General features: G+C 72.6%; 52 protein-coding genes (1 of these 52 only partly in view). 30 read left to right on the top strand and 22 right to left on the bottom strand.

From position 1 onward, the window contains the following. The 4 genes in view from ACFYVL_RS41905 to ACFYVL_RS41890 are tightly spaced (at most 58 nt apart) and all read left to right on the top strand, a layout consistent with a single transcriptional unit that may run on beyond the window. Positions 1-865, top strand: the 3' portion of a protein-coding gene (locus ACFYVL_RS41905) for a succinic semialdehyde dehydrogenase (protein WP_389254908.1). Its footprint begins 761 nt before the window's first position; 865 of the gene's 1,626 nt are visible here — the last part of the coding sequence; its start codon lies beyond the left edge, outside the window; the stop codon is at positions 863-865. A gap of 35 nt (positions 866-900) precedes the next feature. Continuing rightward, positions 901-1,458, top strand: a complete 558-nt coding sequence (locus ACFYVL_RS41900) for a DUF4334 domain-containing protein (RefSeq protein WP_389254906.1) — start codon at positions 901-903, stop codon at positions 1,456-1,458. Continuing rightward, the gene (locus tag ACFYVL_RS41895; RefSeq protein ID WP_389254904.1) at positions 1,455-2,516 is read left to right on the top strand and encodes an alcohol dehydrogenase catalytic domain-containing protein; all 1,062 of its coding nucleotides are present in this window, start codon (positions 1,455-1,457) and stop codon (positions 2,514-2,516) included. Before ACFYVL_RS41900 ends, ACFYVL_RS41895 begins: the two co-directional genes overlap by 4 nt. 58 nt (positions 2,517-2,574) lie before the next feature. Beyond that, entirely contained in the window at positions 2,575-3,738 is a 1,164-nt protein-coding gene (locus tag ACFYVL_RS41890; RefSeq protein ID WP_389254902.1) for an acyl-CoA dehydrogenase family protein, read from the top strand. A 462-nt stretch (positions 3,739-4,200) separates the two neighbouring features. Here the strand turns inward: ACFYVL_RS41890 and ACFYVL_RS41885 are convergent, their stop codons facing one another. The 5 genes from ACFYVL_RS41885 to ACFYVL_RS41865 form a co-directional block, all read right to left on the bottom strand. Beyond that, positions 4,201-5,085 (bottom strand): MHYT domain-containing protein, encoded by an 885-nt coding sequence (locus tag ACFYVL_RS41885; RefSeq protein WP_389254900.1) that lies wholly within the window; start codon positions 5,083-5,085, stop codon positions 4,201-4,203. A 235-nt stretch (positions 5,086-5,320) separates the two neighbouring features. Next, positions 5,321-5,497, bottom strand: coding sequence for a hypothetical protein (locus ACFYVL_RS41880; protein WP_389254898.1), 177 nt, complete (start codon positions 5,495-5,497; stop codon positions 5,321-5,323). Positions 5,498-5,614: 117 nt separating this feature from the next. Then, the gene (locus ACFYVL_RS41875; RefSeq protein ID WP_389254896.1) at positions 5,615-6,448 is read right to left on the bottom strand and encodes a PIG-L family deacetylase; all 834 of its coding nucleotides are present in this window, start codon (positions 6,446-6,448) and stop codon (positions 5,615-5,617) included. Between the two features lie 316 nt (positions 6,449-6,764). Beyond that, on the bottom strand, positions 6,765-6,938 hold the full coding sequence (locus ACFYVL_RS41870; RefSeq protein ID WP_389254894.1) for a hypothetical protein: 174 nt from the start codon (positions 6,936-6,938) through the stop codon (positions 6,765-6,767). A gap of 131 nt (positions 6,939-7,069) precedes the next feature. Next, positions 7,070-7,321, bottom strand: coding sequence for a hypothetical protein (locus tag ACFYVL_RS41865; protein WP_389254892.1), 252 nt, complete (start codon positions 7,319-7,321; stop codon positions 7,070-7,072). A gap of 155 nt (positions 7,322-7,476) precedes the next feature. Here ACFYVL_RS41865 and ACFYVL_RS41860 point away from each other — a divergent pair, with 155 nt between their 5' ends. The 4 genes from ACFYVL_RS41860 to ACFYVL_RS41845 all read left to right on the top strand — a co-directional run bounded on the left by ACFYVL_RS41860 (position 7,477) and on the right by ACFYVL_RS41845 (position 14,263). Then, positions 7,477-10,386 carry a helix-turn-helix domain-containing protein gene (locus tag ACFYVL_RS41860; RefSeq protein WP_389254890.1) on the top strand — a complete coding sequence of 970 codons (2,910 nt, stop codon included), beginning with the start codon at positions 7,477-7,479 and terminating at the stop codon, positions 10,384-10,386. Positions 10,387-10,677: 291 nt separating this feature from the next. After that, a complete protein-coding gene (locus ACFYVL_RS41855; protein ID WP_389254888.1) occupies positions 10,678-11,790 on the top strand; it encodes an alpha/beta hydrolase in 1,113 nt (370 codons plus the stop codon). A gap of 93 nt (positions 11,791-11,883) precedes the next feature. Then, positions 11,884-13,071, top strand: a complete 1,188-nt coding sequence (locus tag ACFYVL_RS41850) for a DUF4185 domain-containing protein (protein WP_389254886.1) — start codon at positions 11,884-11,886, stop codon at positions 13,069-13,071. Between the two features lie 64 nt (positions 13,072-13,135). Further along, entirely contained in the window at positions 13,136-14,263 is a 1,128-nt protein-coding gene (locus ACFYVL_RS41845; protein ID WP_389254884.1) for a serine hydrolase domain-containing protein, read from the top strand. 112 nt (positions 14,264-14,375) lie between these two features. Here ACFYVL_RS41845 and ACFYVL_RS41840 read toward each other — a convergent pair whose 3' ends face one another. Next, a complete protein-coding gene (locus ACFYVL_RS41840; protein ID WP_389254882.1) occupies positions 14,376-15,485 on the bottom strand; it encodes an endonuclease/exonuclease/phosphatase family protein in 1,110 nt (369 codons plus the stop codon). 180 nt (positions 15,486-15,665) lie between these two features. On the opposite strand from ACFYVL_RS41840, the gene ACFYVL_RS41835 reads away from it, so the two are divergent. The 5 genes from ACFYVL_RS41835 (at position 15,666) to ACFYVL_RS41815 (ending at position 20,419) form a co-directional block, all read left to right on the top strand. Then, positions 15,666-16,262, top strand: a complete 597-nt coding sequence (locus ACFYVL_RS41835) for a hypothetical protein (RefSeq protein WP_389254880.1) — start codon at positions 15,666-15,668, stop codon at positions 16,260-16,262. A gap of 124 nt (positions 16,263-16,386) precedes the next feature. Further along, complete coding sequence (locus tag ACFYVL_RS41830; protein ID WP_389254878.1) at positions 16,387-17,376, top strand: ArsR/SmtB family transcription factor; 990 nt, start codon at positions 16,387-16,389, stop codon at positions 17,374-17,376. Positions 17,377-17,521: 145 nt separating this feature from the next. Continuing rightward, positions 17,522-18,451 carry a hypothetical protein gene (locus ACFYVL_RS41825; RefSeq protein WP_389254876.1) on the top strand — a complete coding sequence of 310 codons (930 nt, stop codon included), beginning with the start codon at positions 17,522-17,524 and terminating at the stop codon, positions 18,449-18,451. 160 nt (positions 18,452-18,611) lie between these two features. Continuing rightward, positions 18,612-19,361: an SDR family oxidoreductase gene (locus tag ACFYVL_RS41820; protein ID WP_389254874.1), complete on the top strand. Its 750-nt coding sequence runs from the start codon at positions 18,612-18,614 to the stop codon at positions 19,359-19,361. A gap of 182 nt (positions 19,362-19,543) precedes the next feature. After that, positions 19,544-20,419, top strand: coding sequence for a LysR substrate-binding domain-containing protein (locus ACFYVL_RS41815; RefSeq protein ID WP_389254872.1), 876 nt, complete (start codon positions 19,544-19,546; stop codon positions 20,417-20,419). Between the two features lie 33 nt (positions 20,420-20,452). On the opposite strand, the gene ACFYVL_RS41810 is transcribed toward ACFYVL_RS41815, so the two are convergent. Then, a complete protein-coding gene (locus tag ACFYVL_RS41810) occupies positions 20,453-21,085 on the bottom strand; it encodes a lipocalin family protein (RefSeq protein WP_389254870.1) in 633 nt (210 codons plus the stop codon). Positions 21,086-21,226: 141 nt separating this feature from the next. After that, positions 21,227-21,817: a DUF4383 domain-containing protein gene (locus ACFYVL_RS41805; RefSeq protein WP_389254868.1), complete on the bottom strand. Its 591-nt coding sequence runs from the start codon at positions 21,815-21,817 to the stop codon at positions 21,227-21,229. 203 nt (positions 21,818-22,020) lie between these two features. On the opposite strand from ACFYVL_RS41805, the gene ACFYVL_RS41800 reads away from it, so the two are divergent. Further along, complete coding sequence (locus ACFYVL_RS41800) at positions 22,021-23,064, top strand: MerR family transcriptional regulator (RefSeq protein WP_389254866.1); 1,044 nt, start codon at positions 22,021-22,023, stop codon at positions 23,062-23,064. 56 nt (positions 23,065-23,120) lie between these two features. Here the strand turns inward: ACFYVL_RS41800 and ACFYVL_RS41795 are convergent, their stop codons facing one another. Next, entirely contained in the window at positions 23,121-24,383 is a 1,263-nt protein-coding gene (locus tag ACFYVL_RS41795; RefSeq protein ID WP_389254864.1) for a serine hydrolase domain-containing protein, read from the bottom strand. A gap of 371 nt (positions 24,384-24,754) precedes the next feature. Here ACFYVL_RS41795 and ACFYVL_RS41790 point away from each other — a divergent pair, with 371 nt between their 5' ends. From ACFYVL_RS41790 to ACFYVL_RS41765, 6 genes are all read left to right on the top strand, one after another. Continuing rightward, positions 24,755-25,474: a haloacid dehalogenase type II gene (locus tag ACFYVL_RS41790; RefSeq protein ID WP_389254862.1), complete on the top strand. Its 720-nt coding sequence runs from the start codon at positions 24,755-24,757 to the stop codon at positions 25,472-25,474. Between the two features lie 210 nt (positions 25,475-25,684). Next, positions 25,685-26,725: a GNAT family N-acetyltransferase gene (locus ACFYVL_RS41785; protein ID WP_389254860.1), complete on the top strand. Its 1,041-nt coding sequence runs from the start codon at positions 25,685-25,687 to the stop codon at positions 26,723-26,725. A 101-nt stretch (positions 26,726-26,826) separates the two neighbouring features. Next, positions 26,827-28,086 carry an extracellular solute-binding protein gene (locus ACFYVL_RS41780; RefSeq protein WP_389254858.1) on the top strand — a complete coding sequence of 420 codons (1,260 nt, stop codon included), beginning with the start codon at positions 26,827-26,829 and terminating at the stop codon, positions 28,084-28,086. A 128-nt stretch (positions 28,087-28,214) separates the two neighbouring features. Next, the gene (locus ACFYVL_RS41775) at positions 28,215-29,174 is read left to right on the top strand and encodes a carbohydrate ABC transporter permease (RefSeq protein WP_389254856.1); all 960 of its coding nucleotides are present in this window, start codon (positions 28,215-28,217) and stop codon (positions 29,172-29,174) included. Next, positions 29,171-30,067, top strand: a complete 897-nt coding sequence (locus ACFYVL_RS41770) for a carbohydrate ABC transporter permease (protein WP_389254854.1) — start codon at positions 29,171-29,173, stop codon at positions 30,065-30,067. Before ACFYVL_RS41775 ends, ACFYVL_RS41770 begins: the two co-directional genes overlap by 4 nt. Positions 30,068-30,314: 247 nt before the next feature. Then, positions 30,315-31,283 carry a helix-turn-helix domain-containing protein gene (locus tag ACFYVL_RS41765; RefSeq protein WP_389254852.1) on the top strand — a complete coding sequence of 323 codons (969 nt, stop codon included), beginning with the start codon at positions 30,315-30,317 and terminating at the stop codon, positions 31,281-31,283. 636 nt (positions 31,284-31,919) lie between these two features. Here the strand turns inward: ACFYVL_RS41765 and ACFYVL_RS41760 are convergent. After that, on the bottom strand, positions 31,920-32,660 hold the full coding sequence (locus ACFYVL_RS41760) for a GAF and ANTAR domain-containing protein (protein WP_389254850.1): 741 nt from the start codon (positions 32,658-32,660) through the stop codon (positions 31,920-31,922). A 1,009-nt stretch (positions 32,661-33,669) separates the two neighbouring features. Between ACFYVL_RS41760 and ACFYVL_RS41755 the strand changes: the two genes are divergently transcribed. Beyond that, on the top strand, positions 33,670-35,490 hold the full coding sequence (locus tag ACFYVL_RS41755) for a chitinase (protein WP_389254848.1): 1,821 nt from the start codon (positions 33,670-33,672) through the stop codon (positions 35,488-35,490). Between the two features lie 60 nt (positions 35,491-35,550). Here the strand turns inward: ACFYVL_RS41755 and ACFYVL_RS41750 are convergent, their stop codons facing one another. Both ACFYVL_RS41750 and ACFYVL_RS41745 read right to left on the bottom strand, forming a co-directional pair. Continuing rightward, positions 35,551-37,062 carry a pyridoxal phosphate-dependent decarboxylase family protein gene (locus tag ACFYVL_RS41750; RefSeq protein ID WP_389254846.1) on the bottom strand — a complete coding sequence of 504 codons (1,512 nt, stop codon included), beginning with the start codon at positions 37,060-37,062 and terminating at the stop codon, positions 35,551-35,553. Further along, entirely contained in the window at positions 37,052-38,551 is a 1,500-nt protein-coding gene (locus ACFYVL_RS41745; RefSeq protein WP_389254844.1) for an MFS transporter, read from the bottom strand. The genes ACFYVL_RS41750 and ACFYVL_RS41745 overlap by 11 nt, the downstream gene beginning before the upstream one ends. Before the next feature lie 111 nt (positions 38,552-38,662). On the opposite strand from ACFYVL_RS41745, the gene ACFYVL_RS41740 reads away from it, so the two are divergent. Further along, the gene (locus ACFYVL_RS41740) at positions 38,663-40,024 is read left to right on the top strand and encodes a serine hydrolase domain-containing protein (protein WP_389254842.1); all 1,362 of its coding nucleotides are present in this window, start codon (positions 38,663-38,665) and stop codon (positions 40,022-40,024) included. A gap of 49 nt (positions 40,025-40,073) precedes the next feature. On the opposite strand, the gene ACFYVL_RS41735 is transcribed toward ACFYVL_RS41740, so the two are convergent. Then, positions 40,074-42,143: a BTAD domain-containing putative transcriptional regulator gene (locus tag ACFYVL_RS41735; protein WP_389254840.1), complete on the bottom strand. Its 2,070-nt coding sequence runs from the start codon at positions 42,141-42,143 to the stop codon at positions 40,074-40,076. A gap of 156 nt (positions 42,144-42,299) precedes the next feature. Between ACFYVL_RS41735 and ACFYVL_RS41730 the strand changes: the two genes are divergently transcribed. The 4 genes from ACFYVL_RS41730 to ACFYVL_RS41715 all read left to right on the top strand — a co-directional run bounded on the left by ACFYVL_RS41730 (position 42,300) and on the right by ACFYVL_RS41715 (position 45,833). Continuing rightward, positions 42,300-43,181 (top strand): alpha/beta fold hydrolase, encoded by an 882-nt coding sequence (locus tag ACFYVL_RS41730; RefSeq protein ID WP_389254838.1) that lies wholly within the window; start codon positions 42,300-42,302, stop codon positions 43,179-43,181. A 171-nt stretch (positions 43,182-43,352) separates the two neighbouring features. Further along, a complete protein-coding gene (locus ACFYVL_RS41725; protein ID WP_389254836.1) occupies positions 43,353-43,937 on the top strand; it encodes a GNAT family N-acetyltransferase in 585 nt (194 codons plus the stop codon). A 124-nt stretch (positions 43,938-44,061) separates the two neighbouring features. Then, positions 44,062-45,126: a hypothetical protein gene (locus ACFYVL_RS41720; protein ID WP_389254834.1), complete on the top strand. Its 1,065-nt coding sequence runs from the start codon at positions 44,062-44,064 to the stop codon at positions 45,124-45,126. A 368-nt stretch (positions 45,127-45,494) separates the two neighbouring features. Beyond that, positions 45,495-45,833, top strand: a complete 339-nt coding sequence (locus tag ACFYVL_RS41715) for an SH3 domain-containing protein (protein ID WP_389254832.1) — start codon at positions 45,495-45,497, stop codon at positions 45,831-45,833. A gap of 250 nt (positions 45,834-46,083) precedes the next feature. On the opposite strand, the gene ACFYVL_RS41710 is transcribed toward ACFYVL_RS41715, so the two are convergent. Further along, on the bottom strand, positions 46,084-46,746 hold the full coding sequence (locus tag ACFYVL_RS41710; protein WP_389254830.1) for a lysophospholipid acyltransferase family protein: 663 nt from the start codon (positions 46,744-46,746) through the stop codon (positions 46,084-46,086). 119 nt (positions 46,747-46,865) lie between these two features. Continuing rightward, positions 46,866-47,348 carry a hypothetical protein gene (locus tag ACFYVL_RS41705; protein ID WP_389254828.1) on the bottom strand — a complete coding sequence of 161 codons (483 nt, stop codon included), beginning with the start codon at positions 47,346-47,348 and terminating at the stop codon, positions 46,866-46,868. A gap of 168 nt (positions 47,349-47,516) precedes the next feature. On the opposite strand from ACFYVL_RS41705, the gene ACFYVL_RS41700 reads away from it, so the two are divergent. Next, positions 47,517-48,071, top strand: coding sequence for an AAA family ATPase (locus tag ACFYVL_RS41700; RefSeq protein WP_389254826.1), 555 nt, complete (start codon positions 47,517-47,519; stop codon positions 48,069-48,071). A 29-nt stretch (positions 48,072-48,100) separates the two neighbouring features. Here ACFYVL_RS41700 and ACFYVL_RS41695 read toward each other — a convergent pair whose 3' ends face one another. The 3 genes from ACFYVL_RS41695 to ACFYVL_RS41685 form a co-directional block, all read right to left on the bottom strand. Then, the gene (locus ACFYVL_RS41695; protein WP_389254824.1) at positions 48,101-48,481 is read right to left on the bottom strand and encodes a toxin Doc; all 381 of its coding nucleotides are present in this window, start codon (positions 48,479-48,481) and stop codon (positions 48,101-48,103) included. A 2-nt stretch (positions 48,482-48,483) separates the two neighbouring features. Then, positions 48,484-48,732 (bottom strand): antitoxin MazE7, encoded by a 249-nt coding sequence (locus ACFYVL_RS41690; protein ID WP_389254822.1) that lies wholly within the window; start codon positions 48,730-48,732, stop codon positions 48,484-48,486. A 216-nt stretch (positions 48,733-48,948) separates the two neighbouring features. Further along, complete coding sequence (locus ACFYVL_RS41685; protein ID WP_389254820.1) at positions 48,949-49,887, bottom strand: zinc-binding alcohol dehydrogenase family protein; 939 nt, start codon at positions 49,885-49,887, stop codon at positions 48,949-48,951. An 82-nt stretch (positions 49,888-49,969) separates the two neighbouring features. Here ACFYVL_RS41685 and ACFYVL_RS41680 point away from each other — a divergent pair, with 82 nt between their 5' ends. Continuing rightward, positions 49,970-50,437: a MarR family winged helix-turn-helix transcriptional regulator gene (locus tag ACFYVL_RS41680; protein ID WP_389254817.1), complete on the top strand. Its 468-nt coding sequence runs from the start codon at positions 49,970-49,972 to the stop codon at positions 50,435-50,437. Between the two features lie 211 nt (positions 50,438-50,648). On the opposite strand, the gene ACFYVL_RS41675 is transcribed toward ACFYVL_RS41680, so the two are convergent. Further along, complete coding sequence (locus ACFYVL_RS41675) at positions 50,649-50,900, bottom strand: hypothetical protein (RefSeq protein WP_389254815.1); 252 nt, start codon at positions 50,898-50,900, stop codon at positions 50,649-50,651. Positions 50,901-51,303: 403 nt separating this feature from the next. On the opposite strand from ACFYVL_RS41675, the gene ACFYVL_RS41670 reads away from it, so the two are divergent. After that, positions 51,304-51,675 carry a hypothetical protein gene (locus ACFYVL_RS41670; protein ID WP_389254813.1) on the top strand — a complete coding sequence of 124 codons (372 nt, stop codon included), beginning with the start codon at positions 51,304-51,306 and terminating at the stop codon, positions 51,673-51,675. Between the two features lie 451 nt (positions 51,676-52,126). Here ACFYVL_RS41670 and ACFYVL_RS41665 read toward each other — a convergent pair whose 3' ends face one another. Then, positions 52,127-53,407, bottom strand: a complete 1,281-nt coding sequence (locus ACFYVL_RS41665) for a YhgE/Pip domain-containing protein (protein WP_389254811.1) — start codon at positions 53,405-53,407, stop codon at positions 52,127-52,129. A 207-nt stretch (positions 53,408-53,614) separates the two neighbouring features. Then, positions 53,615-54,031: a VOC family protein gene (locus tag ACFYVL_RS41660; protein ID WP_389254809.1), complete on the bottom strand. Its 417-nt coding sequence runs from the start codon at positions 54,029-54,031 to the stop codon at positions 53,615-53,617. Between the two features lie 84 nt (positions 54,032-54,115). Here ACFYVL_RS41660 and ACFYVL_RS41655 point away from each other — a divergent pair, with 84 nt between their 5' ends. Further along, positions 54,116-54,709, top strand: a complete 594-nt coding sequence (locus ACFYVL_RS41655) for a TetR/AcrR family transcriptional regulator (protein WP_389254807.1) — start codon at positions 54,116-54,118, stop codon at positions 54,707-54,709. Between the two features lie 73 nt (positions 54,710-54,782). On the opposite strand, the gene ACFYVL_RS41650 is transcribed toward ACFYVL_RS41655, so the two are convergent. Further along, a complete protein-coding gene (locus ACFYVL_RS41650; protein WP_389254805.1) occupies positions 54,783-56,294 on the bottom strand; it encodes a cryptochrome/photolyase family protein in 1,512 nt (503 codons plus the stop codon). Between the last annotated feature and the right edge of the window lie 346 nt (positions 56,295-56,640).

Below are 56,640 nucleotides of genomic sequence, written 5' to 3'. Positions count from 1 at the left end.
CACCGGCTCGACCGCCACCGGCCGTACCGTCGCCGAGCGCGCCGCCCGACGGCTGATCGGCGCCTCCCTCGAACTCGGCGGCAAGAACCCGCTGATCGTGCGCGCGGACGCGGACGTCGCCGCCGCCGCGGCCGGCACCGCCGTGGCCGCGTTCACGAACACCGGCCAGATGTGCATCCACGTCGAACGCGTCTACGTGCACGAGAAGGTGTACGACGCCTTCCGCGACGAACTGGTCCGGGTGACCGGCTCGCTGCGGCTGGGAAGTTCGTACGACTACGGCTGCGACGTCGGCTCGCTGGTCTCGGCGGCACGGCTCGCGGCGGTCGAGGCCCAGGTCGGCGACGCCGTGGCCAAGGGGGCCGAAGTGCTCGTGGGCGGCGAGGCGCGGCCCGGAGCGGGGCCGCTGTTCTACGCGCCCACGGTCCTTGAGGGCGTCACCCCGGAGATGGACGTCTGTGCCCGGGAGACCTTCGGCCCGGTCGTCTCGCTGTACCGGTACGCCACGGACGACGAGGCACTGGACCTGGCCAACCGGGGGGCGTACGGCCTGTCCGCGTCGATCTGGTCCAGGGACACCCGCGAGGCGGCCCGGCTGGCCGGTCTGCTGCGCGCCGGATCGGTCAACATCAACGACGGTGCGGCAGCCGCGGCGGGAAGCATCGAGGCCGAGATGGGCGGCATGGGCGACAGCGGGCTCGGCCGCAGGCACGGTGCGGAGGGCATCCGCAAGTACACCGAGGCGCAGACGGTCGCCGTACAGCGTCTGTTGCCGCTCGGGCCGCCGCCGGGGCAGTCGGCGCGCACCTTCGTACAGCGGACCAACGGCCAGCTGGCCCTGCTGCGCCGGCTGCGTGTGCGATGAGCGGCTCCACGTCTCCCGAAGGGGAGCGGCGCGACGTGGCGGGAGGGCCCGAGGTGCGGGGGCTGCGCGAGCGGTGGGACGTGCTGCGCAACGCGGTGGGCCCGGTCGATCCGGCCGCGCTCGACGCCCTGTGGGCCGACCTGGACACCGTCGACGCCGCCTCGGTCCTGGGCTCCTGGCGGGGATTCGCCTTCCCGACCGGCCACCCGGTGGAGCGGGTGCTCGCCCGCAGCCGGTGGCACGGCAAGCAATTCCTCGCGCTGGACGACGCCAGGCCGCTGATCTGCCGCGCGGAGGACGGCGGCCTGTACGCGGACACGACGTCGGGCCGGGGCGGGGCGAGCCTCTGGAACATCGAGTTCCGTGGCGAGGTGACCGCCACCATGGTGTACGACGGCATGGCGGTGTTCGACCACTTCAAGCGGGTGGACGAGGCGACGCTCCTGGGCGTGATGAACGGCAAGGCAGCCGCGGTGTCCGCCGGCGGGCACCTCTTCTACTTCGCCCTGGAACGCGAACCGGACGCGGTGTGCGGACCGGACGCGGAACGCGCGGCCGGAGCGGCGCACGAGCCCGGCGCGGAGCCCGTATGAAGGTCTCCGCGGTCCTCTCGCGCGGCACCGCCCCCAGCGAACTCGTCGACGCGGAGCTGGACGAACCGAGGTCCGACGAGGTGATCGTCCGGATCGAGGCGGTCGGCGTGTGCCACACGGACCTGGTCACCCGGCAGCGGCTCGGCGAGCGCCCGGCCGTCCTCGGTCACGAGGGGTGCGGCACCGTCGCGCACCTGGGCTCGGCGGTCGAGGGGCTCGCGGTCGGGGACCGGGTCGTCATCTCCTTCGCCTCGTGCGGCGGATGCGCCAAGTGCCGTGCCGGACTGCCGGGTTACTGCGCGTGGGCCACCGCACTCAACGGTGCGGGGCGGCGTCTCGACGGGTCGCCGACCGTACGTGTGAAGGGCGAGCCGGTCTTCGGCGCCTTCTTCGGCCAGTCCTCGTTCGCCACCGCCGCGTTGGCCGACGCCCGTTCCTGCGTCCGGGTCGGTGACGTACCTCCGGCGGTGGTCGCGCCGCTGGGGTGCGGGTTCCTGACCGGGGCGGGCGCGGTGCTCAATGTGCTGCGGCCCCGCCCCGGAGACCGTCTCCTGGTGGTCGGCGCCGGGGGCGTGGGGTCGGCGGCGGCGCTCACCGCGCTGTCCGAGGGCGTCGAGGTCCTGGTGGCGGAGCCGGTGGCGGCCCGGCGCACGCTGCCGGAACAGTGCGGTGCCACGGTCTTCGCCTCGCTGGACGAGCCCATGCCGCCGGTGACCCACGTGCTCGACACCACGGGCCGGCCCGAGGCGATCGTCCGCGCGCTCGGCCTGCTCCAGCCGTGCGGTGCGCTGGCCCTGGTCGGCCTCGGTCCCGCCGAGGTCACTCTCGACGCCCGGTCCCTGATGCTGCGCGGCCTGCGGATCCACGGCTGCGTCGAGGGAGACGCCGATCCTCCGGTACTCGTCCCCGAGCTGATCCGGCGCTACCGGGACGGCTCACTGCCCCTCGACCGTCTGGTGACCACCTACCCGCTGGCCGAACTCGACCGCGCCGTCGCCGACCACCGGGCCGGACTGACGACCAAGCCCGTACTGCTCCCGGACGGCCGGCCCACGTAGTCCTCCCCCGCCACCACCCGTAGCTCTTCCCTGCCCGCACTGTGAACCAGGAGTTGTGATGACCGATGTGATCTCCGCCCGGCGGTCGCTGTACGAGGACGAGCACGAGATGCTCCGGGAGACGGCCCGTTCCTTCGCCGACAAGCACGCGGCCCCGCACGCCGAACGCTGGCGGGCCGAGGGCAAGGTCGACCGCGAACTCTTCGAGGAGGCCGCCAGGGCCGGAATCCTCGGTTTCAACATCCCCGAGGAGTACGGCGGCGCGGGCGTCACCGACTACCGCTTCAACGCGGTGATCGGCGAGGAGTTCTCCCGGCATCGCGCGACGGACGCCCTCATGGCGGTGACGCTGTCCAACGACATCGTCGTCCCCTACTTCACCGACCTGACCGACGAAGCGCAGAAGGCCCGCTGGCTTCCGGGCATCGCCGCCGGGGAACTCGTCGTCGCGGTGGCGATGACCGAGCCTGGGACCGGCAGCGACCTGGCCGGGATCGCCACCACAGCCGTCCGTGACGGCGACGACTACGTGGTCAACGGCAGCAAGGTCTTCATCTCCAACGGCCAGAACGCCGACCTCGTCGTCACGGCGGTCAGGACCGGCCCGGACCGCCACGGCGGCATCAGTCTGCTGGTGATCGAGGCCGACGGGCCCGGGTTCTCCCGCGGCCGCAACCTGGAGAAGATCGGGCTTCACGCGCAGGACACCAGCGAGCTGTACTTCCATGACATGCGGGTGCCCGTCGCCAACCGGCTGGGCGCCGAGGGCGCCGGTTTCGACGCGCTGATGCGCAACCTTCCGCAGGAGCGCATCTCGATCGCCGCCAACGCCGTGGCCTCGATCGAGGGCGTACTGGAGCGGACCCTGGACTACGTACGGGAGCGCAAGGCGTTCGGCCGCCCGATCGGCACCTTCCAGAACACCCGTTTCCAGCTGGCCGAGATGGTCACCACGGCCCGGGTGGGCCGCGCGTACCTGGACGACCTGCTCGCCCGGCACTCGCGCGGCGAGCTCACCGCGGTGGACGCGGCGTCCGCGAAGTTCTGGGCGACCGAGCACTACGTCGACATCGTCGGCCGCTGCCTCCAGCTGCACGGCGCCTACGGCTACATGCTGGAGTACCGCATCGCCCACGACTACCTCGACTCAAGGATCACCACCATCTACGGCGGCACCACCGAAATCATGAAGGAGATCGTCGGCCGCGACCTGGGGCTCTAGACCCGTGCCCCTCCCGCGTCCCGGGGCCGTGGTTGCCGGAGGCCGTCGCGCACCGGGAGCTCTTGACTCGATCTCGGCGGGAGCAGTAGTACGGAAACTGTCCTCAGCGGAGCTGGAGAGAAGAGCTACGGGGGCAGTCAAATGCCGGCAGAAGAAACGCGGCGCGTCTTCCTGCGGCGCGTCGGGGCGATTCTGGTGGTGGGCGGGAGCGGCGCGGCCACCACCGCACACAGTTGCAAGCCCAAACCACCAAAGCCCCGTGTGCGCCTGCCGCGTCAGCATCACCCTCCGGATTTCACACCGGAACCGGACGAGCCGTGACGGGCTACGGGCCACCGACTCCTCGGGAATTTCCGACTTCCCGAGTCGCACCATTCACCTAATGGGGCGTCACCATATTTCATCGGCAAGGAATTTGAGGCCGGGGCAACCGAGAATTGGCCCGCTCGCAGAGGTGCTCGGCTACCTGGGGTCGGCCGGGCTGCCGCTGAAGTCGGCGGGGACCGGCTGCTGCGCCTGGACCGGTGCGGTACGGGGGTACTCGGCACCGTACGGAAGCGCCGCACGGTGCTGGGCGCGCGGGCGGCCGTGTTCGGGGCGCCGGGGTTCGTCGTCGCCGAGTATCAGCATGGGGTCGAACATGACGACCACCGCCGCGAGCAGGAGGAAGGCCAGCGGCCCCACCAGCAGCATGGGCACCACCTCCAGGGCCGACGTGCCCCCGGTGGAGTGCGCGGAGTGGCTGCCGCTCACCTCGGCGCTGACGGCCGCCATGCCCGTGTAGTGCATGCCGGTGACAGCGATGCCCATGACCACACTGGCGCCCAGGGTGGGCAGGAAACCGCGGATGGAGACCGCCGCCCACAGTGCGGCGGTCGCCGCGACCACCGCGATGAGCAGGGACAGGGTCACGACCAGGGGGTCGTACAGCAGGCGGCCGTCCATCCGCATGGCCGCCATGCCCAGGTAGTGCATCGCCCCGATACCCAGCCCGGTGAGGACGCCGGAGGTCAGCAGGACGCGCGGTGCGGTGCCGCGGTAGCCGACCGTGAAGACGCCCGCTCCGACGACGAGGACGGCCACGGCCAGGCTGAGGAAGGTGAGCGGTACGTCGTAGCTGATGGACGCCCCGTGCACCTTGAAGCCCAGCATCGCGATGAAGTGCATCGACCAGATGCCGCATCCGATGGTCACCGCCCCCAGGGCCAGCCAGCCGGCCTTCCGTGAACCGTGGCGCAGGGACCTGACCGTGCAGCGGAGTCCGAGGGCCGCGCCCAGACACGCCATCACGAAGCCGGCCACCAACGTGACCCACCCATAGCTGAAACCGTCAACCGTACTTTGCATGATCGAAAAACCCGAACCGTCACTCAAGCGAAAAGCGCCGGTGAATTCACGGCGCGGCGACAACTTTAGCCCTTAAATTCCGTGGCATAGACCATCTAGTTCCACGGCGGGCGGCGTCACCGGAATTTCCGCTCCGGACGTACGGTGCGGCTGGTGTGGAGGCCTGGCCACGCAAGTGGGTGGGGCACCCCTTTACGGGAGTGCCCCACCCAGTTGTCCGACCGAAGGCGGTGGGTCAGCCCACGTGCCAGCAGCCGGCGTCGAAGTCGTCCACCACGACGCTTCCGGCCTGGGCGTGCGTCTTGTTCACCCAGCAGCCGTGGATGTCGCTGGTGTGGGCCGCGGCCGGGGAAGCGGCGATGAAGCCGACAGCCATGAGACCGGCCAGAGCGATAGAGATGCGCCGAAGCATGCTTCTTCTCCTTCGTGGGGCAAGTGGGGCTCGCCCCGACTCTGCATCAGCTCCCGCCGCCCTGCACTTCGAGACGCGCGACCGGGTACGGCCGGACCCCCCGTTCGGACGCGTGGTTCAGCGCAGTCCGGCGAAGAGGTCGTTCTCCGGCACCGGCGCGCCGGTGGTGTCCCTGACCCGTACGAAGGTCTCCATGCCCATCCACTCGCCGAACCGCTCCTTGCCCATCTTGAGGAAGAAGATGTTCTCGCCCTGGCTGGCGTGCGCGGCCAACGAGTCGAACTTCTGGCCGCTGAAGGCGGTGGTGTCCACCCACGTGGTGATCTCGTCGTCCGGGAGGCCGATCTCGGCCATCGCGGCGGCCTCGGCGGGGTCCGGCTCCGGCATGTCCGGGTCCAGCTCGCGCATGGTCTCGCCGAACCGCTGCATCGACGAGCGGGGCATCGTCGTCCAGTACACCTTCGGCGTCAGCCCGGTCAGTTCCAGCGCCGCCATGGTGATGCGGTTGGCCTGGATGTGGTCGGGGTGGCCGTAGAAGCCGTTCTCGTCGTAGGTGACGACGACGTCGGGCCGGTAGTGCCGCATGAGTTCCGCGAGACGGGCGGCGCCCTCCTCGACGGGGGTCCGCCAGAAGGACCCGGGGGCGTCGTTGCTCGGCCAGCCCATCATTCCGGAGTCCGCGTAGTCCAGCATTTCCAGGTCGCTGACCTTCAGGACGGCGCAGCTCTCCTCAAGTTCGCTGCGGCGCATCGCGGCGACGGCCGCCGGATCGTGCCCGGGTTCACCCGGTTTGGCACCACCCGGTCCGTCACCGCAACCGCCGTCGGTACAGGTCACGAGAACCGTACGGATGCCTTCCGCCGCGTACTGCGCGAGGACCCCTCCGGTTCCGGTGGCCTCGTCGTCGGGGTGAGCGTGTACTGCCATGAGCGTCAAGGGCCGGTCAGCCATCAATTCAGTCCTTCTGGAGCCGTACGTCGTCGTCCGGGTGCGCGGCGGGTGTGCCGCGCGCCCGGGGGCGCCCCGGCCCCGTCCGGTCGGACGGTCCTCGCGTCGCGGTACTCCCCCACCCGAGTGGCGCCGGTCCCCCGGCAGATCCAACCGCGACAGCGGGGGCGGCTGTTCCCGTTGCGGCCGTTTGAATACCGAATCCTTGCCGAGAGGGGGGACGAGGGCGTCAGGTACGGAGGCGCCGCCCGGGAGCGGGCGGCGCCGGCGCCTTGTCCGGCGCCGGACGCTGCCCGGTATCGCCGGCTGCCCGGTATCGCTACTTGATGACCTCGACCTTCTTGTCACCGGCGGTCGCCTGGACCACCCACTTCACCGTGCCCGTCTCCCGGTCGCTCGCCGTCGGGGCACCGTTGCCGGAAGGGGCGGCGGCGAAGGCGAACGCGGCGGCCGCGACGGCGGCGAGAGCGGTGGCGGCGATGACGTTCCTCATGGGTGTCCTCCCGAAAGTGGTGGCGCGTGGTGAAGGTGTGGTGAATCTATCGCGCAACTACCGTTCGGGGAATGGGTGTTGGATCACCACATGGGGCGGCCGACGGGTCCGGCACCGATTCGGGCGGGCGGTCACAGGGCCCTCCGCGACGAGGCGAGGACGACGGCCGTGACGACGGCGGCCAGCAGGACGAGTACGACGACCGCGAGCAGAACGCGTCCACGCAGGCGGCCCGGGTCCCTGCGGCGGGTTTCGACCTGACCCCCCGGCGGCGTCCCCGGGTGCTTGCCGGCGTAGTGCTCGATCTGCCGGCGCACCGCCTCGGGCTCGGTGAGCCAGGGGGTCTTGAAGGTGCATTCGCCGCACCAGTAGCGGTTGACCACGTCGACTCCTCGCTGTGCGTCGGTGCGGGCGGGACACCGACCCCGACGGTGACCTTGGTCATGTCCGCTGCCCAGGCCAGGGAACCGGCCATACGTGGCCGGTGGCCGCGGGTAGGCTCACCGCGGTCCGTACTGGCGAGTAGGGGAGACGTTCGGTGGCAGACGATCTCGGCACGTTGTTACGGGAGTTGCGCGACAGCGCGGCCCTCACGCAGGAGCAGGTGGCCGAACGGTCCGGGGTCAGCGTGCGCACCATCCGCCGGCTGGAGAGCGGCCGGTCCACCAACCACCGGATGGGAACGGTGAACCTCCTCGCCGACGCGCTCGCCCTCGGCGATGACGACCGCCGCCGCCTGGCCGCGACGCTCGCCGGAGCGGGACGGGGGCGAGGGCCGGGACTGGGTCCGGAGCGGGAGCGGGGCCCCGAACCGGAACACGGAGCGGAACCCGGACCGGGCCCCGCAGCCGCAGCCGCAGCCGCAGCCAGACCAGCATCACGGCCCGAACCCGAGCCTGGCCCCGGACCCGGACCCGGACCCGGCCCCCAGCCGGACTCCGGCCCCGAGCCCGAGCTGGTTTCCGGAGCCGAGCACGGGAGCGAGCCGACGTCGGAGACCTGGCAGGAGGGCGGGCCCGAGCCAGTTCCCGGTCCCGGGCCAGTTCCCGGCCCCGGGCCGGCGCCCGGTCCTGATCCCGGCCCCGGCTCCGCCACTCCGGTCGTTCCAGGTGCTCCGGCCACCCCGACCGCGTCCACCGTCCGGGCCGTCCCGGGCACTCCGTCCTTCTCGGCCACTCCGGCCACTCCGGCTTTGTCGGCCACTCCAGCCGCTCCGACCGCCCAGGTCACCCCTCTCACCCCGGCCTCCGACGCCCAGTACCCCCTCCCCGTCGTACGGAGAGCCGCCGCGCCCGCGCCGGGGCCGGTTTCCGGAGCCGGGTCGGTGTCCGTTCCCGCGGGGCTTGTCGATGCCGTGCGGGAGTTGGCGACGGAGGTGCGGCGGCGCTGGCGGCGGGAGGAGGCGCAGCGGCGCGTACACGACCCTTTTCCGCTGCCGGTCCGGTGGCGGCCCGCGCCCGCCGGGCTGACCGACCGGGCGGAGAACATCCAGCGGCTCGGACCGGGTGAAGCGCCCGCCGCGGTGGACCTCGGCGGCGATCTGCGCGGGGTGGCCGAGGTCTACCGCCGTATCCCGTCCGGCCGTCTGGTGGTACTGGGCAGGGCGGGGTCGGGGAAGTCCATCCTCACCATCAGGCTCACCCTGGACCTGCTGGAGTCCCCGGCCGCCGACGGCCGCGTACCGGTCGTCTTCAGCGTCGGCTCCTGGGACCCGTCGGCCACGGCGCTGCGGGACTGGCTCATCGGGCTGCTGCTGCGCGACCACCCGCATCTGGCCCGGCGCGGCACCCGTGGGGAGTCCCTGGCCGCCGCACTGGTCGACGCGGACCTGATCCTCCCCGTCCTGGACGGGTTCGACGAGATCGCCGAGGGTCTGCGCCGCGACGCCCTGGACGCCCTCAACGCCACGTCCGCACCGCTCGTCCTGACCAGTCGGCGCGACGAGTACGCCGAAGCGGTCAGGGCGGCGCACGCGCCGCTCGTCTGGGCCGGGGGCGTCGAGCTGACCGACCTCACCCTCAACGACCTCGCCGACTACCTGCCCCGCACCACCCGCACCATCACCTCCGGGGCGGGCGGGGACGGCGCCGACGCCCCCGGGACCGGGTGGGACGAGGTCGTCGAGGAACTGCGTGCGCCGAACACCGCGGCGGGGAACGGCCTCGCCGACGTGCTGACCACCCCGCTCATGGTCATCCTCGCGCGCACCCTGTACAGCGAGACGCCCGGCCGGCACCCCGCCGAGCTTCTCGACTCCACCCGGTTCCCGTGCGCGAAAAGCCTGGAGGAACACCTGCTGGCCGGTTTCGTGCCCGCCGTCTACCGGCGCCACGCCCCGGAGCGGGACACCGCCCGGCCGCGGGGCGCGGTGCCGTACACCGACCCCGTACGGGCCGAGCGCTGGCTGGGGCACCTCGCCCACCACCTGGTCCGCTTCGACCGTGAGCGGCAGGACCTCGCGTGGTGGCAGCTCGGCGACGCGCTGTCCCGCTCGCGGCGCACCCTGGCCGTCGTACTGGCCACCGCCGTCAGCGTCACCCTGGCGAACTGGCTGGTCGGCCTGGTGCTCATGCCGCTCGATCCGGTCGAACTGCTGCTGCAGGGCTGCCTGACGGGGCCCGCCGCCGGACTCGCCTTCGGTTCCGTCTACGCGCTGACCGACCGGTCCTCCCGGGGCGCGGGCTCCGAGCCCGCCCGTGTCCGGCTGACCCTGCGCGCCGCGCACGACGCCCTCGGCCGCAGCCCGCTGCGCACCTTCGCCGTCCGGTTCGGGCACGGGCTGCTCGGCGGGGCCGTCATGGGCGTCGGCTGTGCGTGCGCGCTCACCGCCGGGCGGTCGCTGGCGGCGGGTGCCTCGTTCCTCGACCCGCGTGTCGTCGAGGGCACCCTGATCAACATGGTGGTCTTCGCGCTGGTCTTCGGCTCGGCCGCCGGTCTCGTCTTCGGCCTGGTCGCCATGCTCGAAGCACCCGTGGACGTCAGCGCGGCGGCCACCCCGGTCGGGCTGCTGCTCGCCAACCGCGCCACGGTGGTACGGCAGTTCCTGATCCTGGCCCCCACGTTCGCGCTGGCCATCGCCTTCGGCGGGCGGCTGGTGGTCCTGCTGCTCCAGGACGCGCTGGGGCCCCTCAACTGGGGTCTGGAGGATGGCCTGTTCATCGGCGGGGTCGGCGGTCTCGGCGGTGCGGCGGCCTATCTGCTCGCCTTCACCGCGTGGGGCCGGTGGCTCCTGTTCGCCCGCTGTTGCCTGCCCCTGACCGGGCGGCTCCCCCGGAACCCGGCCGCGTTCCTGGACGACGCCTACCGGCGCGGGGTGCTGCGCCGGACCGGCGCGGTCTACCAGTTCCGCCACGTCCGGTTGCAGCACCACCTGGGAACCGCGTTCCGCCACCACCACCCGGACTTCCAACCGGCCACCTTCCCGCCGCCGTCGACAGGCACCGACTGACGACCTTCACCCGACGACGGGCACCGGCTGACGACCGGCCCCGCCCACCGGCATCGGCCGCCCCGCCTCTGTAGGGCGGCAACCGCCCCCTGCGGACGGATCCCCGGTGACCGCACGGGGCGGCGCCCGGCCGTCCTCGCCCGAAGCGGCCGGGGCCCAGGTCCGCCGGGGCGGCCGGTCACCGATGGCCGGTGGCATGGCCTGTCGGCCGAGCGATACCGGACGGCAGCATTCGGCGTGTCCGGCTCGCGGCGGCTCCCGCCGCGCGCCTCATCGACCGAAGGGTTCCCGATGACTCCCCAACGCCTCTCCGTGTTGGGCGCGGCCCTCGCGCTCGCCGCCCTGACCAGCACCGGCGCGGCTCACGCCGGTACGACGGCCGCCGCACCACCGGCGACCGTGTCCACGGCCTCCGCCACCTCCGCCACGTCCGCCGCCGACATCCCCGACTTCGAGGACGGCCAGGGCCTGACCGTGGTCCCCGGCGCCACCGAGGTGCACAGCCCCACCGACTTCACCCTGACCGTCACCACCAAGCAGTTGGCCGGGCAGCACAAGATCCGCATCCTGCTGCCCGCCGATTACGCCGCCGCCCCCGACCGGCGCTGGCCGGTCACCTACTTCCTGCACGGCGCCGCCGGCAACGTGAACGACGTCGTCGCCGCACCCGCCCTGCGCTCGAACTCGATGATCACCGTGGTCCCGGACGGCGGCCTGAAGGGCTGGTACGCCGACTGGCTCATGCAGAACACCGCCGTGGGGGCCGCGAAATGGGAGACCTTCCACCTCTCCCAGGTCGTCCCGTTCATCGACGCCAACCTGCGCACCCGCACCGACCGGGCCCACCGTGCCGTCGTCGGGCTGTCCATGGGCGGCTTCGGCTCCCTGCACTACGCCCAGGCCCGCCCCGACCTGTTCGGGCACATGGCCACGCTGTCGGGGGCCATCGACTTCGGGCTGGCGGAGATGCGCGGGGTCGTCCTGGCCACCGAACTCAGCCTGGCGAACGCCATCTGCGGCTCCAGCAGTTCGCTCGGCTGCCCCGACCACGGGCCCGCCGTGGACAGCGACGCGATCTTCGGCTCCCCCTACCCGGTGTTCGACGCCGACCGCATCTGGAAGGCCGTCGACCCGGCCGCACCGGCGAACCTCGCCAAGCTGGCCAACACCGGCGTCACCATCTACACCGGCAACAACGACCTGTTCGACGCCCGCACCGCGGTGGCCTCCAAGAACGTCAAGACCCGCCTGGACCAGCTGAAGATCCCCAGCCGCCTCGTCGACTACGGCAACGGCGCCTCGCTGTCCCCCACGTGCAACGGCGGCCACAACTACGGCTGCTGGGCCCCGGCCTTCGCCGACTACGTGCCGCGCCTCGAAGCCGCCTTCGCCGCGGCCGGCTGACCGTACGACACGGTCACGTACGGCAGCCGCCGCCCGTGGCCGCACTCCCCGCAGCACCTCCACCCCACCGCCTCTCCCCCAGGAGCGACCACCATGCCCGAACCGTCCCCCGGCACTCCCCGCCCCCGCGTCTCCCGCCGTGCCGCCCTCCGGGCCGGCGGCGGCGTCGCCCTCGGAGTCGGTCTGGCCGCCATCGCCCCGGCGACCCCCGCCGCGGCCCGCCAGAACGGCACCCCGCTCTGCGACGAGCCAGGAGACTCGGCCGCCGCCCAAGGAGTGGGCTCCAGCGACCTGGGCATTCCGTACTACCGCGAGCACGACGGCACGTACGGCTACGTCTTCGGCGACACCTGGACCGGGATGCAGCAGTACGGGGACTACCTGGGTTCCCCGGTCATGCTCTGCCAGTCGGGCTTCGACGCCTCGGGCGCGGCCCCCATCTCCTTCACCTGGGCGATGCCCACCGGCGGCGGGGCCCGCCAGCTGTTCGACTACCGCACCCGCGCGGACAACGGGTTCGGGTTCGAGGTGAGCCGCATCCCCAACGACTGCATCGAGTTCGGCGGCCGTACCTACCTCCAGTACACCTCGGTCGGGACCTGGACCCCGCCCGCGGGCTACGACGGCTCGCTGATGTCCGGTGTCGCCTACTCCGACGACCACGGCGTCACCTGGCGCGACTACCCGTACCACTGGCCCGGCGACATCCAGGGCGTGAACCAGTCGATGTACGGGATGTGGTCCTTCGCGGGCATCGACCCCGACGGCTGGCTGTACATCTTCTCCAAGCGGTGGAACGGCACCCACCGCAACACCGCCGACGGTGGCGCGATCCAGCTCTTCCGGATCCGGCCGGACCGGTTCCGGGCAGGCGACTTCGGGGCGCAGGAGAACTGGGCGCACCTGGACGGGCGGTGGCAGTGGACCACCGCCGCCGCGCCGACGCCCATCCTGACCGGCAACAACATCGGGGAGTTCTCGGTCAAGCGGATCGGCGACCGGTACTGCATGAGCTACTTCGACGTCACGGACTACTCGGTCTGCACCCGGACCGCGCCGCGGCCGGACGCGGTGTGGACCGCGCCCAAGCCGCAGATCGTCGGCGACAACCGCTGGCCGGCCAGTCACTGGGGCAAGCCGCAGGTGCCCACCCTGTACGGCGGCTACATCCATCCGGGCAGCGCGAGCGCGACCTCGCTGACCCTCATCGTCTCCCAGTGGCCGGGGGTCGAGCACCAACCGCCCTACCGGGTCCTGCAGTTCGACGGGATCAACCCCTGAGGTTCCGCCGCGCGGCCCGGCAGTCCGCCCCGCCGCCCTTCACCCCCTGACCGAGGAGAACACGATGAAGAAGCTCAGAGCCCGGTTCACGGCCGTCGTCGGCGCCGCCGCGGCGGTCGTCGTACTGGCGACGGCCACGGCCCACGCAGCCCCGGCCGACCCCCACGCCGCCACGCTCGCGGCACTCCGCACGTTCCAGTCCGCCGCGGGCCCCGGCGCGGCGGTCCACGCGGGCGACGCCGCCGGTTCCTGGACGCTCTCCGCAGGTACCGGAACGATCAACACCACCAAGCCGATCCAGGCCGACGAGGCGTTCCGCGTCGGCAGCCAGACCAAGACGTTCACCGCGGCGACCGTCCTGCAGCTCGTCGACGAGGGGAAGGTCTCCCTCGACAAGGACATCGACGCCTATCTGCCGGGCACGGTCAACGGCAACGGGTACGACGGCACCCGCATCACCGTGCGGCACCTGCTCCAGCACACCAGTGGCATCGCCACGTACGAGCCCCTCAACTCGCTCGCCCTGGCCGAGCCGGACGGCACCTTCCAGACGGCCAAGCTGGTGCGGGAGGGGCTGAAGCGGGCACCGGTCTCCGCGCCGGGCGCCGGCTTCACGTACTCGAACACGAACTACCTCGTTCTCGGCATGCTCATCGAGAAGGTGACGGGCCTGCCGGTCCACGAGGCCGTCACACGGCGGATCGTCGAACCCCTCGGGCTGACCCGCACCGTGTTCCCCGCCCCCGGCAACAGGGCCCTGCCCACTCCGGCCGTGCCCGGTTACCACGGCGTCCGGGTCGGGTCGTTCTACTTCTGGAGCGGGGTCATCTCCTACGACCCGTCCGTCTTCGCCGCCGCCGGGGCGATGGTGTCGACGCTGACGGACCTCAGCACCTTCTACGGGGCCCTGACCGCGGGCAAGGTCGTCTCCCCGGCGGCGCTGGCGGAGATGGAGAAGGTGCGGGACCTCGGAGGCGCCGGGTACGGGCTGGGGATCCTGAAGGTGAACCTCTCGTGCGGCGGCGCCGCCTGGGGGCACAACGGGGCGGTTCCCGGCTACTTCACGTACACCCTGGTCACCGAGGACGGGCGGCACGCCTCGGTGATGACCAACGCGTACCTGGCCTCGAACCCGTCCGCCGACAAGCTGAGCGCGCTGATGGACACGGCGCTGTGCGAGGGCCGGGCGTAGGGCCGCACTCCGCCCGCGGGGCGGCGCGGTGAGGGGGACCGGTCCAGCTGACCGGTCCCCCTTCTCCGCGTGTTCCCCGCGTGCTCGCCGCGCGGCGCCCGGGGAGGGTGGGTCAGCGGTGGCGGGTGGTGACCCGGAACGTGCTCAGTACGGCCTTGTGGTCGGTCGGCCAGGTCCAGTCGGGTTCCCAGAACCTGTCCCTGCCGGTCTCCCTGGTCCGGGTGTTGCGCACGATGGAGGCGGCGGGGCCGACGATGGTGCTGTCCAGCAGCCGCAGGCGCCTGTCCGGGTGGTAGAAGACGAAGTCGATGCGGTCGCGCTCGTCGGCCTTGGGTGCCCAGGTGAGTTCCTCCACCTTGGCGCCCGGGTTGTCGCTGGGCCAGGTGAAGCCGGGGGTGCGGACCGGGTCGGGGTGGATCTCGCGGTAGCTGTCCCGGAATCCGGCGGCCTCGATGGACTTCGTCGTGGACCACGGGATCACGGTGCCGCGGTGGTCGAAGAGGTGGCGCGTCCTGCGGGTCCAGTCGAGGTGCGAGGGCTCGTTGAAGTCCCCGGCGAGCAGGGTCAGTCGGCCCTTGCGGCGCTCCTTGGCGGCGTCGGCCAGCACGGTCCTGGTGACGGCGGTGCGGCCGGAAGCCTCGTTGAGCCGCATGATCAGGCCGGTGTCGGTGATCGGGCCGGTGGGGATCTCGCCCCAGCCGTACTCGGAGGTCTCCAGGGGCGCGGGCGTTCCGCCGCCGTAGCCGCGCGGGAGGTAGTTCACGTAGTAGCGGTACTCCAGGTGCCCGGAGTACGCGGCCACCTCGGTGCCGCCCACCGAGACGACCGCCTTCGACCAGGACGGGAAGGACTGGTGCTCGATGATCGGGTACCGGGATATCACCCCGGGGTCGGTGGGGTTGGCGTTGTCGTAGTAGGTCAGGCCGCGGGCCGCGAGGTCGGACAGCAGGGCGGCGACCCGCTCCGGGTTAGACTCGCTGAGCATCACGATGTCGGGGCGGACGGCGGCGACGGTGTCGGCGATGCCGGCGCGGCCGTTCTGCACACGGCTGCCGCCGAGCCAGATGTTGAACTGGAGGACCTTCAGCCGGGTGTGCGGGCCGCGGCGGTCCGCTCCGGGGAGTTCCGCACCGGCGGGGCGGGCCTCGGCCGTTCCCGTACCGACCACCCCCGCGCCCACGGTTGCTCCCAGCAGCCCGAGCAGTTCACGACGCCTCACCACGTACGACCTCCACACATCTCACCAGAACCACGTCCGAGCGGCGCTCGGCACACGCAGGGTGCAGTCTTGAGGGGCCCGGCGTACAGAGGGTGAACACCAGGCGTCGTGCGGCCCGGTCGCCTGTCGGACCCCGCTGTTACGTTGACGCGAGAACATCGCTTCGACCTCTGGAGAGGGCACATGTACGACGAACGGCTCGCGGAGTTCTCCCGTGAGCGGCTGGACGGCCGTCCCCTGCCCGACGACCTGCGTGTGCTGCTGGTGGCGCAGTGGGAGGGGCGCACCGACTTCGCCCACCTCCTGGACCTCGAATTCTTCGAGGCGGGAGAGCTCCACCCGTTCCTCGACACGAGCTACTTGAGCGAGCAGGAGCTCGCGGATCCGGAGATGCAGGCCGTCAACGCGGGAGTCGCGGAGATGGCCAGGTACGTCAAGCTGGTGGCGAAGGGCGGGAAGGGGTGGCTCGGCTACTGGCTGCACCCCGACGATCCGGCGGACGGGGCCTGGCCCCTGGTCGAGCTGGACACCGAGTTCTCCTTCTGGGGGCTGTCCGGCCGCACTCTGACCGAGGGCGCGGCGGCCGAGCGGGCCGGTTACCAGGACGAGCCCGACGAACGCGTCGCGTTCGCTCAGCTGGCCGCCGAGCTCGCCGGGCTCGGGCTGCCGCTGAGCACCCCGGACTTCGACGGCCTGGAGGAGATCGGGAGCGCGGTGGCCCCGGAGGAGCTCATGGAGCAGCTGACCGAGGCCGAACGCGAGAAGCGCGGCCTGGGCTGATCCGGCGGCGGGGGCTGCCCCATCGGTGCGGTGCGGGGGCAACTCATGTGTCCTGAACGGCCGTTGTGCGCTCCCGCGACTGCTGCGAGGCTGTGAGCCAGGCACAAGCGGAACGGAACGCTCAGTGAAACGGATTCACTTCACGGCCGAGGACTTCGCACGGACCCGTCTGGGACCGACGATCGGCGTGGCGGCGGAGACCCTCGACAGCCTCAAACTCCTCAAGGACCGGGACTCCCGGCGTGTGTTCAGCCTGTGGCGCGCGTCGGTGGGCAACCGGCTGGCCGACCGGGTCGGGCCGCTGGCCGCGCTGATGCCCGCGCACGGGCCCGCCGTCGATCTGGTGAGTCTCGCCGGGGACTCCGCTTCCATCGAGGAGTCGGTGGAGACCCTGCGGGCCGCGCCCCGCACCCTGCTGCGCGCCGAGCTGGAGAACATCAGGTTCGACCGGCAGCACCTTCCGTGGGCGCGGCTGCTGGCGGACGGCGACCGTGAGGTCCTGCGGGACCTGTCCTCGGCGCTCCGGGACTGTCACGAGGTCGCGGTCTCGCCCTACTGGCAGCGCGTCCGCTCGCATCTGGCGGCGGTCCGGTCCGCGTACGCGCGCACGCTCAGCGAAGGCGGGGTGGAGCAGTTGCTCGCCTCGCTCCCCGGGCCGGACCTGGTCTGGCGACCGCCCGTGCTGGAGATGCGGCACCCCCGGAACGCGGACGTCCATCTGAACGGGCGGGGCCTGGTGATCACGCCCACGATGTTCTCCTCGACCCAGGTGGAACTGCTGGTGGCGCCCTTGGAGCCGGACCGGACGCCGGTGCTGGCCGTGCCCGCCGCGGGCGGTGCGGGGGCGCTGTGGGGGACGGGCGGGAGCGGGGACGGTTCGCTGGGCGACCTGTTGGGACGTACGAGGGCGGAGACCCTGGAGGCGACGGTCGGCGGTTGCAGCACGCTGGAGCTGGCCCGCCGGCTGAACGTGTCGGCGGCAGCGGCGAGCTACCACGCGAAGGTGCTGCGCAACGCCCGGCTCATCACCACCACCCGGGACGGCAAAGCCGTACTGCACGTGGCCACGTCGCTGGGGATCAGCCTTCTGGAGTCGCACACCCCCCATGGCTGACGGGGACAGGCGTGCGGCCCCCCGCGCCGCACGCCGTCCCTTCCGGCACATCCTTCACCGGTGGGTGCTCGTGGGGCCATGTATTCGTCGGTGCTCAAAAGCAACCCGTCACGGGGGGGGCTGGGAGGAACTGCATCCGCCGCTGATGGCGCCCGCCACGTACGCCGTCGAGCCCCTGCCCACCGGGCCGCCGTGGCGGTTGTGGGAGGAGGTCGGCGAGGAAGCGGCTGCCGCGCAGGGCGTGTTCGCGCCGGTGTACTCCGTGTCGTTCGGCGCGCGGAACAAGGTCGTCATCGCCCCCAGTGACTCCCGTTCCCTGACCCTGGTTCCGGAGAAGTGCGAGGGCTACTGCCGGGGTGTGGACGGCCGGGCCGGGCCCAACCTGGCGTGCGAGGGATGCGGGCGGGCCGTGGCGACCCGGATGGACGACTGCGGGCTGTGGCAGGCGGTGTGGCTGGAGCCCGACGCGGTCGTACGGCGCCCCTCGGGGCTGCCCGCCGGGCCGCCTCCCGGCTGGGACGACCTGCGGCTCGCCGGGCACCGCCTCCCGCCCGTCGAACCCGACGGACGGTGGAGCCGCCGCTGGGAGGCGGCGGCCGGGGTCGCGCCGGCCCATCTGGTGGTGGCCACCGGGGGCCGCCCGGCGGCCCTCCCCGCCGGCCCCGTCACCGCACTGCTCGGGCCCGCCGTCGCCCGGTTTCTGCCGGCCGGTCCCGATGCCCGTACCGTGGAACTGGCCGGACCGGGGATTCCCGCGCCCCGCCCCCGTCCCGACGTGCTCCTCGTCCCCCGCCACCCCGTCACGGGCGCGCCCTGGCGCCCGCCCGGCGACGACGCGGCCGTGGTGCCGCTGGACAGCGGGGTCTGGGCGTATCTCGCCGGACCGGGCGAGACCTCTCCGATGCCCGCGACCGGGGTGCTTCCGCACGGCGTGCTGCGCGACGACTACCCCTTGCCGCCGTACCCCTGGTACCCGCTGACGCCCCACCGCCGCGCCTTCGTGGACACCCTGGCCGGGCTGCCCGCCGTCCGCACCGCGCGGCTGCGCGGGTTGTACGACGGGTACCGCGCCTGAGCGTGCGGCCGACCGCTGCAGGGCTGTCACCTGCGGGTATCGGCGGCATTTGTGGGGCGACCCGAAACTTTTGTTACCCGGTGACCGGATTGTCCACCTAGTGTCGGCCGTGCAACACGATCAAGCGGATCCCCAGCAATGACGTGAGGAAGTGCGGAACATGCCCGACAACACTCTGGCCGGCAAGGTCGCGGTCATCGGCGGCGGCGCGAAGAACCTCGGCGGGCTGATCAGCCGGACGTTCGCCGGGTCCGGAGCGAAGGTGGTCGTGCACCACCACACCTCCGAGAGCGACGCCGAGCAGACGGTCAAGGCGATCCAGGAGGCCGGTGGCCAGGCCGTCGCGGTCCAGGGCGACCTGACCAGGGTCGCGGACGTACGGCGGCTCTTCGACACCGCGGTGGACACCTACGGCGGTGCGGACATCGCGGTGAACACCACCGGAATGGTGCTGCGCAAGCCGATCCTGGAGACCACCGAGGAAGAGTACGACCGGATGTTCGGCGTCAACGCCAAGGCGGCGTACTTCTTCATCCAGGAGGCCGGACGGCGGCTGAACGACCACGGGAAGATCATCAGCCTGGGTACGTCGCTGCTGGCCGCCTTCACCGACGGCTACGCGACCTACGCCGGCGGCAAGGCACCGCTGGAGCACTTCACCCGGGCCGCGGCCAAGGAGTTCGCCGACCGCCGCATCTCGGTGAACACGGTGGCTCCCGGCCCGATGGACACGCCGTTCTTCTACCCGCAGGAGACCCCGGAGAGGGTGGAGTTCCACAAGTCGCAGGCGATGGGCAATCAGCTCACCCAGGTCGAGGACATCGTGCCGATCATCACGTTCCTCGCCACCGAGGGCTGGTGGTTCACCGGTCAGACGATGTTCCCCAACGGCGGCTACACCACGCGCTGACCCCGGCGGCCACTCCCCTGTCCCGCGGGTGCCGCACACCCGCGGGACAGCCGCGCGCCCGCGTACCGGGCAGGGGACCTGCTGTGCCGTACGCGGGCAGCAGGGCCACCCGTACGTACCATGTGGGCCGCCGGACCCCGTCCTCGTCCGTCACCACCACCGCCGCACCGAGGGGCGTTGTCTTGAACCCCGATCTGAACAAGCTCGAACACCTGGTCGCCATCGCGGAGGAGGGCAGCCTCACCCGCGCCGCCGCCCGGCTGCACCTGTCCCAGCAGGCCCTGTCCGCCTCCGTCAGGGTGCTCGAACGGGAGGTCGGCGTGCCGCTGCTGGAACGCGGCAGCACCGGCGTCACCGTGCTGCCGGCCGGCCAGGCGCTGGTCGAGGACGCCCGGGTACTGAGCGGCATGGCACGTTCCGCACTGCGGCGGGCCCGGCGGATCGGCCGGGGCGACCCCGAGACGCTGCGCATCGGCTACACGCCCGCCATCACGGGCGAGGAGATCGTCGTGCTGCTCGCCCCGGTGGCCGACACACCTCCCCGCTTCGTCCCCGAGGTCCATCAGCGCTATCCCGCCGAACTCACCGCGGCACTCCTGGCCGGTGACCTCGACATCGGGCTGTGCCGGGGCACCGCACCGGCCCACGGGCTGACCCGCGCCGACCTCGGCGAGCAACGCCTGCACATCGCCGTCGCCGCCGACCACCCCCTCGCCGCCCGCTCCTGTGTGGCCCTCGCCGAGCTGGCCGACGAGCCCTTCATGGTGTGGGGAACGCCCGGCAGCTCCGGCTACACCGATCTGCTCGTCGAGCACTGTCGCCGCGCCGGGTTCGAACCCCGCGTCGAGCGCACCGACCGCCAGGGCACACCCCCGGTCACCGCGGTCATCGGCACCGACAGGATCGCCTTCGTGACCGCCCCGCCGGGCCCCGCCGCAGGCGGCAGGGCGCGCATCGTGGCCCTCGAACCCCCGGTCCACGCACCGCTCCACGCCCTCTACCCCGCCCGGACCAACTGCCCCGCCCGGGACGCCTTCCTCGCCCGCGCGAGCCTGTGAGATCCCGGGTGAGACCTGCGGGGCCGGGGCGCGTCAGCAGAAGGGCTCGGCCGTGCGGGAGCCGCCGTCCTGCCGGGTCGTCAGGAACGTGCACGGGTCAAGCCCCGCCGCGCGGACGGCCTGCCGTGCCGCGTGCTGCCGCCCCTCGGTGAGACCGGGGGTGCGGGAGAGGACGAAGCCGGACCGGCGTGCGCTGTCGGTCACCACCGCCCACCGGTAGTCGCGGGCGATGCCGACGACGATGTAGTTGGCGTTCTCGCCGTGCCGGTAGCTTCCGTCGACGGCGACGAAGGACACGTTCAGCCGGGAACCGGTGGCGTCGAGCGGTTTGGCCTCGCCCTCGATGGAGCTCTCGACGCCCTGCCAGGTGGTGCAGCCGTTGCGCACGCTGAGCGAACCGGACGGTGTGAGCCCGTACTCCCCGTGCACGTTCTTCGCGCACTTGGCCTCGAACTCGCGCGGAACGGCGGCGAACTGGAACCACGGGCCGAGGTAGCGCGGCACGTCGAGGGTGCCGACCGACGCGGGCTCCGTGGCCGACGGCGCAGCTCCGGCGGGAGGTCCGGGGGCCGCCGCGCCGGTCGCGGTGAGCACGCAGGCCGCCGCGGCGGCGAGGGCGACCGCGGTGCGGACTGCGGTGCGGGCGGTCGTACGGACTGACTTCATCGGGGAACTCCACTCGGCTCGGCTCGTCGGTCTGTCGGCCGACCGGCTGTCGGCTCACGTGGCACCTTCACGCCCGACTGCCCCGGCGGACGCACCACAGTGCGCCGCCGGGGCAGAGTTCCCCCGGACGGGTGGACCCGCTCAGTGCGGTTGACCGCCGGCCGGCGGCAGTCCGCCGTGGCCGGTCGTCGGCATGACCTTCGAGGTGAGGGCCTGGGTGCGGCCGGCGGCAGCGACGCGGGCCCGGCGGCGCACGTCCTCGGCCGCGGCCTCCTGGGAGTGGCGGCTGCGCCAGTACGGGTTGTCGTGGGGCAGTCCGCCGCTGACCCTTCCGTACATCCCGAAGGTCATGATCAGCAGCCCCATCAGGAAGCTGAAGACGACGTTGGACATCCGGAAGTCCAGGAAGTTCGCGGGCTTGTCGAGGATGAACAGGTGCACGAAGCCGGAGAGCAGGAAGAGCACCCCGATGGTCATGTTCACGTTGGAGGCGAAGTTGCCTCCGACGATGGCCGCGCCCACCAGCAGGAGTCCGACGAGCACCGAGATCAGGCTGAGCAGGCCGTTGGTGGACATGCCCGCCACGCTCTCGCCGTTGGTGTCGAAGAAGGCGAGCTGGTTCGCGAAGCCGAGGCAGCCGAAGGCCAGCAGGATCAGCCCGCACAGGGCGGCGCCGGACCGGTAGACCTTGGCCAGTCGGTGGTCCACCGGGAGTTCGTCCTTGAGTTTCACTGTCGTGTCCTCACGTGCGGTTGCCGAACCTGACGCCCCTCCCGTACCACCACCATGCCGCTTGGGCCGCCGTGCGGCAGTGCGAAACGCTCCTGCGTCGTTTGCCGGCTCCTCCCACGGCACGGCTCCCCGTACGGCGGACGGCTCGCCCGGCCGGTCCTCGTCGGCGGGAGTGCAACAGTGTTGCGTCGTATGGTGGGAATGTGAGTCTTACGTCCGTACGGCAGGACGGCGGCACCGCTGCGGTGGCGCTGAGCACCGGTGCGGTCGCCCGCCGCTTCGGGGTCGCACCGACCACGCTGCGCACCTGGCACCGCCGGTACGGCATCGGCCCCACGGGCAGGGGCGGACAGCACCGACGGTGGGGGCCGCACGACGTGGCGGTGCTGGAGCGCATGTGCCGGCTGACCGCCGCGGGCGTCACCCCCGCCGAAGCGGCCCGCTCCGCGCTCGCTCCCCCGCCCCGCACCACGGACCGGCCCCCGCCTGCCCCGTTCCCCGCCGCTGACCCGGCCCCGCCCGCCCCGGCCCCTTCGCACGAGGAGGCCGACGGCCGGGTCGCCCCCGTTCGCACGGCTCCGGCGGGCGCTGCCGCCGACCGGTCCCTGGCGGAGTGCCGGGGGCTCACCCGGGCGGCCACCCGGCTCGACGCGTACGCCGTCGACCGGCTGCTGACGGCCGCGGTCGCCGAGCACGGACTGGTCGGGGCCTGGGAAGACGTGATCATGCCCGCGCTGCACTCGGTGGGCCGCAGGTGGCAGACCTCCGGAGACCGCTACGTCGAGGTCGAGCACCTGCTGTCCTGGCACGTCTCGCGGGTGCTCGGGCGCAGCGCGCCACCGCCCACCGGTCCTCCGCCGGCCCCGGGGAACCCGCCGGTGATGCTCGCCTGCCTGCCCGGGGAGATCCACACGCTGCCCCTGGAGGCGCTGGCCGCGGCACTGGCCGGTCTCGACGTGGCGGTGAGCATGTTCGGGGCGTCCGTCCCCGTCGTGGCACTGGAGGACGCGGTGCGCCGGACGGGGCCGCGCGCGATCGTGCTGTGGGCGCAGTCGCGCAGCACCGCGAGCCGCCCGCTCGCCGAGCACCTGGGGTCGATCGGCTGGGGGGTACGGGGCGCCCGGGTAAACCCCGCCGTGGTGCTGGCCGGCCCCGGCTGGTCGGGCCCGCACCGGCCGGGCACCCTGCGCCCCCGGGGACTGCGCGAGGCCCTCGACATGCTGCTCCCGTCCGGTGCGCCGCACTGACACAGCCGCGCTGACGCAGCCGCGCTGACCCACCGGACGGAAGCCTGGGCGGATCCTCAGCGGTTCTCGGGCAGGTCGGCCTCCGCCGGCAGCACGGAGCGCGTGCGCGGCGCCTTGGCCGACGGCGACGCGGGCACTGTGGGCTTGCCGCAGAAGGCCGCCTCCAGCACGCCGCCGAGCGCCGTGTTCACCGCGCCCCGGTTCGAGGTGTTCGCCATCGCGGAGAGCGAGCGGCGGCCGTCCCGGGTGGCGAAGGCGTAGGTGTAGAAGCCCTGCACGGTGCCGGTGTGCCCGTAGATCTGCGTGCCGCAGGACAGGTCGTAGCGGCGCAGGCCGAGCCCGTAGAAGCGGGTCCCCGTGGTGTCCGTCGGGGTGACGGTGGTCATCGCGTCCAGCATCCGGGGCGAGAGCAGACGGCCCCGCATGAGTGCGGTCGTGAAGGTGTTCAGGTCGGCGGTGTCGGAGATGACCGCACCGGCCGACTGCGCCCAGGAGACGGTCTGCTCCGTGGAGTCGACCAGCGGTGCGCCCTCCTCGTCGGGGTGGAGGTAGCCGCGCACGTGGGAGCCCTTGATCCGGGCATCCGGGTGGACGTAGGAGGTGTGACGCAGCCTCAGCGGCTTGATGATGCGGCGCTCGTACTGCTTGGCGACCGGGGTGCCGGTGGTCTTCTCGATGAGCATGCCGACGACGACGAAGTTGGCGTTGGAGTACTTGTAGGCCGCGCCGGGCTCGGTGGTGCGGGGCTCGGCCAGCGAGAGGTCGACGAGTTCCTGGTAGCTGAAGACCCGGTTGCGCACGGCTTCGAAGCCGGGCACGGTCCTGGCGAACATGGCGTCGGTGTAGTCGGCCAGACCGCTGCGGTGGGTGAGCAGGTGACGGACCGTGATGCGGTCGTCGGGCAGCAGTCCGGGCAGGTAGCGGTTGACCGGCGCGTCGAGTTCCAGCCGGCCCTCTTCGACGAGCTGGAGCAGGACGACGCTGGAGAAGGTCTTGCTGACGCTGCCGATGCGGAAGCGTGCCCGGGTGTCCATGGCCTCGCCGGACACCCGGTCGCGGACGCCCGCGGTACGGGTACGGACGCCGTCGGGGCCGGTGAAGCGGGCCATCGCGCCGGGAGCGCCCTTGGCCATGGCGGAGTTGAGAGCCGCGCTCACGCCGTCCATGTCGGGGGCGGGGACGGCGGGGGTCGCCGGTGCGGCGGGGGCCTTGGCGGCCGCCGGCGCCGCGACGGCCGCGGTGGCGGGGGCGAGGCCGCAGGCCAGGGCGGCGATCAGGGTGGCGCTGACGGCCAGACGTCTGTGCTTCGACTGGGTCACGTGACTTCCTCGTACTCGAAAGGTTCAGCGGAGCGGCACACCTGCGGGGTGCGCCGCGGGGGCCCGGGAGGGGCGCTCGCTGAGCGCCGTTCCGGGTCCCCATGGATCATGAGTGCCCGCACGCCGGGTCGGTTCCTCCACGGCGCGCCGACATTGAGTTCGAAGGTCCGGGTCTTGGCAAGGGTTCGCAGCCGGAGGTCTCTCGCACTGTCGTGCGGATGTCGTGCGTGTTGTGTGCGACGGGTACGGCAGCCGGGGACGTCGTGCCGGTTGCGGGGCGCGTCACGCGGTACGGGAATGCGGGTGGTTCGCCGCCGCGTTCGGCCAACTGCCGCCCCTTCGCACCTACTTCGCCGAGGAGTCCTCACCCCATGGCAGTGCCCGTGATCGATGCGCTCGTGTTCGACGTCCTGGGGACCCTCGTCGACGAACCCGCCGGGATCCGCGCCGGGATCCGTGAGTTCGCCCCGTCCCTCGACGGGCCCGAGGTCGAGCGGCTTCTCTCGCTGTGGCAGCGGCACGTCGACCGGGAGCAGCGACGTGTCCTCGACGGTGCCCGGCCCTACCTCACCACCGAGGAACTCGACCGGGAGGCCGCCCGGCTCGTCGCGGACGCCGCCGGGGCCGGCGACGCGGCCGCCGTGGAAGCGCTGGCCCTGTCGGCCCGCAGGCTTCCGCCGTGGCCCGACACCGTGGCCGGGCTCGCCCGACTCGCCGAGCACTTCCCGCTGATCGGGCTCTCCAACGCCGGCCGGACGGCCCTGCTGGAAATCAACGCCCACGCGGGTCTGCGCTGGCACCAGGCGCTGTCCGCCGAGGACGCCCGGACGTACAAACCCGATCCGGCCGTCTACCAATTGGCCGTGACCGCCTCCGGACGACCGCCGGAGCGGCTCCTGATGGTCGCCGCGCACGCCTGGGACCTGCGCGGCGCCCAGCGCCTCGGGCTGCGTACCGCCTATGTCGCCCGCCCCGTCGGCGACCCGCCCGCCCCGTCGGACACCTTCGACCTGCACGCCACCGGGCTCGCCGATCTGGCCCGCCGACTCGGACGGGCCACCGGGGACGGGGCGTGGGATTCCGGGTGGTAATCCGCCGCGTCCGGCCGCGCGCCTGTCACCGATGGCGGGCCGCGCGGTTACATTCGGTCGCATGCCCGTGTCCCGCGGATCCCTCCACTCCGGAACGGCCCTGGCGGCGGGGGCGCCGCCCGCCAGCGCGTGCGCGACCCGGCCCCCGACCTGCCCCGGCACGCTGCCGCACCTCCCGTGGGCGACGAAGCGGCGGGAAACGGAGGCGCAGTGCACCGCGCTCAGGTGAGGGAGTACCGGTCCGGTGACCGCGCCGCGCTCCTCGACGCCTGGGGGCGCAGCTTCCCCCGCGACCCCGTGACCGCCCTCCAGTGGCGGGAGAAGGTGCTTCTCGACGCGAACTTCGAGCCGGAACTCCTGCGGGTCGCCGAGCACGACGGTCAGGTGCTGGGCGCCGCCCACGGAGTACGGCGTCTGGTCACCGACGCCACCGGACCGGCGCACCCCTCTGCCGGGTCCGGCAAGGGGTGGGTGCCGTTCTTCTTCACGGTGCCGCGTGCGCGCGGTGCGGGGCTGGGCCGGCGGTTGCTCTCCGAGGTGCTGCACGGGCTGGAGCAACGCGGCTGCCACCAGGTCGACTTCGCCTCCTACACCCCGCACTACTGGCTGCCCGGCCTCGACCGGGACGCCTCCCCGCACGCGGCGGCGCTGCTCGCCTCCTGCGGATTCGGCGCCTACGGCCACGCGGTGGCCATGGAGCGGGACCTGACCGGGTTCACGGTCCCCGCCGGCGTGCGGCGCAGGGAGGAGGAGCTGACGGCGTCCGGGTACCGCTTCGCCGAACTGGACGACGGGACCGACGACAGCCTCGTGGACCTGCTGCGCCTGGCCGCCGACGAGTTCAGCCCCGACTGGGCCGGGACGGTACGCCGCTGTGTGCGCGGCGGGATGCCGCTCGGGCAGATCCTGCTCGTGCGGGATCCGTCGGGCGGGCCGGCCGGGTGGGCGATGCACGGGGCGTACGACGGCGACGTGGAGCGGTTCGGCCCGTTCGGGGTGTCCGCCCGGCACCGCGGTACCGGGCTCGGCGCCGTCCTGCTGCACCGCACGCTGTGCCGGATGCGCGAGCGGGGTGCCGGGCGCGCCTGGTTCCTGTGGGGGGACGAGACCAGCGCCGCCGGGCGCCTCTATCTGCGTACCGGCTTTCGGACCGTGCGCTCCTTCACGCTGCTGCGCAGACCTGCCGCCGTACCGTCGGCGGCGGGGCCGCCCGGGGTGCCGCGCGCGGACGGCGCGGAGCGCGCCGGGTGAGGCGCCGCGGGTTCCTGCGCTCAGCGGCGGCGGCCGGGGCCGGGTGGGGTGCCTCGGGGTGTGCGCCGGGGGCGTCCGGGTCCCGCCGGAGCGAGCTTACGGTGCTGTCCCACTACGGCAGCGAGCCGCAGAAGTCCGCGTTCGAGCGGGTGCTCGCGGAGTGGAACGCGGATCCGCGCCGGGTGCGGGTGGTGTCGATCGCCGTGCGGTACGCGGACCTGCTGACCACCGCCATGGTCCGCCAGGCCGCCGGGCAGGGCGCCGACATCCTCCACCCGTACGCCCTGTGGACCGGGCAGTTGGTGCGGGCCGGGGTGCTGCGGCCGGCGCCGCCCGCCGTGTCCGCGGAGATCCGCCGCGCGTTCTCCGGGTCGGCGGTCGCCGCCGCGACTGTCGACGGTGCACTGTACGGGTGCCCGACGGAGGTCCAGACGTACGCCCTCTACTGCAACATGCGGCTGCTCAGGGCGGCCGGTGTCCTGCGACCGCCGCGCACTTGGGCGGAGCTGGAGGACACCGCGTACCGCTGCGCCGCCCGCGACCGGCACGGCAACAGTCTCGTCCAGGGGTTCGGGCTCTCGCGCGTCGAGGACGCGACCGTCGTCGGTCAGACGCTGGCACTGCTCGCGTCGGCCGGCGCCTCGGCCAGGACGTCCGGTCTCCACGCCTCCGGCGGCCGGACCACGGTCGACTCCCCCGCGCTGCGCGCGGTGCTCGGGCTGGAGAAGCGGCTGATCGACCGGGGGGCCAGCAGCCCCGGCACCAGCCTCTACAAGGAGTTCCCGTCGGGCCGGGTCGCCATGGCGATCAACGGCGGATGGTGGACCGGCAGCCTGCGCCGCACGATGGGCGACGCCTACCGGGACGTCACCGTGGTCCCCGTGCCCGGCCCCACGACCGCCGGTACCGGGACGACCACCACGAGCTTCCTGCTGGGGGTGAACGCCGCCTGCCCGCGCCCGGAGGCCGCGTGGGAGTTCCTGCGGTGGCTCAGCCTGCGGCCCGCGCCCGCGCCGGGCGCGCGCTCGGGAGCGCGGGCCGCCGTCCGGGCGCCGGAGACGCCGATGACGCCGATGACGCCGGTGACCAGGATGAGTGCCCTCCAGGTGTCGGTCGGTTCGATGACCGCGCACCGCCGGGACATGGAGGTGCTGCTCGGTGCGGCGGACGACCCGCGCGTCCGCCCCTTCCTCGACGCCCTCCACTACGCGAGCGCCGAACCGGGCGGGCCGTACGCGCAGCGGACCAAGTCCGTACTGCGCAAGAACATCGAGGAAGTATGGGCCGGACGCCGCGGCGTGGAGTCCGCGCTGCGCACCGCCCAGCGCCAGATCGACCGCGAAGCCGCACGGCACACCTGACCTCCCGCGGGCCGCCGCCCGCGCTCGAACCCGTACCCCCCCCAGGACCTCGTAGCCCCAGGACTTCGCAACTCCCGCACCCCGCAACCCGCAACTCCCTGACCTCGTACCCCAAGGACGGAGGCCCCATGGCCGCATCCGCCACGGCGGCCCGCAGCCGCCCGCAGCAGGCGTCGACGCGGCGCGGCCACTCCGGCACCGCTGCCGGCGCCCGGCGGCGCCAGCGGGTCACCGCCTATCTGTTCCTGGCGCCCACGCTGCTCTTCTTCGCCCTGTTCCTGCTGGTTCCGCTGCTGTTCTCGCTGGTCCTCGCGCTGTCTCGCTGGTCGGGGTTCCGGCTCTCCGACATCCGTCCGGTCGGCCCGGAGAACTTCGCCGACCTCTTCTCGCGCGGCTCCACCTTCCTCTCGCCCGTGCTGACCAACACCCTGCTGTACGCGACGGGGACGGTGGTCCTCGCGACGGCAGGGGGGCTGCTGGTGGCCGTCTGCATCTCCCGGCTGCGCTTCCAGGGCTTCTGGCGCACCCTGTACTTCCTGCCCGCCGTCACCACCGTGGTCGCCATCGGCAACGTGTGGAAGTTCATGTACGAGCCCGGCGGTCTGCTCAACGGTGTGTTCGACGCGCTGGGCCTGGCCTTCCCCGCCCTCCTCCACCAGCCGGGGACCGCGCTGCCCGCCGTGGTGGTCGTCCAGGCGTGGGCCTGTCTGGGGACGGCGGTGCTCATTCTCGGCGCGGGTCTGAACGCGATTCCGCGGGAGTACTACGAGGCCGCCGCCCTGGACGGGGCGGGCTCCTTCACCACGTTCCGGCGGATCACGCTGCCGCTGCTGCGGCCGTCGCTGATGTTCGTGGTGCTCACGCAGTTCCTCGCCGGGCTCCAGTCGTTCGCCCTGATCATCGTCATGACCGGGGACGGCGGCCCCGGGGACTCCGCGAACGTGGCGGCGCTGGAGATGTACCAGAGCGCGTTCAAGTTCGGCGACTGGGGGCCGGCGAGCGCGGCGGCCTTCACGCTGTTCGCGGTGATCCTCGTCCTCACGCTGGTCCAGCTGTGGTTCTTCCGGCGGAAGGGGGAGGCGGTATGACGTCCCGTCAGCGGCCCCGCTCGCCGCTGCGGCGCGGCTTCCCTTGGCTCGCCCTGTCCGTGGTGGCCGTCGGGGCGGTGCTCATGGCGGTTCCGTTCCTGGACCTGGTGATGTCGTCGTTCAAGGGGCCCGGCGAGTACGGCAAGGTGCCCTACCGCTTCCTGCCCATGTCCTTCGGGCTGTCGAACTACCGGGCCGCGTTCGCCCAGCTGGACCTGCCGCTGCTGTTCCGCAACAGCGTGACCGCGACCGCGGTGGTCACCTTCTCCACCCTGCTGACCTCGTCGCTGGCGGGCTACGCGCTCGCCAAGCTGCGCTTTCCCGGCCGGGACCTGATCTTCCGCCTCGTCCTGGCGACCATGATGTTCCCCGCCTTCCTCTTCTTCATCCCGCACTTCCTGATCCTGGTGCACTGGCCGCTGGCGGGCGGCAACGGCATCGGGGGCAGCGGGGGCGCGGGGCTGACCGCCACGGGTGCGGCCCTGGTGATGCCGTTCCTGGTGTCCGGGTTCGGGATCTTCCTGATGCGTCAGTTCATCGTCGGCATCCCCGACGAGGTGCTGGAGGCCGCACGGCTGGACGGGGCCGGGGAGTTCACGCTGTGGTGGCGGATCGTGGTGCCGCAGACCAAACCGGTCGCCCTCACGCTGGCGCTGCTCACCTTCGTCAACACGTGGAACGAGTACATCTGGGCACTGCTGGTGTCGACGGCCAACCCCGGGCTGATGACGCTGCCCGTGGGCATCCAGCTGCTGCAGAGCTTCCTGGATCCCGACCGCATGGTGCCCGTGATGATGGCCGGGCTCGTCGTGAGCACACTGCCCGTGCTGGTGCTCTTCCTGTTCCTGCAGAAGCACTACGTACGCGGAATCATGCTCAGCGGGCTCAAGTAGCCGCCGATCGGTCCGGAAACGTACCGGGCCGGTCCGGAGTCCGGGCCGGACCGGACGGTCTCGGCACGGCATCGCCCAGTCCCGGGCAGGCTCCGCTCCGCGCCGGAGCCTTCAGGCCATGTTGGGCGGGTGCCGAGCCATGTCGGCGGGGGAGCGTGTGAGGCGTACGGGGCGGGCGCATGCCTTTCCCGCGCCGTCGCAACGTTTCCGTCGCAACGTTTCCGTCGCAACGTCTGGAGGGGCCCCTGTGGCGTATTCGGAGATCGACACGACGAGTCTGCCGCCCGAGGACCGGTTCGCCTGGTGGCACGAGGTGGTGGGGCGAGGGGTGGCGCCGGTCCGGGTCGCCACCGAGCACGCCGACGACTTCGTGGGCCGTGCGGGATTCGTGCCCCTGGGGGCCGTGCACCTGACGACGATGTCCTTCCCCTCCCTGTCGTCGGAGCGCCCCGCGCAGCTCGTCCGCCGCTCCGACCCGGAGACGTACGAACTCGCCCTGATCCTGGACGGGTCCATGCACGTCGCCCAGGAACGCTGTGAAACCCAGCTGTCCGCGGGGGACTTCGCGATGTGGACCTCCTCACGGCCGTACGCCGGGCGGGCGGTCAGCGGGCCGGCCGGGGCATCGCGCGCCGTCATGCTGCACCTTCCGCAGTCGCTCGTCCCGCTGCCGCAGGCCAGGGTCCGGCCGTTGCTCGCCCGCGGACTGTCGGCGCGGTCGGGCATGGGCAGGATCCTCGCCCAGTACCTGGAGTCCCTGGTCCAGCAGGCACCCGCACTGGACGAGGAGGCGAGCCGCCGGCTCGGCGCGACGAGCCTCGATCTGGCAGTCGGCTTCCTCGCCCAGCATGCAGGCACCCAGGAACGGCTCCCGCCGGAGACCCGGCACCAGGTGCTGCTGGCCGCGATCGACACCTTCATCGAGGACCGCCTGGCCGACCCCCGGCTGTCCCCGGGCATGATCGCGGCGAGACACCACATCTCCGTACGCCTTCTCCACCAGCTCTTTCGCGGACGCCCGGAGACGGTGTCCGCCCGGATCCGCCGCCGGAGGCTGGAGCGGTGCCGCGAGGACCTCACGGCGCCGGGCCTGCGGGCGCTGCCGGTGCATGCCATCGGCGCTCGCTGGGGCATGGGCACACCGGCGGGCTTCAGCCGCGCGTTCCGTGCCGCCTACGGCATCTCCCCCGGTGAACACCGCCGGACGGCGCCGTGAGGGTGACCGGCGCCGTGAGGGAGAACGGCGCCGTGCACGCGAAGCCAACGTTTCCCGCACGCTGAGCCAATGACCGCGCTCCGGCCTGCGGGGAGACTGAGGGGGTAAGAGCGGCAGGCACCGGGGCCCGTCACTGGCATCCAGCACTGAACAGCCGCCAGAGGCTGGCGAGTTGACGAGGTCAGAGGGAGACCCGGCAGCTTCGCTCCCGCCGACGGCCGACCCCATCGGCATGCCGGCCCTGGCCCCGAGCCGCTGCCACCGAGACCCACTGGAGCCGTATCGCCGACGGCACGGCTCCAGTCACCCGTCCGCACCGAGGGCACCTAGCGCGAGCGCCGTCCTGGGGGACCCCGGCCTCGCGCCCTCCGGTCGCCGCCGCGCGGACGCGGCGGCGACCGGACGCACCCTTGCTCCCCCACGGGGAAGAGCGGACCCGCGCCACCTCGGCGTACGCGCCCGGAATCCGGACCTTCGACTCCCTCAGGGCCTCGCTGAGCGCACGGGCCGTCCCGGCGAACGCGTCCAGGCACCGGTCTCCGCCCGTTGCTCCCGGTCGGGCGCGGATGACACGCTCCACGCCCGCCGGGTCGGCCCCGGAGTCCGCCGCGCAACGGGCGTGACCCCGGCCGCCGGTCATGTCACGGCGCCTCCGTCGATGTCGGCCGGGAGGTCCCCCTGCACAATGCGGGTGGCCAGGTCGATGAGGCTCTGCTGCCGGGACCGGGCATGGCCGCGCAGCCAGGCGAAGGCGGAGTCCGCGTCGAGCCCGAGGCGGGCGACCAGCATGCCCTCCGCCTGCTTGACCACGACGCGCGACTCCAGCGCGGTCTCCAGCTGGCCGATCGCCGCGTCCTTGGCGAGCAGGGCCTGCCGGTACTGCAGGCTGGCCCCGGCCGCGTCGGCCAGCACCCGTGCCAGGCGCAGGTCCTCGCGCGTGGGCACCCGCGCGGTGCTCAGCAGGCCGAGGGCGCCCAGCGGGTACGGCGGGACGACGAGCGGAAGGGTGGCGATGCTGGTGATGCCGGCGCGCAGCGCGCGCGGGGTGAAGTGGGGCCACCGGTGGAAGGCGGGATGGGCGGCGCGCAGCAGGACCGGGTCCAGGGCCCTACCGGTGCGGGTGCTGTCCAGACAGGGACCCTCGTCCAGTTCGATCTCGTCCTCGGCCAGGCGCCGGCACGTCTCGTCGGACGCGGCGAGGCAGTCGACCCCGCCGGACTCGTTGAGGACGGTGACGTTCGCCGAGCACACGCCCAGCAGGCCGACCACGTGCCCGGTCAGATCGTGCAGCAGTTCCAGAACACCGAAGCCGTCCGCGCGGGAGGCCAGGTCGAACACGGCCTCGGCAACGATGACTTCCTGTCGTGCAGCAGACATCTCAAGTCCGTTCCGTCACCTCCCGGGCACACGGCAACGAGCGAGGGCCAGGCCCGGAGTGGAGAACGCACGGAGAGGTACGCCAGATTATGGGCGGCTGCAGAGAGCCGTGTGACGCCCGTCGGCGGAAAGCGCTCCCCTCCCTTCGCACGCGTCCGCCCGAGCCGCCGCTGTGGCCGGTCCCACCCCGCCGGAGCGACTCACGGTACGGCGTCAGCGTAGCCGCGCGGCGCGAAAAGGGAATGGGCGCGGAGCCAATGATTCAGCCATTCACACCCAAGCGCGGCTGACTGTTTATCCCTGGGCTGCCATCAGGCCAGGTGGCGAGATTCGACCAATGCGACGGGGAAACCCCCGGTTCGGCTTGCGCGCCATCTGTCCGGCGGCTCACGTGCCTTCACCCCCGGTGCCACTTCCCCCTGGCGCCTCGGCCTGCCAGGGCCTCGACCTGCCCAGGATCGTCCTGCCGGGGCTCGGCGCGCCGGGCGGGATTCTCGGAATGCGGCAGAAAGGAAGAGCCGGTGCCGCCGGGAATGCGCTTGCCCGTGAGAACCCCCATGTACGCGCAGCAGTAGAAGTAGTAACAGACTTGATAAGCGCTCTCCTGAACCTCCAGGGCAACGCGCCGAACCCCTCAGCCTCTTTCAGGTCCGCAACGCGCAGAGAGCGAGCGGCCTCCACGCGTACTCACCGAATTCCCGCGACGCAATTCCCCCAAGGGCCCGGCGGCCACCGGCAGCGCCGGCGCACCTTCAGCCAGCCGAGCACCGCACCGCACCGCACCTACCGAACACCGCGCGCCGTCCCTGCCGAGCACCGAGCCGAACCTCCCGAGCACCACGGCGTACCTCCCGAGTACCGCGCCGCGCCCGGTGCGTCGGCGAACCTTCCCCCGATGCCGGCCCACAGTCTTGACAACCTCATTGGTCTGGACCAAATTGAGCGCCCACCCGTACCTCCTTCTCCCCCCGCTCCGGAGGCAGTTGTGGACCCGTCCCGCCGTTCCCGCGTGTCCAGACGCCGGCGTTTCGCCTCGCCCGTCACCCTCGCCGTCACCGCCCTCGCGCTCGCCGCCTCCGGCCTGACCGCCGCCGCCCCGGCCGCCGTAGCCGCCGACGCCGAACTCGCCCGCAACGGCGGATTCGAGGCCGGGCTGACCGGCTGGAACTGCACCGCGGGAACCGTGGTCGGCAGCCCCGTCCGCAGCGGCACCTCCGCCCTCCAGGCCACCCCCGCCGGCAGCGACAACGCCAAGTGTTCGCAGACCGTCACGGTCAAGCCCAACTCGACGTACACGCTCAGTGGTTGGGTGCGCGGGTCGTACGTGTACCTCGGCGCGTCCGGCACCGGCACCACCGACGTGTCGACCTGGACGCAGTCGGCCGACGCCTTCAAGCAGCTGACCACCACGTTCAAGACCGGAGCGAACACCAGTCAGGTCACCATCTACACCCACGGCTGGTACGGCACCCCCGCCTACTACGCCGACGACCTCAGCCTGTTCGGACCTGGCGACACCACGCAGCCCCAGCCTCCCGCCCCGCCGACCGGTCTCAAGGCCGGCACCGTCACCTCGACCACCGCCGCCCTCAGCTGGTCCGCGTCCACCGGCGCCACCTCGTACGCCGTGTACCGCAACGGGACGAAGGCCACCACGGTCACCGGCACCTCCGCCACCCTCACCGGGCTCACCCCCGCCACCGCGTACAGCGTCCAGGTCGCCGCCCTCAACGCGGACGGCGAGTCGGCGAAGTCGGCGGCGGTCACCGTCACCACTCCCCCGGGCGGCGGCAACCCCGACCCCGGCGGCGACCTCCCCGCCCACGCGCTGATCGGCTACCTGCACAGCAGCTTCGCCAACGGCTCCGGCTACACCAGGATGGCCGACGTGCCCGCCTCCTGGGACGTCATCAACCTCGCCTTCGGCGAACCCACTTCGGTGACCAGCGGCGACATCCGGTTCAAGCTGTGCCCCGTCGCCGAGTGCCCGAACGTCGAGTCGGAGGCCGAGTTCAAGGCGGCCGTCAAGGCCAAGCAGGCACAGGGCAAGAAGGTCCTCATCTCCATCGGCGGCCAGAACGGCCAGGTGCGGCTCACCACCCCGGCCGCCCGTGACGCGTTCGTCTCCTCCGTCTCGAAGATCATCGACGAGTACGGTCTGAACGGCCTCGACATCGACTTCGAGGGCCACTCGCTCTCCCTCGACACCGCCGACACCGACTTCAAGAACCCGACGACCCCGGTCGTCGTGAACCTGATCTCGGCGGTCAAGTCGCTGAAGGCGAAGTACGGCAGCGGCTTCGTACTGACCATGGCTCCCGAGACCTTCTTCGTCCAGCTCGGCTACCAGTACTACGGCGTGGGCAAGTGGGGCGGGCAGGACCCTCGCGCGGGCGCGTACCTCCCCGTCATCCACGCGCTCCGCGACGACCTGACCCTGCTGCACGTCCAGGACTACAACTCGGGCCCGATCATGGGCCTGGACAACCAGTACCACTCCATGGGCGGCGCCGACTTCCACATCGCGATGACCGACATGCTGCTCACCGGCTTCCCGGTGGCGGGCGACGCGGGCAACGTCTTCCCGCCGCTGCGCCCCGAGCAGGTCGCCATCGGCATGCCCGCCTCGACCCAGGCCGGCAACGGCTGGGTGTCGACCGCCGAGGTCAACAAGGCCCTGGACTGCCTGACCAAGAAGACCAACTGCGGCAGCTACCAGACCCACGGCACCTGGCCGTCGCTGCGCGGCCTGATGACCTGGTCGATCAACTGGGACCGGTTCAACAACCAGGAGTTCAGCAAGAACTTCGACGCCTACTTCGGCAACTGACCGCTCCCCTCCCGGGAACTGACGCACCGGCCCACCGCAGCTGTGCGGTGGGCCGGTGCGTCAGTTCCGGAAGACCGCGCCGATGAACTCCGCCAGCAGCCGCTCCTTCAGCCGAGGGGGCAGCGCGTCCAGCAGGACCAGCACGGGCGCCATCCGCCTGGGCAAGCCCTGCCCGCCGGAGCCGTCGAGACCCGCGAACGCCAGCACCGCGGCGACCTCCTCCGGCCCCAGCCCGTCCGGGTCGAGCCCGGCGGCCAGCTCCGCGAGGGACGGATCCACGGCGACCGGCGGCAGCGCGCGGGCGGCCTTGAGCGCGTCGGCGAGGTCGGCCAGCAGCGCGTCCACCCGGCCGACGGTGGCTGGGGTCAGGGTGAGGTGCAGGTTGGGCGGCAGCCCGTCGAAGGACAGCTGCGGTTGCAGGTACCAGCCGCGCTCGCGCATCTCGTCGGCGAGGTGCAGCAGCAGGCTCAGATCCGGCTCACCGGGCTCCCCGGGTTCCCCCATTTCCTCGGCGAGGGCGGTGAACGCGACGAGACCCGAGGCCGGTTCGCCCAGCACCCGTATCCCTGCCACCGCGCGAAGACCGGCGAGCAGCCGGTCTGACGCTTCGGCGACCCGCCCGGCCAGGGCGGTGTAGCCGTCCTCGCCCACGTGCTGGAGGACCGCCCACGCCTGGGCGAGCAGCCCGCCGGACTTGGTGCCCTGCACCGTCGGATTGACGATCGGGTAACCGGGCCAGCCCGCGTGGGCGAAGTACTGGAAGCGCCGCAGTTCCGCGTCCCGGTACAGGACGACGGATGCCCCCTTGTCGGCGTACCCGTACTTGTGCAGGTCGACGGAGAGCGAGGTGACACCCGGCACCGACAGGTCGAAGGGCGGTACGTCGCGCCCGGCGCGGCGCAGGAAGGGCAGCAGCCAGCCGCCGATGCAGGCGTCGACGTGGCAGAGCACCCCGCGCGCGGCGGCGGCCCCGGCGATCTCGGCCACCGGGTCGATGACGCCGTGGGCGTACGAGGGGGCGGAGGCGACCACCAGCGCGGTGCGGTCGGTGAGGGCCGCGGCCGTCGCGAACGCGTCGGCGCGGAAGGTGCCGGGGTCGACCGGCACGACGACCGGCCGCACGCCCAGGTAGTGGGCGGCCTTGTGGAACGCGGCGTGGGCGGTGGCCGGCAGCACCAGCTCGGGCGCCTCGATCCCCCGTACCGTACGGGCGTGGTCCCTGGCCGCCTTGACGGCGAGCAGGATGCTCTCGGTGCCGCCGCTGGTGAAGGTGCCCCGCGCGCCGGGCGGTGCGCCGAGGACCTCGGCGACCGCGCCCACCAGGTCGTTCTCCAGCCGGGCGACGCTGGGGAAGACGGTCGGGTCGAGGCCGTTGACCGTCGCGAACGCCCGGTACGCGTCGGCGGCCAGCTCGTCGAGTCCCTCCAGCCCCGCGTCGTAGACGTAGGCGAAGGTACGTCCGCCCCGGGTCGGCGCGTCGGCCTCGCGCAGCGCGCGCAGCTCGGCGAGCACGTCAGCGGCGGGGCGGGCGGACGGCAGGGCGTGGCGGGAGTCACGGGGGTCAGTCGTCACGGCTGGTCTCTTCCTGAGGTGCGGGTGCGGGTCCGTGTGCGGAGGGCGGGAGTACGGGGAGGGGTCGCCCGGAGCGCGCGAGGTGCTCCGGACTCCCGGCGGGCCCGAGGCCACCGGGATGCTCGGAGTCCTCGGGGCCTCCGGCGCCCTCGGAGCCTTCCTCCCGGTACCGGTGCAGGGCGCCCAGTGCGGCCGTGGCGAGCAGCGCGGGCAGCACGCTCATCCCGAGCGTGATCCCGGTGAGGGCGGCCGCCGGCTGGGCGACGAAGTGACCGGCGTCCGAGGACCGGAAGCCCGTCAGCGCGAGGACGAGGGCGAACACCCCGGCGCCCAGGGCGAAGGCGAGCGTCTCGGCGGCGGTCCACAGCCCGGTGAAGGTCGCCGCCCTGAGCCGGCCGGTTCGGGCCGCGTCGGCTGCGAGGGTGTCGGCCAGCATGGTCATCGGCAGGAGTTGCAGACCCGCGTAGGCGACGCCGATGACGGCGGTGGCCGCGTACCCGACGGCGGGCCCGGTCACGGGCGTGAGGGCGAGCAGCAGTGCCCCGGCGACGAACAGCAGGGACGCGCACCACTGCGCGTACTTCACCCCGCGCAGCCGGGACAGCCGGTTCCACAGCGGCATGACCAGGACCAGCGGGCCGATCAGGCAGGCGAACAGCGGGGTGACGGCGGTGGGGCGGCCCAGTGTGTAGGTGGCGAAGTACTGGACGCCCGAGAGCATGACGCCGACGGCGAGTGCCTGGAGGGTCCACATGGTGACCAGGAAGCGGAACGGGCGGTGCGAACGGGCCACCGCCAACTGGGCGCGGAAGGAGGGTTCGGCCGTCGACCGGGCGGCGACCGGGGCCCACCGGGTGGTGAACCACGCCCCGAACATGCCGGCCGCGAGCAGTACGGCGACCGCGACGCCCATCGTGCGGTAGCTCTCGGCGGTGCCGCCGTCGGCGTTCGCGAGGGCGGGGGCGAGCGCGCCGGAGAGGAGGATCGCGACCCCGAGGAACCCCACCCGCCAGCCCAGCACCCGGGCACGCTCGGCCGGGTCCTCGGTCATCTCGGCGGGCATGGTCACGTACGGCACCTGGAAGACGGCGTACGCGGTGGCGGCCAGCAGGAACACCACGGCCACGTATCCCGCCGCGGCGGCTCCGCGCAACGGCGGCGCCGCGAAGAGCAGGGCGAACAGCGGCGGCAGGGTGCACGCGCCGAGCAGCAGGAACGGGCGGCGCGGGCCGCCGCGCAGCCCGCTGCGGTCGGACACGGCGCCCACCAGCGGGTTGATCAGCACGTCCCAGGCCTTCGGCAGGAAGACGGCGGCTCCGGCGACGGCGGCGGGCACGGCCAGGACGTTGGTGAGGTAGTAGAGCAGGATCAGACCGGGCACGGTGGCGAAGGTGCCCGTGCACAGCGAGCCGAGCCCGTAACCGACCCGCACTCTGCGGGGCAGCGACGGCACCGGTTCGGTTCGCTCTGCACGGGGATCGGCTGGCATGCGGCAGATCATCAGCGACGGGGAGAGCGGAGGACAAGAGCCGCGCATGACGGGCTGGTGAACTTCGACGCGGCTTCGCGCCGTGGAGCACGCGCACTAGAGTTCGGGCAAGTGAGCTTTTCTGTTGGGAGGTTGGCCTCGGTGCTGGACGGGCTGGAGGGGCTGGACGAGTTCTGCGGGCAGGCATTGGCCGACCACGGCTGTGCGTCGGTGTCCCTCGCGATCGCCGAACGCGACGAGATCGTGTGTGCCCGCGCCTACGGCCTGGCGGACGTCGCCCGCCGACGGCCGGCCACCCCGGATACCGTCTACGGCCTGGCGTCGGTCACCAAGGCATTCACCGCCACTGCCGTCTGCCTGGCCGCCGACGAGGGTCTGCTGGACCTCGACACCCCGGTACCCGGCGACCACGAGTGGACCGCACCGACGCCGCGCCAGCTGCTCCAGCACCGCGGCGGCTTCCCGGCCTTCTACAACTTCCACTACGAGCCCGGCCCGCTGCCGATCGACATCGACCGCTACCGCAGGCTCGTCCGCGAGCCGGGCACCGAATTCGAGTACTCCAACCTCGGCTATCACGAGTTGGGCAGCCTGCTGGAAGCCGCGACCGGCCGGCCCCTGGGCGACTTCCTGCGCGCACGGATCTGCGAGCCGCTGGGCCTGCGCAGCTTCGGCTACGGCCCGGTCCACACCGGGTCCTCCCCCGTGGCGCAGCGCTATTCCGCCGACGGACGCCCGTACCCCACCTGCTTCAGCGGTCATCCCGCCGCGGGGGCCGGCTGGGCGACCGCCGGAGAAGTGGCGCTCTTCGCCCGAACGTCCCACCGCCTGCTCAAGCCCGCCACGGTCGCCGCCATGTACGACGCCGTGCCGATCAACGACCACCTCGGCTACGGGCTCGGGCGCATCGTGTCGCGCGGCACCGGGCCGACGGTCCGCAGCCACGGAGGCGGCATGGGCGGCATCGCCGCGATGATGATCGAGGTCCCCGAGCGTGATCTCGCGGTCGCCGTGCTGGCCAACTCCACCGGCAAGGCCGCCCGCGACGCCGTCGTCGGCCACCTGATGGGCGTCCTGGCTCCCGGCTTCCGCAGCGAGCAGCTCAATCCGGTCGTCGAGCAGGCCCGCCCGATGACGTTGGCGCGGGGCGAGTGGGAGGGCGGGATCAGCACCGAGGAGGGTGCCGTCCCGCTGCGGATCAAGGTCCTGGCCGATCACCGGGTGGAGCTCCGCCTGGCCGGTGCGGCGCCGGTCACCGTGCCTGCCGTCGCCTCCCTGCGTGGGGACGTGCGGGTGAGCGCCCCGCTGCAACTGCCCACTGCCGACGCCCGGATCAACAGCCCCGGTCTCGCCCTCGAACTGCGGGCCGAGCACGATCGCCTGGTCGGCCGGGCCATCGCGTTCAAGGACGGCGACCGGGAAGGCCGACTGGGCGCGTACCTGGTGCACCCCTGTGCGCTGAAGTCCCTCTGACCGTACTCGCGTACCGCCGTCGGCCCTCCCGAAAGGGGTCCGACGGCACCTACGTACCGCCGTCGGCCCGCCCCGTAGTGGGGCGGGCGGGTTCGTCGAGTGCGGTGGCGGTGGCCGCAAGGTGGTGGGCGACCGGGCCGAAGGAGATCAGGCCGCTGCCCGCCCCGGCGTACTCGGCCTCCGCGGCGGTGAGTTCGGTCCGGGCCCGGCGCAGGAGCGGCAGATGGCCGACGGCTCCGGCGGCGCGGGCGAGTACGCACCACAGGGCCTCCTGGAGGAGGTCGTGCGGGGGCCGGGGCACCTCCGTCAGTGCCCGGTGGGCCGCTTCGGTGGCGCCCGAGGCGGCGAGCAGCAGGGGTTCGGTCCAGGGGCGGTACGGGCCCTGGTCGAGGTGGGCGAGGTCGCGGGGGTCGGGCAGGCCGTCGCCCCGCAGGACGGGAACCAGGGCGACGAGGGCGGCGGCCCCCCGGGTCAGTCCGGGCATACCGCAGTCGGCGGTCGCCGCCAGGACCTGCGCGTACCGGGGGCGGGCGGCCGGCCAGCCCTCGGTCTCGCAGGTGCGCAGGGCCCGGTACCAGGCGGTGAACACCTCGGCGAGCGGCCGTTCGTGGCGGTGGGCGAGCCGGTCGATCTCCTCGGCCTCGGCGTCCGCCGCCGCGAAGTCGCCGAGTCCGGACAGTGCCTGGAGGCGGACGATGCGGCCGAGGACCTCGTGCCCGGAGAGCTGGTGCTCGACGGCCAGCCGGGTCAGTTCGCCGCCGAGGGCGTTCCGGCGGGACGCGGAGCCGCAGTCGGCGAACGACTGCATGAAGACGCCGTTGAGGGCGAACGCGAGCAGGGCGGGGTCACCCAGGCGTCGGGCGATCCGGGTGGCCTCCTCGGCGGCGCGTTCGGCGCGGGCCCGCCACGGTTCGGTGACGGGGGCGGCGGAGGCCCGGGGCGGCGGGGTGTCGGCGGCGGCGTCGCCCCGGGACTCGACCGCCACCACGGACAGCAGCCGGGCGCGCAGCGCGGCCGGGCCGTCGTGGCCGAGCCGGGCGGCGGCGCGGGCGGCGGCCCGGGACAGTTCACCGGCTCCGTCGGGGTCGTCGGCGCGGGTCCACACCGCGGGGACGTCGTAGGAGCCGATGATCCGCGCGGCCAGTTCCGGGTCGCCGGTCGTCTCCGCCGCCGAGACCAGGTCCTGGCGGTGCCGGCGCGCCTCCGACAGGCCGTCCGGGCCGGTCACCGCGAGGTCGCGCAGCAGGCCGGCGGTGGCGTGCAGCCGGGCCCGGGACCGGGCGGGCACCGAACGGTCCCAGGACGCCGCCGCCCGGTTCCAGACGCTGTCCGCCGCACCGGCCGGTTCCGCCGCGGAGTCCGCCGTACCGCTGAGGATGCGCGCCTCGGTACGCGCCAAGGCGCCTCCGCCTCCCGGGCCTCCCGCACCTCCCGCACCGGTGAGGGCGGTACGTGCCTGGGCCAGCGCCTCCACGGCCTCGCCGCGCCGTCCGGCACGGTCGAGCGCGGTGGCCAGCAGGACCCAGCCGTCCTCCCTGCCGGGGTGGGCCGCGACGTGGGCCCGCAGATCGGCGACCGCGTCACGGGCCGCGCCGGTGGCCAGCAGGGCGTCCGCACGCCGCTCGACCGCGTCCAGGCGCAGCGCCTCCAGCCGGGCGCGTTCGGCGGCGGCCCACCCGGCGGCGGGGAAATCGGCCAGTACCGGCCCCCGCCAGCAGGCGAGCGCCTCGTTCCACAGGGCGACGGCCGTGCGGGGCGCCGCCTGGGCGGCCCGCGCGACGAGGTCCTCGAACCGCCAGGCGTCCACCGCTTCACGTCCGGCGCGCAAGGCGTAGCCGGGACCGTCGGTGACCAGCAGGCGCGACGGCTGCCGGGAGGGGCGGCCGGGTTCCAGCGCACGGCGCAGCGCCGCCACGAACGTACGGACCGCACCCACCGCGCTCGCCGGAGGCCCGTCGGGCCACAGGTCCGCCACCAGCCGCGCCACCGGCACCACCCGGCCCCGGGCGATCAGCAGCCGGCCCAGCACCTCGCGGTGGCGGGGCCCGCCGAGCGGAACCGGGGTGCCGTCGGCGTCCCGGGCGGCCACCGGTCCGAGCACTCCGAACTCCACGCCCACGGCACGTCCTTTCGCGGGCGGCGCCGTCCCCGCGGGGTGCCGCATGTGTCCACTCATCGATCGCTGATCCGGGGCCCGCAACCTGGGTGACGTCCCCGGACGACCCGGACCGACGGCCCGGGAACGTCCACTGTGCCACGAACCACAGGAGTCACTGTGACCTCTCCGAGCATCCCCGGTTTCACCGAGCAACGCGTGCGCGTCGACGACGGCGTCGCGCTGAATGTCGCCGTCGGCGGCGCGGGCACCCCGGTCGTCCTGCTGCACGGCTTCCCGCAGACCCACCTGATGTGGCGGCACGTCGCCGCCGACCTGGCCACCGACCACACGGTCATCTGCCCCGACCTGCGCGGCTACGGCGCGAGCGACAAGCCCGCCGGCACCGGCCCGGACGTCTACTCCAAGCGGACCATGGCCAGAGACGTCGTACGCCTCGCCGCCGCAATGGGACACGACCGCTTCGCCCTGGCCGGGCACGACCGCGGCGCCCTGGTCGCCTTCCGTACCGCCATGGACCACCCGGACGCCGTCTCCCGGGCCCTGTTCCTGGACGTCCTGCCGACCCTCGACATGTGGGACGCGCTGCACGGGGTCTCCGCGGCGGTCGGCTTCCACCTCTACCTGATGGCCCAGGCCCCCGGCCTTCCCGAGGAAATGATCCGGGCCGCCGCCGACCCCTTCTTCGGGTACTTCCTCGACGCCTGGACGCAGAATCCGGACGCGATCCCCGCCGACGTCCGGGCCCACTACCTCGCCGCGTCCGCGGCGGCCGTCCCCTCCATCGTCGCCGACTACCGCGCCTCGGCCGGTGTGGACGTGGAACACGACACGGTCGACAGGGAGGCGGGCAACCGGCTGGCCATGCCGGTGACGGTCCTCCAGCAGGACTGGGGCGCCGCACTCGGCTACCACGCCCAGGGCCTGTGGAGCGCCTGGGCCGACGAACTGGAGCACCGCACGGTGTCCTGCGGGCACTTCATGGCCGAGGAGGAACCCGGACTGATCGCCGCCGAGATCCGGGCACTCGCCGACCGCTGAGCGTGCCCCGGCCAGGGCCCGCGTGACGTGCGGGCGTCCGCCTGCCTCGACGCGCTCGCCGTGTCCGTCACCTCGACGCGGACGGACTCTCGCCCGTGCGTCGCCTTCCCCCGGGCACTCACCTCGTCCCCTGCCTTGACGCAGGTGGCCGGCGTCGGGCGATCATGGTTCATGACTCGCGCCCTGTCGACGCCGCCCGTCATCGTCCCCGGCTCGCTGGGGAGTTCACCGCAGCCCGTGCTCGCCGCCCCCGGGGGCCTTCTGCTGCGCCCCTGGGCGGAGGCCGACGTACCCGCGTTCCTGGCTGCCTATCAGGACGAGGAGATCCGCCGCTGGCACACCCGCAGGCCGTCGTCCGAGACCCACGCCCTGGAGTGGTTCCAGGCATATCGCCAGGACTGGGCACGTGAGAAGGGCGGCCACTGGGCCATCACCCGGGACGGCGAGGGGGCAGTCGGCCGACTCGCACTGCGCGGCCTGGACTTCGACGACGGTACGGCCGACGTGGCCTACTGGGTGCTGCCCGCCGCGCGCGGCGCCGGTGTCGCCCCGCACGCCGTGGGCGCACTCACCGCCTGGGCCCTTGAGGACATCGGCTTCCACCGCCTGGAACTGGACCACTCCACCCGCAACCACGCCTCGTGCAGGGTCGCCCTCAAGTCCGGGTACCTCCTGGAAGGCACCAGACGCAGTGCCGCCGTGCACGAGGACGGCCGGCACGACATGCACCTGCACGCCCGCATCCGAACGGACTGACATTCCCGAGCCACCGGCAACATCCCGTGTCGCCGATGCCGGGCACAGGAAACCGGACGGTGTTCGAGCGCGTCCTGATGCTCGATAGGCTCCATCGCTGAACAGCACGAACACGGGGGATGGCATGAGCCAGGCGCTCTACACGGAACGGTCCTGGAATCCGCTGGCGCGGACCGTGGAACTGTCGGAGACGGACCTGCGGCAGGGTGGCAAGGTCACGCCGCTGAGCGAGTTGAACCTGCCGGCCATGGCCGACGCTTTCCACCGCGGCAACTGGCTCGGTGGCGGCGGTACGGAACGCCCCCTGGGCCGGCTGCCCGCGGGTCCCGGTGTCGTCCCGGTCACCCGCGTCACCGGCACCACGACACCCGTGAAGGTCCGCCAGGCCGCCGAATTCGCCCAGGGGCTCGGCCGGTTGGCGGTGCACAGCTGCGGTGGGCCCGCGCACATGCACCTGGTCGCGGAGCGGGCGAGGGCGGAGGGAGTGCCGCTGTGGATGGCCCGGCGGTACGCGCACGGCCCCGCCGGGCCGGTGGGCGTCGCGGTGGACCGCCGCCTGGTGCGGGTGGACGTGTGGGGGCCCGGAGCTCCCACCGTACGGATCCGGGCGCCGCACGGCGTGGTGAGCAGTAGCGCCGACCAGTCGCAGGGGCTGCGGATGACCGTCGGTGACATACCGGCCGTCCTGGTCCTGAAGAAGAAGCTGCGCAAGTCGAAGAGTTTCACGCAGGCGCACCTCCCCCAGGGTGTCTGGGAACTGCGGCGGGCCGACTCCACGAGTTCCTGGCTGATGCGCGGCGAGCACAGGGTCGCCCTGTTGCAGCGACCGCCGCGCCGCGCACAGCCGGAGCCCGGCACGGTGCTGTTGCCGCTGGCGGCCGTACGTTACGAGACCCCGGACCCGTTGGACGCGGTCATGGCCCAGGCGTTCGCGGTCGCCTTCGGCATGGGTGACACCACCGGCACGGCCCGCTTCCGGCTGCTGCGCCCGGAGACCCTCGACGGCGAGCCGTTCGCCACCGCCGACGCCTGGGACCGCTCCTGGTTCAGCAATCTCGGCAGCGGCAGCGACGACAACGAGTCGGGCGGCTCGGACGGCTGGGGCTCCGACGGAGGGGACGGCGGCGACGGAGGCGGCGGGAGCGACGGAGGCGGAGGCGGCGACAGCGGTGGCGGCGGGGGCGACTGACGACGGCACCCGCCCAGGCGCGGGTCGCTGCTCGCCAACGCCCGCACACCAGCACACCCGCACGCCGGCACAGCGGGGAAGCGGGGAAGCGGACCGGGCAGCCATGCTTTCAAGCAGGAGCGAAGGGATTGCCGCCCGCGCACCGCAACGGCGATCGTTGCCCGGGTTCCACAAGCCTCGGAGACACCGCACGAGGAACCGGGAAACCCTGGGCACCGTCGTGGCAGTCGCCGCTCCCGCAGTCGTCGCAACGCCGACGGCCCACGGGGGGCCACTGCGCCGAGCAGTAAGGCGTGCGGGCGCACAGGGTCACCGACCGAGGCAGCACTCCGGGAAGCACCGTGCCGCACCACACGAGGGAGACCGTCATGCTTCGCAGGCCGACCGCCGTCGCCGCACTCACGGCCGCAGTCGTCGTACTGGCTCCAGGAGCCGTCGCCGTGGCCGCGCCGTCGGCCGAACAGTCGTACACCGTCGTGCCCTACACGGGCGTCAACGTCCGCAAGCTGCCCAATTCGAGCAGCGACTACCTCGCCACCTTGACGCCGGGCCGGGCCTACCAGGCCTACTGCTGGACGCGCGGCGAGACCATCACCGACAACGGCTACACCAACAACATCTGGATCGCCTTCGCCGACGGATTCAGCAGCGCGGTCTACTTCAAGGGCAACGAGTACGCCAACCTGCCTGCTTCCGCCAGGTGCTGACCCGGCGCCCGTACCGCACCCGGCTCAGCACCTGCCTGCTTCCGCCAGGTGCTGAGCCGGGTGCGGTACGGGCGCCGGGTCCGGCCCCGGAGCGGGCCTCCGCCCCGGCGGCCGTACCGGCCCTGACCGCACACGGAGCCCTGGGGCCGTGGCGCCCACGTGTCCCGGCCCCGGGGTTCCTCTCCGAGACCGCGCGGGCAGGCCCGCACACACCGCCCGCGGAAACCCAACGGCGTACGACTGACTCCGCCTACGCGGCGAGCGCGGCCGGCTCGCCGAGCTGCGCCGCCGCGGTCCGCCAGGCGGCCGTCACCGCCGCGTGGGCCCGTCCGGTCCCCGAAGCGCCCTCCGCCGTCAGCTCGATCGGCGCCCCCACGTGCACATGGAGATCCGGGCGGCGCAACGGTGCGGTGAGCAGGCCCGCGAGTTGCTTGGGCCTGCTTCCCGAGGTGACCCGACGGGCACCGGCCTGGCCCACGGGCACCACCGGAGCCCCGGTGCGCTGTGCCAGCCGGGACAAACCGGACCGGAAGTCCCCCGGGGCGGCCTCCGCGACATCGGTCCGGCGCGGGAGACCGCCCTCGGCGTAGATCAGGACCAGCCGTCCGCGCTCCAGCGCTTCCACTGCTCCGTCCAGGGAGCGTGCAGCGCGCCGGTCCCCGCGGTGTACGGGGATGTGTCCCTCGCGGGCGAGCATGCCGCCGAGTACCGGTACGCGCCAGAGCCCGGCGGTCGCCATGACGACCGGCCGCACACCGAGGCGGTGCAGTGCGGCGAGCAGGACCGCGGGGTCGGCGAGCGAGGTGTGGTTCGCGGTGATGATGCTGCCGGGGGCGAGTTCGGCACCGGCGTCGGTGGTGACCGTGAGCCGCCCCACGGCGGGCATGAGGATGTCGGCGAGACGGCTGAGCATGTGTCGTTCCCCTGCACTGGACGATGTTGATCGTCATCATCGGGCACAGCGGCGCCGCTGACCTGAGTAGCAGCGCTCATCCTGGACCGGCCCCCACTGCCGGACACCCCCGGACATACTCAGGCCGTCAGCACGGGAAGCGCGGCGGCTCTCTTCCACACACGCAGCTGTGCTCCGTCGGCAGGCTTCATCTCCCCCTGGAACAACTGTGCCTGGCTGTCCTCCACGTACTCCTTGGCCTCCTGGGTCGCGAACACGTACGTCACACCGTCCGCCAGCCGCCGTGCGGGCTCCTCGTCCGGCGCGAAGGTGACGCGCACGGTGCCCCGCACGTCACCGCGCAGTACCGACTCCACCTCGACCCGGTAGACGTCCGTGGGCAGGTCCTCCAGTTCCGTCCGCTCCTCGAACTCCAGGACGCGTCCGGTGAAGACGTCTTCCGCGAACGGAGCGGTGCTCGCCGGGCTCCTGGCGTCGTACCCCCGCAGACTGCACCCGGGCCCGGCCTGCGCTGCCAGGTACTGATACCCCGCCCAACCCCCTGCCGCGAGAACCGCGACCGCCACGGCTCCCGCTGCCAGGAGCTTGTTCTTCCTGTTCAAGTGCATCCCCATACCGGTCCGCCGGCCGAACCCCGTCCGGCCCCTGCCAGTGGCACAACGGTTCACCTGGCTCGCGGGTGGCGCCACGGCGGCGATTGCCGCTCGCACGGCGACGGAGCGTACTTAAACGATTGCCGACCGCCGGAGCGCGATGACACCATTGCGGGCGTGATCGCTTCTGAGACTTCGGACTGCCTGATCGTGACGGGGATGCCGGGCGCCGGGAAGTCGACGGTGACCAGGCTCGTTGCCGAGCGGCTGCCGCGCGCCGCCCGGCTCGACGGTGACTTCGTCAGCAGGCTGGTCGTCAGCGGTCGTGTCGGGGCCCTCGGCGAACCGGCCGATGAGGCGGCACGGCAGGTGGAGCTGTGCAACCGCAATCTGTGCACGCTGGCGAACAACTTCTCGGACGCCGGCTTCACTCCCGTGATCGACTGGGTGATCCCCGACCGAGCGCAGTTGGACTTCTTCGTCTCTCTCCTGCCCGTCCGGCGGGTCCTGTTCGTCGTTCTCACACCGGGCATCGAGGTCTGCCGGTACCGCAACACCCTCCGCGATCCCCGGGAACGGTTCGACTTCGACGGCTATGAGGATCTCGATGCCGCCATGAAGCGCGAACTCGGCGATGCCGGCTGGTGGTTCGACACGGCCGCGCTCACCCCCGAGGAGACGGCGGACCGCGTCGTCCGGGAAGCGGGCCGGCGCGCCGTCGTGACCCGCTGACGGGCCGGGTGGCCCCGCCCGGTTGCCCGTCAGAGCGGCGGGCTCAGCGAGCGCAGCCGGTCGGCGATGTCGTAGACGTTCACCCGCAGTGCCTGGATGTCCCGGATGAGGTCGCGCCACGGCTCGTACGCGTCGTCGATGTGCTGCCCGGAGGCGCGGAGGTAGGCGAGGGCCACTCCGTAGCCGAAGTACTCGTTGCGGGCAGGCAGCGGCCGTAGGAGTACGAGTTGCTCCAGGAGTGCGGCGGCCCGCCAGTGGGCGTCGGGGGCGCCGACCGCCAATTGCGGGGTGTTCACCCGGTGCCGGGCCACCGCGGCGACCAGTGCCGAGTAGTCCAGAACGGCCAGTTCCTTGCCGAGGAGTTCTTCCTGTCGGTCGAGCAGCCAGCGCACGTCGATGTGCAGGTCCAACGTCAGGCCGCCCGGTGCGCGCGGTGGACGGGCGTGGGGAGGCCGCCGAAGTCGCGGTCGAAGGACTCCGCGACGCCGGGCCTGGTGACGGCCGCACGGAACTCGGCGGTGGCCCGGCCCAGGGCGAGCTGGTTCTCCTCCTGCACGGCCAGTTCGGCGAGATAGGCGCGCACGCTCTGCCCTCGGGCGGCGGCGATGGTGGCGAATCGGTCCCGCGTCTCGGAATCGATCTTCACGGTGGTGTCAGCCATATCCCGAGTATGCACCCATGACTACTTCTGCGAATACGGAAGGAAGAAGTCGACTCGTTCAAGGACGCTTTCAGCGACTCCTCCGGGAGGGAGCGGCCAGCGCCGTGGCCGACCAGCCAAGCAGCTGACCAGGGCGGATGTCCCGTCAGCGGCAAAAAACCTCAGCCCGCGTACACCCGGCGGCCCCCGCTTCACCAAGCCGCTCCGCCACGTACCTCACGGCAGCAGGACGACCTTCCCCAGGTTCGTTCGGGCCTCGATGATCTCGTGCGCCCGTGCCGCCTCGGCCAGCGGGATCCGGGCGTGGACGACCGGCTTCAGCTCTCCGGACCTGGCGAGCTTCCACAGCCTCTCGCCGTGCTCGTCGTAGAGCTCGCGCCGGGTGCCGGCGAACCTCGCCATGGTGAGGCCGGTGATGGTCTTCGACCCTGCCAGCAGGTCGAAGGCGGGTACGGTGCCGCCGCCCGAGTTGAAGAAGACGAGCCGCCCGCCGGGGGCGAGAGCGGCGACGGCCCGCGGGAGCAGCTCTCCGCCGACTCCGTCCAGGACGACGTCCACGGGATCTCCCCAGTCTGCGCTGTCGTACGTCGCGACCTCGTCGGCGCCGAGACCGCGCAGGAACTCCGCCTTGGCGGGAGATCCGACGGCCGCGACGACCCGTTCGACGCCCTGCAGTTTGGCCAGCTGGACCGCGAGATGCCCCACTCCGCTCGCGGCGCCCGTGATCAGGACCGATTCGCTCGCGAGAGGGAGGGCCGTGGCGAGGACCGCGAGGGCGACGTGCCCGCCGCGCACCAGCGCGACGGCCTGGGCGGCGCTCGCCCCGTCGGGTATGCGGCTCGCCATCGTGCTGGGGACGACTGCCAGTTCGGCGTACGAGCCGCCCCGGAAGGTGAGCGAGGTGACGCGGTCGCCGATCGTGAAGTCCGTGACGTCCGGGCCGAGTTCGACCACCGTTCCGGCGACCTCGCCGCCGAGGATTCCCGGGAGCGGAGTCCCGCCGCCCTCGCCGCGGACCTTGCGCACGGAGGGGAGGGTGACGCCGATGGCCTCCGTACGCACCAGCAGCTCCCCCGGGCCGGGCTCGGGGGCGTCCGCGTCCTCGCACCGGAGCACTTCCGGACCGCCGTACTCGTAGAACCGAACCCGCCGCATGCACACCTCCAGGTCGTTGGGAGACCCAACGTTAGCGGAGATTCGTAGGTGCCCCCAACGAATTTCCGGATAGTCTGCCGCCATGCCCGAAACTCCCCGCGCCCCTGCCCGTATTCGCACCCTCCCCAGCTGGCTCCTGGGCCGTGCCGCGGCCCGGGGGCACCGGCTCGTCGCCGAAGCTCTCGCCGAGGTGGGCATGCGGATGATGCATCACGCCGTGCTGTCGGCCGTCGCGGAGCTGGGTCCCGTCTCCCAGGCGGAGCTGGGTCGCAGTCTGGGCATCGACCCCAAGGACATGGTGGCGATCCTCAACGACCTCCAGAACGAAGAACTGGTGGTGCGCGCCCCGGACGCCAGGGACCGCCGCAAGAACGCCATCTCGCTCTCACCGAACGGAGAGCGCCGCCTGCGCCAGTCGGAGAAGCTGGGCCGCGAGGCGAACGACGAGCTCACCGCAGCTCTGACGCCTGCCGAACGTGCCGAACTCATGCGCCTTCTCACACGCGTCGTTCAGCCGGAAGAACCCTGCACCGGAAGCGGCCCGCAGTGAACCGGCGTCGCGGTGCGGCGGTCGCCGCCCGCACGCGCGGCGGCGGCCCGGAGGCCGCCTGCCCACGGATCTCGCGCCGCCCCGCTGCCTGACCCGGCACGGCACGGCACGCATCGGCGTCCGCGCGAGAATCGTCGGCGCGGCGCACGGGCCCGAAGGTCCGTCTCACGGGGCGCAGGTCAGGCTCGGGCGGCCCGCGACGGGTCGCCGGTCACTCGTACATCGTGGCCGCACCCAAACTCCGTGCGAAGAAGCTCCAGTTGCCGTGCGGCGGGAGGTCTTCACCGAGGTTGCGGTACAAGTGGTCCGCGCTGTCGATCCACGCGGCGAGAGCCTCAAGGAAACTCTCCAGGTTGGTGTTCTCCCAGTCCTGCCCGCGACTCAAGTACTCCTCGTGCAGGTCGCGCACGAACGCGGCCAGCTCCTCGCGGGTGCGGATCTCATTACTTCGACCGGTGCTCACCGGCACAACCTAGCCTCCGGCCCCAACCGCCTCTGACCCGCCTCCGCCCAGCTACCGACTGGTCCGTACAGTGGTCCGTTCGCCGTCGTCCCTGGTGAGGGCGGTGTGCACTACCCCTCCCCCCACCCCCTACCCCCTCGGGAGACAATCCGTGCGCTCGCACCGGCCGTTCCGCATTCCGCTCCGGGCCGCCCGCACCCCCGGTCGTGGACGTGTCGCAGTGTGCGCCCTGGCCCTCCCGGCGGCGCTCCTCGCGTGCCAGGTCGGGCTCGGGGGCCCCGCCCAGGCGTACGAATCCGCCGTTCCAGCAGCGCTGGCGGGGGTTTCCGCGACGGCCGGCCGGACGGTTCCGGCGCGGGCGACTGTCACGGAGGGCCAGGTCAAGGAGGTCGGGCCCGGGGGCGTGATCACCTACCCCAGCGTCACCAGCTGCCTCACCGTCACCGTGCGCCTCGGTGACGGCGGCCTGGCTGGTGCGCACGCCAGCCTGTTCCGGGTTCCCGGCGAACTGCGGTCCGACGAGATCCTGGCCGCGCTCGCCGGGATCGTCGGCGAGCGGCCCGTGACCGCTGTCGAGGTCAGGGGAGCCGTGGGCGCCTGGCACCCGAGCTACTTCACCAGGGCCGTGGAGAGCTACGGCGACGGCGAGAACATTCCGGTCCCGACCGGCCTGGACTTCGACGGGCTCGGCCGCGAGGTCGCACGGGGGCTCGGGCTGCCCCGCGACCTGGTCACGGTCGCAGACGTACCCGACGGGGACCAGATCGTCGACTGACGGTGCCCGCCGGTCGGTGCGGACCACCACCGTGCCGCGCCGTCTCGGGAGCGGGTGCGGGAGCGGGAGCAGGAGCAGGTGCAGCTGCGCATGGACGTGACTTGGCTACGGAGTCCATGAGGCCGAACGGTGCCCACGGAGCCGCACGGTGCCCATGGGGCTCCTGAGGCGAGGGCCGAACTAGGTCTCCCTGCCGTGCCGTTCACCCTCCGCCCGCACACGGCAAACCTCACTCGACCGTTCGGAGAGGCCGACCGCTGCCCCATCGGGCGACAGTGTGACCCCTTACCTCCCGCGAGCGGCTGGGTCCGCAAAATGTGCGGCGCTCGGGGGCGGTTGTCCGGTTCCGGGGGCCGTGGTCTGCTGGGCTGCTCTCCGCCCACGCTGTCGCCGACACGATCGCGCCGATACGGTCCCGCCCACCCGATTCCGTACGCGCGCACCCGGCAACTCAGCCGGGTTGCGGCACCATCCGGTGCAGGCCCTTGCGGTCGTAGTAGCGGGTCATGAGGAAACCGAAGGCGAGCGCGGCGGCGATGCCGATTCCGATCATGATCCAGCCCCGGGTGAGACCGGCGTCGGCCCGTGCGTCGAAGTACAGGATCGACCGCACTCCGGAGACGAGTTGGTGCATCGGTTCGAAGACGCTGAGGAAGCGGTAGAAGCCCGGCACCGCCTCCAGGGGCACGGTCGCGCCGGAGGACGGCAGGGCCAGGGCGATGAAGACGAACATCGACACGAGCTGGCCGATGCTGCCGAACGCCGCGTTGATCGCCTGGACGCCGATGGCCACGGCGAGACAGGCGAAGTAGGAGAACGCGGTGAGCATGGGCAGGTGATGGGCGTCCATGCCCAGGACGACGATGCAGGCGATCATCACCAGGGCTGTGATGGGGACGCACAGCCCCGCGCTCATGGACATCTTGAGCAGCAGCGTCTGGGTGCGGTTGATCGGAACGGTCCGGTGCCGCGAGTGCCAGGGGCCGATTTCGGCGTCCGCGTAGCCGAGCGCGGTGTCGACGGAGTTGTGGATGATGTTGGCGCTCAGGAAACCGGCCAGGACCAGGAGCAGTACGTAGTAGAAGGCGCTCAGCCCCATGCCGCTGTGGGTGCCGATCGGGTGGCCGATCCGGGTCTCCACCGCCACCGGGTCGGCGAGCAGGAGGCGGGTGGCGGAGGGGGCTCCGGAGAGTTCCGGCGTGGCCAGCAGTTGCTTGCCCACGGCGGCGGACGCCCGGTGGGCCGCCTGTTCGCTGATCCTGGAGGCCATCGACGAACCGAGGCTGCCCATGCCGGGGTTGGTGAGCACGGTCAGCGTCGGCCGTTCCGCCTCCGGCCCGGCCAGGGAACGCACCGCGCCGGTGAAGTCGGCGGGGATGATCAGGACGCCGTACGCCTTGCCGGAGGCGAGCTGGTCCTGGGCGGCGGCGTGGTCCAGGCGGCGCCACTGCACCCTGTCGCCCGGGGTGGAGGCGATGATCTGCGAGCTGACCTGGGTGCCGAGGTTCGCCCGCGCTCCCGGCGCCGGCTTGCCGGTGTCCTCGTTGACCAGGGCGATGGGCAGCCGGCTCATGCTGGTCTCGGGCGTGAGGATGCCGCCCATGTACAGCAGTGACACGAACAGGGCGACCAGCCCGCTGAGCACACCGGGAGCGATCCACAGCTTGACGTTGCCCAGCAGGGCCCCGGCGCTCTTGCCGGACTCGGAGGGGTGCGGGCGATCGGCCGACATGGAGCTCCCGGGGGTTCTGGCCAGGGGGCGGGCCGGGATTCCTCTCCGGCACCGGCGGGGACGCTGGCGAGCGTAGGTGCCGGACCGGCCGACGGCGTTCACGACACCTGGTTTGCCACCGCGCGTGCCCTGGACGGGTCACCCCGGACGGTCCGCCGAGTCGATCTGCCGGGCTCCGGCCCGCCGAGCGCCTCCCCTGCCTCCGGCTCAGCCCTCGACGTACTTCGCCGCGAACTCCTCCGAGGGCGCGATCGGTGTGATGACGTCGATCAGCGTGCCGCTCGGGTCGGCGACGATGAAGTGACGCTGCCCGAAGTCCTCGCTGCGCAGCTCCAGTTCGGGCTTCAGCCCGCCCTCGACCACCAGACGCTGCCACTCCGCGTCCACGTCGGTCACCTCGAAGTTCAGCAGCAGGCCCTGCACCGGGCGCCGGTAGGGCTCCGGCAAGGTGGGGTGGCGGTGGTGGACGAGGGCCAGTTCGTACGGGTGCTCGCCCGGGCGGCGCAGGCTGACGTACCAGTCGTCCTCGAAGGTCACCTCGAATCCGAGCAGCCCGGTGTAGAAGTCGCGGGCCTCCTTGATGTGCTCGGTACAGATCACGGGATACATGCTGGTCAGCTGCACGGCCTACCTCTTTCACATACCGGTGGAATGCGAAGTAGGCTATTCACATACCGGCGGTCGGTCAACAGTGAGGGCGGGAGCGCGATGGCGGGCGAGGGAATCCGGGCGCGGCAGAAGGAGCAGACGCGGCGCACACTGCTGCGGGAGGCGCGGCGGCTGTTCGCCACGTCCGGCTACGGGGCGGTGGGGCTGGCGGAGATCGTCCGGGCGGCCGGTGTCTCCAAGGGCGCGCTCTACCACCAGTTCGACAGCAAGGAGGATCTGTTCCGCGCGGTGCTGACGGAGGTGCAGCAGGAGGTGGGCGCCGCGGTGGCCCGCGCGGCCGACGCGCAGGCGGAACCGTGGGACCGGCTGACCGTGGGCTGCGAGACCTTCCTCGCGGCGGGAGCGGACCGCGAGGTCCAGCAGATCATGCTGATCGACGGCCCGGCGGTCCTGGGCTGGAGCGAGTGGCGCGCGATGGACGAGGAGTCGTCGGCCCGCCACCTGGCGGACGCCCTGCACTCACTGGTGGCCGACGGCACCCTCCCCGACCAGCCGGTCGCCCCGCTCGTCCGCCTGCTGTCGGGCGCGATGAACGAGGCGGCGCTGTGGCTGGCCGCATCGCGGAACCCGGAGGACCTGCCGGCCACCCAGCAGGCTCTACGAAGGCTGCTCTCGGCACTGCGGACCGCGTGACGGGCCCTGACACCGGGCACCGGGCACTTGGCACCGGGTTCCGGGCAGCGGGTTCCGGTCTGCTGCCGTGCCCTCAGTCCCGCCGTTCGCGCTCCTGCTCCAGCAGTGCTTCGAGGTCGCTGAGACGGTCCAGGCCGCGAACCGCGCGGGTCATCCGCGCGTTGCGTTCGAAGCGGTCGCGGTGGCGGTGCAGGAGGTTCCAGTACCCGGCGGTGAAGGGGCAGGCGTCCTCGCCGACGCGGACCGACGGCTTGTACCGGCAGGGGCCGCACAGGTCGCTCATCCGGTCGATGTACGCGCCGCCCGAGGTGTACGGCTTGGTGGTCATGCGGCCTCCGTCGGCGTACTGGGACATGCCCACCACGTTCGGGACCATGACCCAGTCGTAGCCGTCGACGAAGCTCCGGTGGAACCAGTCGGTGACGGCCTCCGGCTGCCATCCCCGCTGGAGGGCGAAGCTGCCCAGCACCATCAGGCGCGGGATGTGGTGCGTCCAGCCGGTCGCACGGACCTGCTCCAGGGTGTGCGAGAGGCAGTTCGCCCCGGTGCCGTCGGGCGCGAGGTCGGTGAACCAGTCGGGCAGCGGCTCGTGGTGGCGCAGCACATTGCTCGTGCGGTACTCCGCGTCGAAGTGCCAGTAGACGTGCCAGACGTACTCGCGCCACCCGGCGACCTGCCGGACGAACCCCTCGACGCTGTTGAGCGGCGCGTCCCCCGACCGCCACCGGGCCTCCGCCCGCTCGACGCACTCGGCCGGGTCCAGCAGGCCGAGGTTGAGGGAGGCGGAGAGCAGGCTGTGGCTCATCGTCGGGTCCTTGGCCAGGACCGCGTCCTCGTGGGCGCCGAACGTGGCCAGCCGGTGTTCCACGAAGCGGGTCAGTGCGGCGAGCGCCTCCCTGCGGGTGGCCGGGAAGACGCGCGGTCCGTCCTCGCCGACGAACTCGACGTCGCCCTCGCGCGCCCACCGGTCGAGGTCGTCCCGCACCTCGGCGTCGATGTCGCTCTCCCTCGGGCGGTAGGGCGCGGGTACGCCGAGGTCGGTGGCGCCGCGCGGCGGGGGCTCCCGGTTGTCGTGGTCCAGGTTCCACTTGCCGCCGGCCGGGCGGTCGCCGTCCATCAGCAGGTCGTGCGTCTGGCGGACCCACCGGTAGAAGTCCTCCTGACGGAGGCTCTTGGTGCCCCGGCCGTCCGCCCAGGTGCGGAACTCGTCGTGCGTGACGAGGAATCCGCGGGCCGGCAGCACCCGTACGGAGGGCAGGCCGCGTACGAGGTCGAGGGCCGTGCGGGACGTGGGGTGGCGCACGGTCACCCGGTCCTCCCCCACCGCCTCGCGGAGACCCTGGCGGTAGGTGTCCGCCTTGACGTACCGCACGCGGTCGCCGAGTTCGGCGGCGCGGTGGCGCATCGCCGACAGTACGAGGTGGGCCTTGGCCCGGTGGAAGCGCCGCCGCCGGAAGACGCTCCGGGACTCGATCATCAGCAGCGGTGCGTTCCGGTGCGGGCCGCCCCGTGCCGGATCGAGGAAGTGCGGCCCGAGCTGGTCCCCGAACAGCCAGTGGGTGGGCGGGGGTTGTTCCTCGGGCATGGCGCACGCTCCTTCGACGGCTCGCTCCGGAACCGCCCTCGGCGGACGTTCCCGCACGGATCTCCCACACAGATCAAAGCGCACGAGGGCGGCTGCGGTGCTCGGCACACGCGGGGCGCGGCACATCGGTTCGGCGGGCCGCCGGTGCGGGCCCTTCCCGGCGACGCCGGGCGAGGGCTCCTCCTGGCTGCTGGACGAGCAGTCGGTACGGCTCCGTGCCCGCCGCCCGGCGTGGGGGGCCCGCGGGGGGGGGGGGGGGGGGCCGGGGGGGCGGCCCCCCCCCGGGGCCGCCCCCCCCCACCCCGCCCGACCGCGCCGCCCAGCCCCCCCACCCCCCCCCGCACCC

Origin of the sequence: Streptomyces sp. NPDC004111, assembly GCF_042874215.1 — a bacterium.
GTDB lineage: Bacteria > Actinomycetota > Actinomycetes > Streptomycetales > Streptomycetaceae > Streptomyces.
Note: the sequence above shows the minus strand (reverse complement) of the source record. Positions and strands in the feature narration are given on the sequence as shown.

Excerpts from the sequence above, each read along its gene's own strand:
- ACFYVL_RS41655 (WP_389254807.1), top strand. The coding sequence starts at position 54,116 with ATGGCGGGCGAGGGAATCCGGGCGCGGCAGAAGGAGCAGACGCGGCGC.
- ACFYVL_RS41650 (WP_389254805.1), bottom strand. The coding sequence starts at position 56,294 with ATGCCCGAGGAACAACCCCCGCCCACCCACTGGCTGTTCGGGGACCAG.
- ACFYVL_RS41760 (WP_389254850.1), bottom strand. The coding sequence starts at position 32,660 with ATGTCTGCTGCACGACAGGAAGTCATCGTTGCCGAGGCCGTGTTCGAC.
- ACFYVL_RS41745 (WP_389254844.1), bottom strand. The coding sequence starts at position 38,551 with ATGCCAGCCGATCCCCGTGCAGAGCGAACCGAACCGGTGCCGTCGCTG.
- ACFYVL_RS41880 (WP_389254898.1), bottom strand. The coding sequence starts at position 5,497 with ATGCTTCGGCGCATCTCTATCGCTCTGGCCGGTCTCATGGCTGTCGGC.
- ACFYVL_RS41895 (WP_389254904.1), top strand. The coding sequence starts at position 1,455 with ATGAAGGTCTCCGCGGTCCTCTCGCGCGGCACCGCCCCCAGCGAACTC.
- ACFYVL_RS41770 (WP_389254854.1), top strand. The coding sequence starts at position 29,171 with ATGACGTCCCGTCAGCGGCCCCGCTCGCCGCTGCGGCGCGGCTTCCCT.
- ACFYVL_RS41855 (WP_389254888.1), top strand. The coding sequence starts at position 10,678 with ATGACTCCCCAACGCCTCTCCGTGTTGGGCGCGGCCCTCGCGCTCGCC.
- ACFYVL_RS41790 (WP_389254862.1), top strand. The coding sequence starts at position 24,755 with ATGGCAGTGCCCGTGATCGATGCGCTCGTGTTCGACGTCCTGGGGACC.
- ACFYVL_RS41720 (WP_389254834.1), top strand. The coding sequence starts at position 44,062 with ATGAGCCAGGCGCTCTACACGGAACGGTCCTGGAATCCGCTGGCGCGG.
- ACFYVL_RS41875 (WP_389254896.1), bottom strand. The coding sequence starts at position 6,448 with ATGGCTGACCGGCCCTTGACGCTCATGGCAGTACACGCTCACCCCGAC.
- ACFYVL_RS41680 (WP_389254817.1), top strand. The coding sequence starts at position 49,970 with ATGCCCGAAACTCCCCGCGCCCCTGCCCGTATTCGCACCCTCCCCAGC.
- ACFYVL_RS41850 (WP_389254886.1), top strand. The coding sequence starts at position 11,884 with ATGCCCGAACCGTCCCCCGGCACTCCCCGCCCCCGCGTCTCCCGCCGT.
- ACFYVL_RS41845 (WP_389254884.1), top strand. The coding sequence starts at position 13,136 with ATGAAGAAGCTCAGAGCCCGGTTCACGGCCGTCGTCGGCGCCGCCGCG.
- ACFYVL_RS41825 (WP_389254876.1), top strand. The coding sequence starts at position 17,522 with ATGGCGCCCGCCACGTACGCCGTCGAGCCCCTGCCCACCGGGCCGCCG.
- ACFYVL_RS41665 (WP_389254811.1), bottom strand. The coding sequence starts at position 53,407 with ATGTCGGCCGATCGCCCGCACCCCTCCGAGTCCGGCAAGAGCGCCGGG.
- ACFYVL_RS41810 (WP_389254870.1), bottom strand. The coding sequence starts at position 21,085 with ATGAAGTCAGTCCGTACGACCGCCCGCACCGCAGTCCGCACCGCGGTC.
- ACFYVL_RS41870 (WP_389254894.1), bottom strand. The coding sequence starts at position 6,938 with ATGAGGAACGTCATCGCCGCCACCGCTCTCGCCGCCGTCGCGGCCGCC.
- ACFYVL_RS41890 (WP_389254902.1), top strand. The coding sequence starts at position 2,575 with ATGACCGATGTGATCTCCGCCCGGCGGTCGCTGTACGAGGACGAGCAC.
- ACFYVL_RS41710 (WP_389254830.1), bottom strand. The coding sequence starts at position 46,746 with ATGCTCAGCCGTCTCGCCGACATCCTCATGCCCGCCGTGGGGCGGCTC.
- ACFYVL_RS41685 (WP_389254820.1), bottom strand. The coding sequence starts at position 49,887 with ATGCGGCGGGTTCGGTTCTACGAGTACGGCGGTCCGGAAGTGCTCCGG.
- ACFYVL_RS41885 (WP_389254900.1), bottom strand. The coding sequence starts at position 5,085 with ATGCAAAGTACGGTTGACGGTTTCAGCTATGGGTGGGTCACGTTGGTG.
- ACFYVL_RS41690 (WP_389254822.1), bottom strand. The coding sequence starts at position 48,732 with ATGGCTGACACCACCGTGAAGATCGATTCCGAGACGCGGGACCGATTC.
- ACFYVL_RS41775 (WP_389254856.1), top strand. The coding sequence starts at position 28,215 with ATGGCCGCATCCGCCACGGCGGCCCGCAGCCGCCCGCAGCAGGCGTCG.
- ACFYVL_RS41715 (WP_389254832.1), top strand. The coding sequence starts at position 45,495 with ATGCTTCGCAGGCCGACCGCCGTCGCCGCACTCACGGCCGCAGTCGTC.
- ACFYVL_RS41835 (WP_389254880.1), top strand. The coding sequence starts at position 15,666 with ATGTACGACGAACGGCTCGCGGAGTTCTCCCGTGAGCGGCTGGACGGC.
- ACFYVL_RS41725 (WP_389254836.1), top strand. The coding sequence starts at position 43,353 with ATGACTCGCGCCCTGTCGACGCCGCCCGTCATCGTCCCCGGCTCGCTG.
- ACFYVL_RS41820 (WP_389254874.1), top strand. The coding sequence starts at position 18,612 with ATGCCCGACAACACTCTGGCCGGCAAGGTCGCGGTCATCGGCGGCGGC.